Source organism: Acerihabitans sp. TG2 (assembly GCF_035013185.1).
Taxonomy (GTDB): Bacteria; Pseudomonadota; Gammaproteobacteria; order Enterobacterales; family Enterobacteriaceae; genus Acerihabitans.
Map to the genome: position 1 here is coordinate 1 of NZ_JAYGJO010000030.1, position 57,671 is coordinate 57,671.

Genomic DNA, 57,671 nt, shown 5'->3' on the forward strand with positions numbered 1-57,671 from the left:
ATTGGCATTATTGCCGGTACCGTCGAAAAACACCCCGATGGTCAGGGTGATTTCCCGCTTTTTCTTCGGCGTTTTTCCGTCATCATGGGTATCCGAAGCCGCGTTCTTCCGCGCCGCCTGGGCGTGCTGTTCCGGCTCGGATGCGCTGACCGACGCAGCAGAAGAAGCAACAACTCGCGGGGTATTTTCCCGATAAGGGCCATGAGACGCCCACGTCTGTGAGGGAATAAACCAAGCCTCACACGGGCACGTCGAACGGCTGTACAAGGTGCTGGCGACGAAATGCCCATGTACCGACTCACTCCGATGTCCTCCAGCCACGTAGTAGTTGCCGGGATGCTTGCCGCACGAGACTTTACTGCCGTTCACCGCCACGGGATTATCGGCAAAACGTCGTTCCTGCATGCCTTCAAGTACCCTGCCGCCACAGCTGGTCTTGTCACCTTTGACTATCCAGTATCCTATTGCCATTACTCAATCTCCCAGCACCAGGCCGATAACTGCGCCCTGACGTCTGTGGACATCGCCGATAGATCTTTTGCTAAGCACCGTAATGTCTCCATTGCGGGCGGTAATTTTGCGCTCAATTGATTGGTATTGTGCTTTTCCATGCCGGATCCTTGTCCGTTTAGGGATATTATCCATCATCACATTTGTACAGTGACGTCACTGAAATTCACCTGGATCCACCACCCTGGTCGACGGTCGCGGCAATACCAGGATAATATCTCGGTTATATTTTATTGTAATAATCCACTATATTTTTACATTAATAATTTCTTTCTAAATAAAATAATTATTTGCATTTAAATAATGTTTTTAGATTTGTTTCAGGAACAAATAAATCACATATAAAGTCACAAAAAGCTAAACGGAATTCCGATAATAAAATAAATAAAACACCACAAAGTATAATTATTATATTAATAACCTATGGGTTTTCCATGTGTTAATCATAATAATATATGGCATTGTAATATACACTAACCGCTTAAATTGGTTAGCGTCACCATAGCATTTTACGCCGCAACAAACCGTTAGTATTCTCATTCGTTCCTCGCGGCCAACTGGCATAAGGCCGGGCAAAATAGACGTCTGCTTGGGTGAGCGCTGATATCTTCCCATGTCGTGCGAACTCGCCCCCATTGTCTAGCGTGAGGGTATGGCTGAGTGCTATGGTCTCGGGAAGTTCACATTTCATCCGTAAGCTTACAGCACCCAATATCACTGGCTATTTTTCGCTGGGCACAACCATTGTGGTGGAGGGCTTAAAGCGGGTATCGCTGGCCCTGGGTCAACTGATGGTAATGCTTGTTTTGTGTACTCATTTCAGGCAATTATTCCATGGCGCGGTAACTGCAAAATGTACCACAGTTGATCCACCGGCCAAATCACCCACCTGTTGCACTTTTTATGTTAATCCAGCACTCGTCAACTGAAACGATTGCGGCGCACTTGGTGGCGACCCACCGCATGAGCTGGATCACATTGTTGATTTATATCCTGATGCCCCAAGTAATTGCGCTATCCCACACGAGGGTCCTGATGTACTCTTCGGGGCTAAAACCGCAACACAACAACAATGCGGATTGACTCATCAGGCCCAGATTAATCAACGCCCATTACGCCGATGACTCGCGTTTACCTTAGAGTACATTACCGTGCAAAAAAACGATAAATCGATACTGATTTTTTTTATTTTCCTAATAATTGGCGTGTTGCTTTTCGCCATAATGAAAGACGGTATATGGTTCGGCCACGATAGGGTTGCGCATTTTCAGCGCATGATCTCATTAAATAATGAATTAGCTAATCATCAATATCCGCCATTGTTTGATTATTGGTCATCAGGCCAATTTGGTTATTCTTGGCAACTGTTTTATCCGCCGCTGACGTCGTTGTTATTTTTAATCGCCAAGGCAGTGACGTTTAATAGCCCAGATACCATCTTACAGATGAAAATGGTGTTTTTTATCATTGTCCTGATTGCATTTGGCGCATGCTTTTATGCCGCCAAGCGTGAGCACAATTCCAACGCGGCCGGTTATCTCTGCGCAATCATTTTGCTGACCTCAGGTTATTTCCTGACCAATATATTCGTGAGATTTGCGCTGGGGGAATGCCTGGCAATGGCCTTAATGCCACTGTTTATCAGAGGTTGCAGCTCATTAGTCGGCGATGGACGCGATCGGTGGCTAATCCCTTTTGCCACCTTGGGCATATTGTTATCCAATATCCCCAGTACCATCGTGGCCGCGCTATTTTTTTTCCTGTTTATGGCCGCTAATCTAAAAGCCATGCTGAATCAACACACCCTATTGTTTTTTCTGCGATCGGCATTAATAGTCATCTCACTTAGCGCATTCTATTGGTCACCGCTGCTTTATCATATTCGCCATTCCGATATTTTCGCCACCAGCGGCAAGCTACTGCAATATGAAGACTTGTTAAAATTCAGCAGTAGTCTGATCGAAACGCTATTTTCCCTCCCTTCAACCTATGGCGTATCCAATCCAGGCATGTTTTTGTCCATTGGCGTGGTGCAACTGGTTTTATCGCTGTTTTATCTGAAATATGGCCACTCATCCCAGGGACGTAAGATGGTGATTATTGCCTTGGTGTTTATCGTTGCCACCACGCATTTTGTACCCTGGAACCTGATTCCCAATTCCGTCCCGGTATTGAAACTGATGCAGTTCCCCTGGCGTTTGTTATCCTGCGCGGTGGCCATTGTGGCCTTATTTACCTCCGGGATGCTAGCTCGCAAGCTAACGCAGAGTCCCACGCTGGTTCTGTCCCTGGCGTTGTTATGTATCGCCACGATGTATTTGCCAATCAAACAGCGTTTCGATCACCCGTTGGTGCCGCTGAACCTCAACGAAATGTATGATGACTATCTCAATAACAGCAACGTCCGGCCGGAAAACTTTAGCCATCTGGACAAAAATGACTTTAGCTTTTTCACCAACCCGCAGGCCTCGATAACCGATACCCGGTTTGTCGATGGATACCCTGAAATGACCATCCAGTCCAACGGTGAGCAAGTGGTCACACTGCCTTTTATTAGGTACTCAGGCTATTATTTGATTGTCGATGGCAAGAAGACCTTGCCTGTGCTCTTGGCCAGCGGCCTGGTGGGCGTAAGGCTTAGCGGTGGCGAGCATCGGGTCAATCTGGCCTATCGTACCCGGATCGTGCTGATCCCGGCCTTAATCAGCGTGCTCTCATTGGGGGTGATCCTGGTATTTTTCTCGCGTCGCCGACGCAATAAATTATATGGACACCAGCCCAATGGCAAACTAGACGACCCTTTTATCTAACCATGTCGTCATAAACCTCTATTCGCCGTCAGTAACGGTAATGATAAATCGTGATGTGGCGACCAGATATACATTGCGGATGGATAATGAAGATTATCAACTGTGGCATACGGGACGTGACGAGCGGAGACAACGTCACTGTTATGGTTCCGTCTAATATCTATGAGTGCGAGCTTCATGACGATGTGTTTATCGGTCCCTTTGTTGAGATTCAGAAGGGGTGCGTCATTGGGCGTGGCTGCCGAGTGCAGTCACACACATTCATGTGTGAGAACGTATTTTTGGGAAGGGGCTGTTTTATCGGCCATAACGTCACATTTGCCAATGATTTGTTCCGGCGTGGTACGCCAGACCCAGACCCAGGCAGTTGGATTAGAATCTGCCTTGGCGATAATGTTACTGTCGGCAGCGGTGCAACGATATTGACAGACTCAATATGCAGCGGGGCAGTGATAGGCGCAGGGAGTGTGGTGGTAAAGCCCGTAACGGTGAAAGGAATCTATGCTGGCAATCCAGCCCGGTTGATCAGGATGTTATAGTATGGGCTACTGAAAACCACCGGAAACCGCACTGAACAGAAGGGTGATAATATGGTCAATATCCTTTTCATCAATATCGCCTGTTTAGGCAATTGTCTGCGGGATTAATGGGATTGCGAGGGAAAACCGGCTAAAATGGCTAGGAACAACCGCATTGCTAAATGCACAATGGCAAAATGCCCCGGAAGTGTCCGTTAAGACCCTAAATGTTACGGACATTAACTATCCCCCTATCAAGAGGCTTATAGCAACGTGGCTCAATACGTCTATACCATGCATCGCGTCGGCAAAATTGTGCCGCCAAAACGTCATATTTTAAAAGATATCTCCCTGAGTTTCTTCCCTGGAGCCAAAATCGGTGTACTGGGACTTAACGGCGCCGGTAAATCCACCCTGCTGCGTATCATGGCGGGCATCGATACCGAAATCGAAGGCGAGGCGCGCCCGCAGGCCGGCATTAAAATCGGCTATCTGTCGCAAGAACCACAGTTGGATTTACAGCAGACGGTGCGCGAGGCAATAGAACAAGCGGTAGGTGAGGTCAAACAGGCGTTGACTCGTCTGGATCAGGTCTACGCCGCTTATGCGGAGCCGGATGCAGATTTCGATAAGCTGGCCAAAGAACAAGGTGAACTGGAGGCGATTATCCAGGCCCATGACGGGCATAACCTGGACAATCAGCTGGAACGGGCCGCCGATGCGCTGCGCCTGCCACCTTGGGATGCCAAAATCGCCACCCTGTCCGGTGGTGAGCGGCGGCGGGTGGCGATCTGCCGCTTGTTGCTGGAAAAACCCGATATGCTGCTGCTCGACGAACCCACTAACCATTTGGACGCCGAATCGGTAGCCTGGCTGGAGCGATTCCTGTTGGACTATGAAGGTACCGTGGTGGCCATTACCCATGACCGCTATTTCCTCGACAATGTGGCCGGTTGGATCCTGGAACTGGACCGCGGCGAGGGCATTCCTTGGGAAGGCAACTACTCTTCCTGGCTGGAGCAAAAAGATCAGCGTTTGGCGCAGGAAGCCTCATCGGAAACCGCCAGACGTAAATCTATCGAGAAAGAGCTCGAATGGGTACGGCAAAACCCCAAAGGTCGCCAGTCAAAAGGCAAAGCCCGCCTGGCCCGCTTTGAAGAGCTTAATAACGTGGAATACCAGAAACGCAATGAGACCAGCGAACTGTTTATTCCGCCCGGACCCCGTCTTGGCGATAAAGTGTTGGAGGTGGAAAACCTCAGCAAATCCTATGGCGATCGGTTGCTGATCGATAAATTGTCCTTTTCCGTGCCTAAAGGGGCGATTGTCGGCATTATCGGGCCTAACGGTGCCGGTAAATCCACGCTGTTTCGTATCTTGTCGGGCAAAGAACAGCCTGACAGCGGCAGTGTAACCCTGGGTGACACCGTGCAGTTGGCTTCGGTGGATCAATTCCGCGACAGCATGGATAACAGCAAAACCGTTTGGGAAGAAGTTTCCGGCGGCCAGGACATTATGCGTATTGGCAACTTTGAATTACCCAGCCGCGCTTACGTTGGCCGATTTAACTTTAAAGGCGTTGACCAAGGCAAACGTATCGGTGAACTCTCCGGCGGCGAGCGGGGTCGGGTACACTTGGCCAAGCTGCTGCAAGTGGGTGGCAATATGCTGCTGCTGGATGAACCGACCAACGATCTGGACGTGGAAACCCTGCGTGCGCTGGAAAATGCCCTGTTGGAATTCCCTGGCTGCGCCATGGTCATCTCTCATGACCGCTGGTTCCTTGACCGGATCGCCACGCATATCATTGATTACCAAGATGAAGGTAAGATTGAATTTTTCGAAGGCAATTTTACTGAATACGAAGAGTGGAAAAAACGCACGTTAGGCGCGGAAGCCCTGCAACCCCATCGGATTAAATATAAAAAAATGTCCTGATAACCCGCCTTGCCCGCAGTGGATGGGCAAGGCTGTCGCGAGGCGAGTCCTGCTTAGCAGGACTCGCCTCACCGTCAGTGACCTTCGGGGATAGCCCCTTGCTCTGCCGTTTGTCCCAGCAGATCGCGCACCAGTTCGACACAGTGCAAAAAACGCCGATCGTAGTCAGGCACATCGACCCGTACAAAAGGAATCTGGTTGCTATTGAGCAAGTCTTCCAGCATCTGCTGGAAACCATCCCGATCCGCCTGATTGCCCAAACTACGCAATCCGTCAGCCACCCAGGGTGTATTGTTTTTTAATAAAATCACCAGATCGAATCGGTATTCATCGATCATCGCCTGGACAAACGGGTGTTCCCGACCGTGATAACGCTTGCAAAATGCCTGGCTGGTGACAAAATCAGTATCGATAAAGGCCACTTTATTCGCGTATTTTACTGCAAAATCAATATATTGTGCCTGTCCTAGCGCGATTTTGTCGTAGTCGGAATATTGCAGTGCCATCTCATCCCCACCCAGATGGGAAAAAACGTATTCCCGACCATACTCCCAAGCGCTGCTGGTATTAAAGATATTCGCCAGTTTATTGACCATGGTGGATTTGCCACTGGATTCTCCGCCGATCAGCGCCACGGTGCGCACAAAAAACGGTTTGACCTCCGTTGGGATATAGTCCCAATATCGGAACGGATTCTGACGGATCTGCTCACCACTGATCGACATAAATGAACGGTTGGGATCAATGACTACCGTGTCGATGCCCAAATGTTCACGATAGCTCGACGCATCCTGAGCTTCACTGGTATAAATAAATCCCGGCTCAATACCCTTGGTTTTCATAAAGGACTGGATACCGCGACTCCACACGTCCCACCCATGTGGATAGGGCTCCATTCCCTGTTCATTAAAAGAATGGATGTGAATATTTTTTTGATACTTGAAGGTTTGCAGCAGCCAACGTAGGCGATCGCTCACCGTTGGTTGCTGTGACATGGCGCTGTCTTCAAACAGTTGGCGATCGCGCGGCTCATCGTGGCCCAGGATCACGTGTAATTCATCAACCTGGCTACAGGCACGCTGGATCAAATAAATATGGCCAGTGTGCAGCGGATAGAATTTACCAAAGATCACACCGACTTTGTTTTGCCGCTGCGGGAACTCCAGACCCAGGAAGCGGTGGATAGCCTGCAGTTTCTGCGCGCTGGGGCTTTTTATTTTGGCATTTAACAACTGACTGAGGTAACCCTTGGTCATGTCACACGCCTCGGCCACCTGTTGTAATGTATATCCCTGTTGTTTTATCGCACCCTTCAAATAATTGAATGATGACATAGGATTCCCTCGCACGGATCAATCACTAACCTACCCCAATCAGGGTGGCAAAACCCATCGCTCATTCCAGCTCTTCCAGGATAGATAATGCGTCCGCCAGCTTTTTCACGCCGAAGATTTGCATATTATCCTGTGGCTTTTTCGGCACGTTGGCAAAAGGCACAATAGCGCGGCGAAAACCATGCTTGGCCGCCTCCGCAATACGCTCCTGGCCGCTGGGTACCGGACGAATCTCACCGGCCAGACCCACTTCGCCAAAGACCACGAGATCTTTTGGCAGTGGTCGATCGCGCAGGCTCGATACCATGGCCAGCATCAACGCCAGATCGGCGCTGGTCTCAGTGACTTTGACGCCCCCCACAACGTTGACAAACACATCCTGATCGGCCATTTGCAGCCCCCCGTGGCGGTGCAATACCGCCAGAAGGATCGCTAACCGGTTTTGCTCCAGTCCCACCGCAACCCGCCGCGGGTTGGCCAGCATGGAGTGATCAACCAGTGCCTGGATCTCCACCAGCAGCGGACGGGTACCTTCCCACACCACCATCACGCTGCTGCCGGGGGTCATCTCATCACCCCGGCTAAGAAAGATGGCCGAGGGATTGCTGACTTCGCGCAACCCCTGCTCGGTCATGGCGAACACCCCCAGCTCATTCACCGCACCAAACCGATTTTTATGACTGCGCAGCGTGCGAAAACGAGAATCGGCATCACCGTCGAGCATAATGGAACAGTCGATACAGTGTTCCAGCACTTTGGGCCCGGCCAGAGAACCGTCTTTGGTCACATGGCCGACCATCAGAATGGCGACGCCCTGGGTTTTGGCAAAGCGGGTCAGGTAGGCGGCCGTTTCTCGCACCTGCGCCACACTGCCGGGGGAGGATTGAATGTCTGCCATATGCATCACCTGGATGGAGTCGATCACCATCAGGCGCGGTTTTTCATCAGCCGCAATCAGGCAGATTTGTTCAATACTGGTTTCCGATAGCATATTCAGTCCGCCGGTGGGCAGTGCCAAGCGATGCGCGCGCATGGCAACCTGCTGCAAGGACTCCTCACCGGTGACATACAGGGTTTTCATTTGTTCGGAGAGCTTACACAGGGTTTGTAACAACAGGGTGCTTTTACCGGCACCAGGGCTGCCACCGATTAAAATGGCGCTGCCCGGTACCACACCGCCACCGAGGACGCGATCAAACTCTTTAAAACCGGTGGAAAAACGCGGCTGCTCCTCGGGGCTGATATCGGAGAGTTTACGTACCCGGCTGACACCGGCCTCACCCGAGTAGCCGCTAAAACGATCGTTACGGACTGCGGCTGGGGACGCCGCCACGCGCACTTCGGTGATCGTGTTCCAGGCATTGCACGCGCCGCATTGCCCTTGCCAACGGGGATATTCCGCGCCACATTCATTACAGACAAACGCCCGTTTCGCCGCTTTAGCCACTGATACCTCGAAAATTGATGACATTATACTCTGGCGCAGGCGCTGCTGACGGACCTGAGCTCTGGCCGGATACTGATGCCAAGCGGATGTCAGCGATCTTCGTTTTTAAGATTGCCGCTCAGAATACACATTACGCCTAATAAATCCGCATGGCGGATAATCACTTTACTCTGCTCATTCACCTTGGGTTTGGCGTGATAGGCGATGCCCAGCCCTGCAGATTGTAGCATCAATAAGTCATTGGCACCGTCGCCAATGGCCACAGTCTGGTGTAAGGGGATCGACAGTCGCTCAGCCAATTCCTGCAGTTCACGGGCCTTATACGCGGCATCAACAATGGGTCCGACCACTTCACCGGTGAACTTGCCATCGTAGAGACCTAATTGGTTGGCCGCCACGGAGACTAACCGTAGCCGATCGCGCAGATAGTCGGCAAAATAGGTGAAACCGCCGGAAGCAATAGCGACATGCCAGCCCAACGCGTGCAGTTTGGCCACCAGGCTGGTCAGGCCGGGCATCAGGGGGAGCGTATCTCTGACTTGACGCAGAATATTCGCATCGGCGCCCTTGAGGGTCGCCACTCGGTGGCGCAGGCTGGCCGCAAAATCCAGCTCACCGCGCATGGCACGCTCCGTCACCGCCGCCACCTCCGCGCCCACACCCGCCAGTTTGGCAATTTCATCAATACACTCGATCTGGATCGCAGTAGAATCCATGTCCATGATAAGCAGCCCCGGTGCGCGCAAATGCGGCGTTTTGCCGAAGGGCGCGACGTCTAGCGCCATGTCATGAGCCAGATGGGTTGCCTGGGGTGTTAATACGCCGGCCAGCCTGACCACATGATACTCTTCGATGATCCAGGCGGAGACGATCACCATCGCCGCGCCTAGCCGGCGCTGATAACGGGTCAGAAGCGCCTTATCCAGATTTTTGCCATACAGTAGCCAGCCGGTGTGTCCAGCCCGGTAATCCAGTGGCATCACCTCGTCACCGCTTAAGGACAGCGGCAAGCCGGGCCACTGGGAAATCCCGGAAGGGAGATCGCAGTATGTCAAACTGTTAGACATCAATTGCTCCTGTAGACATGGATATAGGTCATGGTAAAACAACGCGAATCAAACTACCCTATGGCCGATGATTCTGGCAACATAAAGCGTCCGATATAATAAAGGAATCCCATGGCACGAGCTAGACTCTCGTTTCGTTTACATCGCACCGCCATCGTTTTGATCTGCGTGACGCTATTGGTCTTGCTGATGCAGGGCGCATCATGGTTTAGCCTCAGCCATCAAATGGCGCGCTCCGCGCAGGTGGACGATCTGGCCGATACGCTGATCCGCCAATTATCCTCGCAATTGGAACCGCTGATGGCGCAAAGCGATGACAACACAGCGCCAATCCAGGCCATTCTGGATAAGCTTACCGTGGGAAGCCGCATTCTGGATGCCAGCGTGTATGCGATGGATGGCAGTCTGATTGCCCGGTCGGGAGAAAATATCAGCGTACGCGATCGTCTGGCCATTGAACGCCAGCGCGCCGGCAGCTTTTTTAACCATCAGTTGGTGCGCACCATGACTGACAAGGACGGCCCCTGCGGTTTTGTCCGTCTAACCCTGGATACCCATGTATTGGAGACCGAGGCCAAGCAGGTTGACAATACCACCAACCTGCTGCGGTTGATGATATTACTGGCCTTGGCCATCGGCATCATACTGGCCCGTACGCTGTTGCAAAATCGGCGCAGCCGCTGGCAACAGTCGCCTTATTTGCTCACCGCCAGCACACCGCTGGCGGAGCGCAAGGACGAGGACGAAGAAGACGACGGGCAGGCACCGCCGAAAACCTAACCGGTTCTAAGTCAACCTCAGATGTTACCCTCACCAAGCAGCACTGACTCCAGCGCGATTTCAATCATATCATTGAAGGTGGTTTGACGATCGGCGGCGCTCAGGCATTCACCGCTGCGGATATGATCGGATACGGTACAGATGGCCAGCGCCCTGGCGCCAAATTCCGCCGCTACGCCGTAGATACCCGCCGCTTCCATTTCCACGCCGAGAATGCCATATTTTTCCATCACGTCGAACATCTGCGGATCGGGCGTATAAAACAGATCGGCGGAGAACAAGTTACCCACCCGCACATTTACCCCCGCGGCGTTGGCAGCATCCACCGCATGGCGCAGCAGACCATAATCAGCGATGGCCGCGTAATCATGATCCTTAAAACGCATGCGGTTTACCTTTGAGTCGGTACAGGCGCCCATGCCGATAATCACGTCGCGAACATGCACATCAGCACGCACTGCACCACAGGAACCCACCCGAATAATCTGCTGTACGCCAAATTCCGTAATCAGCTCTTTGGTATAAATAGAGCACGACGGGATGCCCATACCATGACCCATCACAGAGATATCCCGACCTTTATAACTACCGGTATAACCGAGCATCCCACGCACATTATTCACTTCACGCGCCCCAACCAAAAATGTATTGGCAATATGTTGTGCCCGTAACGGATCGCCGGGCATCAGGACTACATCTGCAAAATCGCCTCGTTCAGCGTTAATATGCGGCGTTGCCATGGTGATTTTCCTTATTATTGAATGAATTGCCTATTTTATCCGCCGAAAGGCGGGCTATGGCTGAGTTTAATCGTAGCTCAGAGTATGGCTTTGCCGTAGGCCATTGGCGACAAGGCAAAATAATGCGCCACGGTCTGCCCGATATCGGCGAAGGTTTCTCGGTGGCCATAGGAGCCTGGTTTAATCCCGGGACCGTAAATCAATACCGGCACATGCTCGCGGGTATGGTCAGTGCCTGGCCAGGTAGGATCGCAACCGTGATCTGCGGTGAGGATCAGCATGTCCTCGCCGGTGACCCTCGCCATCAGCTCCGGCAAGCGGCGATCGAACAACTCCAACGCGGCGGCGTAACCCGCCACATCGCGCCGGTGGCCATAAGAGGAGTCGAAATCGACAAAATTAGTAAAAACAAGGGTGCGATCGCCGGCCTGCTCCATCTCGGCAAGGGTAGCGTCAAACAACGCATCGAGGCCGGTGGCCTTGATTTTTTTAGTAATGCCCACCTGCGCGTAGATATCGGCAATCTTGCCCACCGAGACCACCTGTCCATCCTTCTCCTCCACCAGCTTTTGTAAAACGGTGGCAGAGGGCGGCGCTACCGCCAAATCATGTCGGTTGCCGGTACGCTCAAAATGGCCGCTTTTATCGCCGATAAACGGACGGGCAATGACGCGGCCGATATTATATCCACCGTCGGTAAGCAACTCACGGGCAACCTCACATAAATCATATAGACGCTGCAGGCCAAAGGTTTCCTCATGACAAGCAATTTGGAAAACCGAATCAGCCGAGGTGTAGAAAATCGGCTTGCCGCTGCGCATATGCTCTTCACCAAGCTCGTCGAGAATGACGGTGCCAGACGAGTGGCAGTTGCCCAGGTAACCCGGTAATCCCGCATCTTTCACCAGTTGATCAAGCAGTTCCTGCGGGAAACTGTTCTGCGGATCGGGGAAATATCCCCACTCAAACATCACCGGGACACCGGCAATTTCCCAATGCCCCGACGGGGTATCCTTGCCGGAGGAGATTTCGCTGGCATAGGCGTAAGCACCGACAATGTCGGCCTGCGGATCCAATCCGGCAGGGAAATGCCCGGTGGACTCCTGTGCCGCCTTGCCCAAGCCCAGGCGGGATAGGTTTGGCAGCGTCAACGGCCCGCTACGGCCCTGATTAGCGTCACCTTGTTGGCAGCGCTGTGCAATATGACCCAAGGTATCCGAGCCGCTATCGCCGAATTTTTCCGCATCACCGGCGGCACCAATACCAAAAGAATCGAGCACCATAATATAGGTACGTTTCATTGTTTTCTCCTGCTGATTTACTCGCCGGATGTCATGCGGCAATAAATGACCGGCTGGGCGTCTGGCGCCTGTGCCGCAATCGTGATGGCCGCGCGTACTGCCTCTGCGGCCCGGGTCCAGCTATCCTCGCTGGCGGCGTGAAGGGTTGCCAAAGGTTGCCCGGCTTGTACTGATTCCCCCAAGCGCACCATCCGGGTCAAACCCACGCTATAGTCGATAGCGTCGCTAACCCGTTGGCGCCCACCGCCCAGCGTCACCACGGCCATACCCAAGGCACGGGTATCCATGGCGCTGATATAGCCCGATTGACTGGCGAAAACCGGCTTGCTCAGGGTTGCTGCCGGCAGGTAACGGTCGTAGTGGCCGATAAAGTCGATCGGTCCTCCTTGGGCGGCAACCATGCGGCCAAAACGTTCTGCCGCTTCGCCGTTGTCTAATACCCGCTGCAGTCGAGCCTGCGCCTCGTTGTCATTATTCGCCAGGCCTGACGTCACCAACATTTCACTGCACAATGCCATGGTCACTTCCAGTAACCGGGGATTACGCTCCTCGCCGGTAAGAAAACGGACCGCTTCACGGACTTCAAGTCCATTGCCGGCACTTGAGGCCAGTACCTGATTCATGTCGGTAAGCAAAGCCGTAGTTTTGCATCCCGCGCCGTTAGCCACACCAACGATGGCTTTCGCCAACGCCGCCGACTGTTCAATGTTTGGCATCAGGGCTCCCGACCCCACTTTGACATCCATCACCAGCGCATCGAGTCCCTCGGCCAGTTTCTTGGCTAATATCGACGCAGTGATCAAGGGAATGGAATCCACCGTGGCCGTAATATCGCGCGTGGCGTAGAAACGCTTATCCGCTGGCGCCAGCGAATTGGTTTGACCAATGATCGCCACCCCGACATCCTTGATGATCGCGCGAAAACGTTGATCGTCAGGAAAGATATTCAGACCGGGGATAGACTCTAATTTATCAAGCGTGCCACCGGTGTGCCCCAAGCCTCGCCCAGACACCATGGGGACAAAACCGCCACAGGCGGCAACCATCGGTCCCAGCATCAATGACGTGACGTCCCCTACCCCACCGGTCGAATGCTTGTCTACTACCGGACCACCCAAATCACTGCGTCGCCAGTCGAGAACATGGCCGGAGTCGCGCATCGCCAGAGTCAGCGCCACGCGCTCACCGAGATTCATATCATGAAAAAAAATGGTCATCGCCAATGCAGCGATTTGCCCTTCGGATACGGTATTATCCCGGACGCCATTAATAAAAAAACGGATCTCATCTTCGTTCAGCGATCCACCGTCACGCTTTTTGCGAATAATTTCTTGTGCCAGGAACAAGGTCACCCCCTGCAGAACAACAAAATGGGTAAAACCCGCCGAAAAGGAATCCCCCCCCCGACTGAGCCCTACCGCTGGGATAAATCAGTAATCGCTACCGGTGTTAGATGCACGCTGCCCCAGCGTCGCCAACAAGCTGGCCAGCAGGCTTGAGGCGCCAAAGCGGAAATGGCGCGCGTCGACCCAGTCAATGCCCATGATACGATCTGCTAACGCCAGGTAAGCTGCCGCTTCCACCGTGGTACGTACGCCGCCCGCCGGCTTGAGGCCCACCCGATCACCAACGCCCTTAGCGTGGATCACTGATAGCATGATTTCGACGTTTTCCAGTGTGGCGTTGACCGGTACTTTGCCGGTGGAGGTTTTGATAAAGTCCGCACCGGCATCAATGGCGATTTCCGCGGCCCGACGAATCAGATCCGGACGTTTAAGTTCGCCGGCTTCAAGAATCACCTTTAACAATACCCCGCTGTCGGCACACAGCGCCTTGCATTGACTGACCAACTCGGCACCCACCGACGCATTACCGGCCATCAACGCCCGGTAAGGGAAAACCACATCCACTTCGTCGGCACCATAAGCGATAGCTGCACGGGTTTCAGCCACGGCGATGGCAGTGTCATCGTTGCCGTGGGGAAAATTGGTGACAGTGGCGATACGAATGTCCGGCGTATTCTGTCTTAGCAATGCCTTACGTGCCACGGGGATGAATCGGGGATAGAGACAAATGGCAGCAGTGTTGCCGGCCGCGCTCTTGGCCTGATGACAGAGCTCGATTATCTGTTCATCGGTGTCGTTATCGTTAAGGATGGTAAGATCCATCAAACCCAGCGCTCGCCGGGCCGCAACGGTTAAATCACTCATAGTACTCTCCAACTTTTCGCTCCGAGCAACGGCGCGACGATCAACCTAGGGCGCTATGTTCAGACACATAACGCGCCGTATCGTTGGCGAGCGGACTTGGTTCCATGAAGAAAGACCCGGAACCATCAAATGATCCGGGCGTCAAAGATCCTTCTCACCGCATAAGCCTGTATCAAAGACGCAGAATAAATGCTCCGGCCTTACGCGCTTTCTCTATTTTTCCACATTTAACGGAAATTAGCTGCTTATGGATTGAGAATTATGCGTCCGATCCCGATTATCCGCCAAATAGTTGCGCTATAAGCGGGATAAACCGAATAAATCTAGGCTATTGCGGTAGATTATTTCAGCAATCTGTTCCGGTGGTTCCGTTCGAAGTTCACAGAGTGCCGCGAAGGTGCGCAGTACATATTCCGGTCGATTGGGTTGCCCCTGACAACCGAACGGGGGCATATCCGGCGCGTCGGTTTCCAGCAGCAACCGTTCCAGCGGCAAACGGGCCATAACCTGGCGGGTTTTATTGGCCCGCATGTAGGTGATGGTGCCGCCCACGCCAATATAAAAACCCAGTTGGGTAAACGCTCGTGCTTGCTCATAACTCCCGGCGAACCCATGCACCACGCCGGCTCGCGCCAGTGGGTGACGGCGCAGGATCATGGCCAGCCGGTCGTGGGTACGACGGGAATGGAGCATAACCGGCAGGTCGTAACGGCTGGCCAAGCGCAATTGGGCAATGAGCAACGCCTCCTGCCGAGGCATCTGCGGCTGTTCCATGTACGCATCCAGGCCAATTTCACCCACGGCAACCAGCCCTGGGGGCGCACGCCGCACCTGCTGCTCCAGCAGCGCCAGACCCTCATCGGTATGCCGCGCAATGGCTATTGGGTGCAACCCCAAGGCGGCATAAAGTTGTGGATGACGGTTGGCCAGATCCAGCACCACGCTAAAACGTTCCGCCTCTACGGCGGGGACGATAATCTGCTTGACCCCCGCATCGGCCGCCCGCTGGATGCTTTGTGTCTCAGCGCCGCTGAACGGCGGAAAATCAAAATGACAATGCGTATCTATAAAATAGGGTGTAGTCATGACTCTTATCCAAAATGCCGGATCGACGTCGGTCCGTGATTGACGTTAGGCACCACAAATACCGGGGGAAGGTAACGCATCATGACACATTATATCGTCTACATAATTTGAGTGTTAGGCAGGAAGGGCAAAGGAAAGGGAAAATAGCGGCAAAAAAAGTCCGGACAAACCACAAGTCTGTGATTTGTCCAGTTGATATGGTGCTACCTGCCGCGTCGGCCGGTGAACAGACTGACCAGAAACAGGATAATACCCACCACAAAGACGACTTTTGCCGCCCATGCTGCAGTACCAGCTAAGCCGCCAAAACCCAACGCGGCCGCAATCAAGGCGATAACCAGAAAAATAATGCCCCAGCGAAACATAAACTTCTCCTTACCCAAATGATAGAAGTACGATTATTGTGTTAACGGAAATGGTGTTAGTGCATGAAAAATGCACGTGACCCGGCAAACCGTCTTTATCCCTTGATGTCGCGTGCAACATCAAAGCGTGGGCGATCCCGCTTGGGACCACTCGCGCCTGACTGCTTAAATATTAGTACGTCAGATCGTTTTTCACACTCTTCACACCGTCAACCGTTTTGGTCACGCTTTCGGCGCGAGCAGCTTGGTTGGCATTTTTAACCGAACCGCTGAGCTGAACAACCCCAGCGTCGGTTTCCACGTTCACCGTCATCATATCGGTCAGCAGTTTGGCTTTCACTGCGGTAGTGATTGCCGCATCACTTGCATAGCCTTTTACCGAGGTGCCCTCAGCACCTTTCACACGCAGCTTGTCGCTCACCGATTTGACACCGTCAACGGTCTTGGACGCAGCGACGGCACGTTTCGCCTGATCTTGGGTGGAAACAAAACCGCTGAGAGTCACTACACCTTTTGTGGTTACCACTGAAATGTCGTTACCGTCGATTGATTTATCGCCAATCAACGCGCTTTTCACTTTTGCGGTCACGGCGCTGTCGTCCATGTAGTTTGCCGCCGTTTTCATCGTATTATCGACCTTCGCGCCAGTACTGTTTGGCTCTTGCTTGATGGTGTCGTTAGCCATGGCGGTTGTGCCGGCCAACAGAGTACTCAATACCATCGCCGTGAGCGTTTTAGTCATCTGGATCTTATTCATGCATATTTCCTTTTTACTTTGCCGGCCACCGAAATCAGGGTGCTGTCGCCACAATTGTGGCCGGTCTAATTGCCGCCGGATAAGCATCGGTCGGCGTTTAATAAAATCGATCCCTGCGGTCAATGGCTCATGGCTATTGGCAACGCAATAGATCGTCAGGAGAATCGCCGTTGTTGAATAACACCTGCGGGCTTATTCATTAGAAGGAGTAAAATTCCAAACATTCTTGGTAAAGCAGGTACATTACGCTAATTTAGCGCTTTTATTAGCTTATTTAACCGTTCCGAAAGTGACCATTTAACTATAGACCAGAAATGACAGATTGCATGGTTCAGGCAGGAAAAAACGCCAAATCCGATGAATAAGCAAGTATTTAGGAAATTTCTGGCTCCACGGGAGCTGATGCCAACACCGGAGGTATTGGCAATAAATAAGCTGATACAGATCGGGTCTATTGGATATATTCTTGATCTTTAAGGCTGTAGATACGCAGGACGTGCTCATTCACCCGAATCACTGACGTAAGTTCATCGGGTGCTCTCGCTGGCCGCCGGTCTGCCGTTTGAACGTTACCGGGCAGGCCGTTCGGGGGGATTAATGTTCGCGAGTCTTGTGGAAACCCACGTCAGGGTAACGTTCCTGGGTCAGATTAAGGTTAACCATGCTTGGGGCGATATAACTCAGGTTATCACCACCATCCAAGGCCAGATTTTGTTCATTCTTACGTTTGAACTCCTCAAGTTTTTTGACATCACGGCATTCGACCCAACGGGCGGTGGAGACGTTGATTGACTCATACAGTGCTTCAACGTTGTATTCGCTTTTCAGCCGGGCCACCACCACTTCAAACTGTAGGACCCCTACCGCACCAACGATCAGATCGTTATTGGTGAGCGGGCGGAATACCTGTACCGCGCCCTCTTCGGACAACTGAACCAGACCTTTAAGCAGTTGCTTTTGCTTGAGCGGATCGCGCAGACGGATTCGGCGAAACATTTCCGGTGCAAAATTGGGGATACCGGTAAACTTCATCTCTTCACCTTGAGTGAAGGTATCGCCAATCTGGATGGTGCCATGATTATGCAAGCCGATAATATCGCCCGGATAAGCCTCTTCTATATGTGAGCGGTCACCGGCCATAAAGGTCAGTGCATCGGCTATCTGCACATCTTTACCGGTGCGAACCTGATGCAGTTTCATCCCGGTTTCGTAACGTCCTGACACCACCCGCATAAAGGCGACTCGGTCACGGTGTTTCGGATCCATATTGGCCTGGATTTTAAACACAAAACCGGTAAATTTATCTTCGTTGGCATTCACCACACGTGTGCTGCTCTGACGCGGCATCGGCGGCGGCGCCCAGGCCACCAGTCCGTCCAGCATGTGGTCGACGCCAAAATTACCCAGCGCGGTGCCAAAAAATACCGGGGTCAATTCGCCGCGCAGGAAAGCCTGTTCCTCAAACTCATGAGAGGCCCCTTGCACCAGTTCCAATTCTTCGCGCAACTGTGCCGCCAGATCCTCGCCGATAGCCAGATCCAAATCGGGGTTGTGCAATCCCTTAACGGTGCGTACTTCCTGAATAGTATGGCCTTTGCCGGTCTGGTAGAGGTAGATTTCATCCTTATAAAGATGATAAACCCCTTTAAAGCGCTTGCCACAACCGATGGGCCAGGTGATGGGCGCACAGGCGATACGCAGCTCATGTTCCACTTCGTCCAACAACTCCGTCGGGTCACGAATATCGCGATCCACCTTATTCATAAAGGTCAGGATCGGCGTATCTCGCAGTCGGGTGACTTCCATGAGTTTTCGGGTACGATCTTCCACCCCTTTCGCTGAATCAATCACCATCAGGCAGCAATCCACTGCGGTTAAGGTACGATAGGTGTCTTCAGAGAAATCTTCATGCCCCGGCGTATCCAGCAGGTTTATCAGCGCATCCTGGTAAGGAAACTGCATGACCGAGGTCGTAATGGAAATCCCACGCTGCTTTTCCATTTCCATCCAGTCCGATTTGGCATGATGGCTTGAACCACGCCCTTTCACCGTACCGGCAGTCAAAATGGCGTGCCCGAACAACAACACTTTTTCGGTAATAGTGGTTTTACCGGCGTCGGGGTGCGAAATGATCGCAAAAGTGCGCCGGGCCGCGATTTCTGCGGCAAAAGAGGCATTCTTCATCTTCAAGTTCTCGATGGGTAGGTAATCATTATTGATGGCTATATCGCTGGTCTAGATTCTACATGCAGAAAGAACGCATTGATAGTCTACCAGCGTCAGCCCAGCGGTAACGCCATGATGATGGCATCTTCGCGCCCCACGGCGGCGGGATAATAATCCCGTCGTATCGAGACATCATTAAAACCAAGGGATCGATATAGCGAGATCGCCGGCTGATTGGACTGCCTGACCTCCAGCCACAACGTCAGCATGCCGCGCTGCTCCAGCTCGGCGATGACATGTTCAAGCAGCATGCGGCCCAAGCCTCGACGCTGAAAATCCGGATGGACTGCAATATCAAACAGTGTGGCTTCGTCCAATACCGTTTGGGTAATGGCAAAAGCCGCCATGGTGTCATCAACGGTCAGCTTAAGATTGAGATAACGCTCGCCCTGATTACTGGCAAACGTTTTCGCCGTCCAAGGGAACGCGTGACTGGCTTGTTCTATATGCCAGGCGGCGGTGAGGTCAGAGACTGTCAGGGAAGAAATCATGTTCATAGAGGCAAATTTGGCGCCAAAGGTCACGCTTGGCCGCAGCGTTGTTCAGCAATTCAACCAACGGCGGGGTAGCAAGAGAGATACCGGACAGGCTGCGTGTTGCCGCAATACCCAACCACCAGCTGTGGCAGTGGGTATCCTCGGGCAGCATCGCGACCTGTTCGAGCGTAAGCGGGTACAGCGCGGACAACGGTAAATCCAGGCTGCGCGCCACATCGCACAACAGCGGATGATCGACGGGGGGCGCTACGCTGGCAATCAATAATAAGCGAGTTTCCTGCGCCAAGACGACCGCGACTTCGCCCTGTAGCGCCGTCGGACGGCGCAGAGTCCATTGCGTGATACCTAACTGTTGCAATAGCCAGTCGCGTCTTGAAGTCATACCCATCCTGTCTGTTTTCCGTGCTATGGGCGGAACAATCCACCGATGCGACCAAACCCATCGAACATCGGGCAATAAAGCACTATACTCCCCGCTCAGTTTAATGAGGAGCCTTTGTCGCATGCCAGTATTAACACCAGCCAGTGAAGTCATACTTCGTCACGACGATGTTTTTTTGGATAAACAAGTCCTGTTCGCCGGCGATGTCCAGGATATGCTGCCCGCAGAGCTAGAGGCGAAAAGCGTGCGTGTCCACACCGCCTGGTACCATCACTGTCTGGCACTGCGCGACAAAATGGACGAGCAATCCGTGCAGTACGGTTTGGTCGCCGAGGCGGAATTTGTCCGCGAATGCGATACTTTACTCTATTTTTGGCCTAAAAATAAGCCGGAAGCGCAGTTCCAACTGGAGAACCTGCTGTCGCTGCTGCCTCTAGGCATCGATGTGTTTGTGGTCGGAGAAAACCGCAGTGGTGTGCGCAGCGCCGAACAGATGCTCGCGCCATATTGCCAGTTGAACAAAATCGACAGCGCGCGGCGTTGCGGTTTGTACCATGGCAAACTTGAAACCGCACCACGTTTCGATTTGTCATCTTATTGGAATGAATACGCATTGGATGACATCACGGTCAAAACCCTGCCTGGCGTTTTCAGCCGCGACGGTCTCGACAGCGGTAGTCAATTGTTATTGTCCACCTTCGATAAAGCCATTAGCGGTGAAATGGCGGATATTGGCTGCGGTACCGGGGTATTGGCGACGGTGCTGGCCAAACGCTATCCGGGCATAAAACTGACGTTAGGCGATGTCCATGCGCCAGCGTTGGCCGCCAGCCGTGCCACGCTTGAGGCCAACCAACTCAGCGGAAACGTGGTGGTAAGCGATGTCTATTCGGCCCTGCCCGGGCGGTTTGATATTATCATTTCCAACCCGCCGTTTCATGACGGTATGCATACCAACCTACAGGCCGCTGAAAACCTGATCCGGGGTGCGCAGGCCCATTTACGCATTGGCGGACAACTGCGTATCGTGGCTAACGCCTTCTTGCCTTACCCGGCACTGCTTGATGGCATATTCGGCAATCATACCTTACTGGCGCAAACCGGCCGGTTTAAGGTCTATCAGGCGATTTATACCGTTTCGCGCGGTAAAGATAAAACGGGTAAACGCGCTTAGGCCAGGTATTGCGTCACAGCTATCACCGGTGAAGCACTTTTTATAGCTAAAATCCGGCTTGGCTTTAAATAATTATTGACCTTGACGCGAAAACCTCTAGAATTCGCCTCCGTGGTGGCAGGGCGCGTTAAGCCTTGCCGGTGACATGCGATGGTGGCGGAATTGGTAGACGCGCTAGCTTCAGGTGTTAGTGTCCTTACGGACGTGAGGGTTCAAGTCCCTCCCTTCGCACCAAACACACCCACGTGCTAAGAATCAGGTTTGACCAAAGGTAAGCGATGGTGGCGGAATTGGTAGACGCGCTAGCTTCAGGTGTTAGTGTTCTTACGGACGTGAGGGTTCAAGTCCCTCCCTTCGCACCAATTGGTTGAATTTTATAAGAAATAGTATTATCGCAGTCGCGTAAACCGCCTCATGCTAATGCCGTTAAACTCGATTGAAAACGCGCTCCATGGAGCGTAGGTGAAATGAATAACCCTGTGCGATGGTGGCGGAATTGGTAGACGCGCTAGCTTCAGGTGTTAGTGTCCTTACGGACGTGAGGGTTCAAGTCCCTCCCTTCGCACCATATTCATTTATCCTTTGTTAAAGATAGTGTTTATTCACAATTCCTCGATTAAAATTCTCCGGCTACTCGTGCTGCTTATACGCAGCGATCTGATTTAGGATCAGGCGCGAGTGCGACGGGTGACATCCTTACATAAAACTGTTAGATTACTCTCAGTACCTGTTCTATGAAATTATCGTCAATCCCCATAGATTTGACCCAATAGATTTCACATTACGGGAAAGCAGCAAACGGAAAGCGTTCCGCTGAACTTGCTGAGTGATTTAGGTGAATGAGTGTAACCAACAACCCTGCAACTTAAAATATGTGGGGGATAACGATGCAATTTTACCCTCTAGTCTGTATTTAAGGGAACGTGTCGTCTGTTATTCTGAATCAGATTGCTGGGACGTAAAAGTAACGCATGTTAAACACCACCAGTTATGAAGAACTTCGCAGCTATAAGCTTAGCGTCTCGCTGCTATTATTCCTATTCCTCAACATCGTATTTTCACTCTTTTTCATTTCGTCAGCATTAAATAATTCCCGCAACCCGACCATCGCATCGATTTTGATTGTAGTGGCTTGCACACTTATTTTTATTTTCAATAAATTAAAATTGCTAAATCATCCCGATAAATTGAATATTTATGCCTTGATTATTGGCCTATTTTGGGCCTGGCATACCGTGGTACGTTTCAGAGAATTTCACGCCTACTCTCATGAATTTCTGCTGTTTAGCCTGATGGTGGTGTTTTTCATTAGCGCGATATCCCTGTCTGAATCATTTAGCGCTTTTTGCCTGCATAGCCTACCGCCAGCGCTGACGATATTGATCCTGGATCAGTATCACCATAGTATTATTATCTTATTAACCATTGTCTTACCCTTGATCAGCCACAGACTGCACGCCCTCATGCAAAAACGCAGCGAAACCTTTACCACCGAACTGATCAAACGATTAAGCGAGGAACGGGAAAAATTCAGTGATCTTAGCATGCTCGATCCGCTGACCGGCCTGTTTAATCGACGCGGGCTAAAAAACAAACTTAATAACCTGGACCGAGATCCGGCAACCAGCCATTACATTCTGCTGTTGGATATTGATCATTTTAAGGCTTATAACGACAACTATGGGCATACCATGGGCGATAATGCGCTGGTAGCAGTGGCGGTAGCCATTCGTGATGTGGTGCGTTCACGGGATATTGTGGTGCGCTATGGTGGCGAAGAATTTTTGATACTACTGATTGACGTTGATGAGAGCTACGCCCTGTCCAGCGCGGAAAATGTCAGGCAGGCGGTGCTCAACCTCAACATTCCACATATGTTTAATGATAAGGTCTCCACCACGGTAACCGTTAGCGCCGGCGTGGCTATTATGGCCGACAGTGACATCGAGGCGGCTCTGGTCGCAGCGGACAGCGCGCTCTATCTGGCTAAAAATCGGGGCCGTAATTCGGTAGAGATTGCCATCAGGCAGTCACAGACAATCAATAAACGTCGTATTGGCGACAGAAGGCATGAGATATAATAAGGTCGCTGATATCGGTAAGTCATCCAGCCGTAGAAATATAGCCTGGTTCGTGCCTAATTAATATCTCTGCAATTTATTCTTAGTGTTTATCGCTATTTTTTGAGAATGATATCAACTCTCATTGTTATCTATTTATATTAATAATATATTTTAAAATAACAAACATACCTGACCACAAAAAGGCGTTTAGCCGCATAAAACATTTTGCATAATTATGCTTATTCAATAATTTATTAACCAGGAAACTTGCCACCTACCGGATCCCACACTAGGCTTAATTTGACTTAAGTCAACTTAATTCTTGAGCGTCGACTTAACGCTTAAGCGGAGAGGGAAAAATGATGGGCAAGAAGATCGCGGTATTAATCACCGAGGAATTTGAAGACACGGAATTTACGTCGCCTGCGCAAACCTATCGGCAAGCGGGGCATCAAGTGATCACCATCGAAAAAAAAGCGGGTAATACCGTTACCGGTAAGCAGGGAGGAGCGCAGGTCATCATTGATAAATCCATCGATGAGGTTAGCGTTGATGAGTTCGACGCGTTGCTGTTACCCGGCGGGCATTCGCCGGACGCCCTGCGTGGCGATGATCGTTTTGTGGATTTCACCCGAGCGTTTGCAAAAAGCGGTAAACCTATTTTTGCTATTTGCCATGGTCCGCAATTATTAATCAGCGCCGACGTCGTACGCGGCAAAAAAATGACCTCGGCAAAACCGGTGGTGATCGAACTGCAAAATGCCGGTGCCGATGTCTTTAACAAAGAAGTGGTTGTGGACAATGATGTGCTGGTCACCAGCCGCACACCTGACGATCTGCCGGCGTTCAATCGTGAATCCTTACGGATCTTGAATAAAAAATCGGCTTGATAACGTTATGTCTCGTCCGCCAAGCTGGCTTCATTTGTGGGCTTGGCAGACGGGTGACGTTGCCAACTGAGTTTGGTGCCGAAACCCAGCTTATTATTGGTCAATTTAATTTCATCCAGTCTGAGGCGCCAAATGGGCGTGGTGGCCAGTTTGGCCAGCGGGAACCGGCCAGTATAGATCCGACGCGCTTGCTGATCCTCTTCGCCGCTTAACACAACCATCTCGCCGCTGTACTGCGCCCCTTTAATTAAGCTCACGGTGATGGTTTGATTGCTCACCGTACCCGCCACATGCGAATTCACAGACAATAACTGACCATGACGGGTCGTATGCTCTGTCAGCATGTAAAATGACATATCTTGCTCATTAAACGCATAGAAACAGTTAGCGCACCAGAGTGACTGGGCATCACCCACACAGAGGGATAAAACATGCTGCTTCTTGAGATACGCGGTTATCGCTTTTAGCGTGTTATCCGTTGTCACGTCAAGACCTTACAAATTAAATGGTTTTAACAGCATATAGTGGTAAGTTGGGTTATGTCCAACTTTTTTCGCCGTCTTTTTGCTCAATCCTTGGGTCCTTGCATTACCCCATCGCCGGCATAACAGAGCTTGGGCAGATGCCAAACTGTCTTCCTGGCATAAGGCTTGACGTGACATCGGCAAAATACGCTACAATCAACGCCTCTGTTTGGTATCTGCTTATTCGGGCACGGCACACATCCATGACAACTTGCTGGTATCTCTACCTGATACGCACCCATGGCGGTGCGCTCTACACCGGCGTGACCACCGATGTACCCCGCCGGCTGGAACAGCATCGCCAAGGACGCGGCGCCAAGGCCCTGCGCGGCAAAGGGCCACTGACACTGGCCTTTCACTGTCCAGCGGGAGATCACAGCAATGCGTTGCGCTGGGAATATCGTATCAAGCAACTGACCCGGATACAAAAAGAGCAGTTGGTGGCCCATCAGCCTCCATCATTGGAAGACCTATGGCCCAGCATGTTGCCGGGCGATGTCGTTCACAGAGGGTAGACTGTTTACACCGCGGCTTGATTGAAGGGCGGTGCATACTCCACCTGACCGCTGATGCCGTCCAGCGCATTTTCAGCCAACGTAAACAATTGGAACGCGGCCTCAGTGCCTGGCCAACGGCAATGGAGCTGGGCACTGGCAGCCTGAGTAAAACCAACACGAGAATAATAGCCAGGATCGCCTACTACCACCACCGCGCGATAGCTGAATTCATTGAGGGTATCCAATCCCTCATAGATGAGCTTCTGAGCAATCCCCTGGCGGCGATAATTCGCATCAACTGCCAGCGGTGCCAATCCAACCCATTGATAATCCTCACCGTCAATCCACACTGGACTGAAGGCGGCGTAACCGATAACGCCCCCCTCATCGTCAGTGGCGACGATGCCCAAGGTAAGCAGACCGTCTTCACGTAGCTGGTGCACCAAATCGGCTTCCTTATCCCGCCCGAAAGCCATGCGCAGCAGACTGTCGATTCCAGATGCGTCTACCGGGATCTCAACACGAATTAACAAGGTTGCGATACGCGAATGCCGGTTTCATCCGCGCCCTCTTTTAACCCAGCGTCAATAAACCCGGCCATTTGCAGTAACGCGGTGCGCAACAACGTCGGCATGGTGTCCAAATCAATCGAGTCCATTAAATTCTTCACATACAGGCCCAATTCGGTATCACCCTCAATACGTAGGCGTCGTTGAAAAAACAGCGTATCGGGATCTTCCCTGCGTGCGGCAATCAAGATTAAATCGTTGGCATTACCACAAAAACTCACGTCAGCCGTCGCGTGCTGGCTCACTTTTAGTCGATCGTTCTCAACGGTCATGTACCATTGTAGCCCTAAGTCACTGACCTCGATCCTGAGCCAGCGTCCCGCCAAAAACGTCAAATCACCGTCGGCCAATGCAGCGCGGAATTGCCAGCCCAAGACCTGTTCCAGTACCTGGCGTTGCAGTGCAAACGGGGTGAGTTTGATCGGCAAGCGCAACAGCGACGGCCCCCGGCGCACCATTTGTGCTCGTAGTTTATCCAACACTGTTTCTACTCCTCTTAACGAACCTGACGCTATTCTGCCACAGTGACAGAAACGGGGCGGGGTCTACATCAACTATTTTTAAACAAACTTATCCCGATCTGACTTCGCGTTGCAGGTGCATTGGCTTTCTTGCCGCGCGAATTAGGGTTGGTATACCCATTCTCTACAGGAAATAACGATTTTTGATCGGGTCAATGCGCCATAAACTGCCTCAAATCAACATCACTCGGGCCAAGCTTATTTAGAATTATAAAATAATCATCAATCATTTGCTGCGAAAACAACCTGTTGCTTATGGTTTTTCCAGCCAGACGTTTTATGCGTCGTGGTCAAGACAACAATCAGGAGATTTATGGAGTTGCTATGCCCTGCCGGTAACCTGCCGGCCCTGAAAGCGGCGGTGGATAATGGTGCCGATGCAGTCTATATCGGCCTTAAGGACGACACCAACGCTCGCCATTTCGCTGGCCTGAATTTTACCGATAAACGGCTGCAGGAAGCACAGGAGTATGTGCATCGTCATCACCGCAAGCTGCATATTGCGATCAACACCTTTGCCCACCCGGACGGGTACGCCCGTTGGCAACGCGCAGTCGATATGGCGGCCCAGGCGGGAGCGGATGTGCTGATTCTGGCGGACCCGGCGATGCTGGAATACGCAACTCTACGCTATCCGCAAATTGAGCGCCATGTCTCGGTACAAGCATCGGCCACCAACGAAGCGGCCATCCGCTTCTACCAGAATAATTTCGACGTGGCGCGGGTGGTGTTACCGCGCGTCTTATCGATGCACCAGGTAAAACAGCTCGCCCTGATCAGCCCGGTTCCTCTGGAAGTGTTTGCATTTGGCAGTCTGTGCATCATGGCTGAGGGGCGTTGTTATCTCTCCTCTTACCTGACCGGAGAATCGCCCAACACCGTGGGCGCCTGCTCGCCGGCGCGTTTTGTGCGCTGGCAACAGACCCCGGACGCGATGGAGTCGCGCCTTAATGATGTGTTGATTGATAGATACCAACCGGATGAAAACGCCGGTTATCCGACCCTGTGCAAAGGACGCTATTATGTGGACGGCCAGCGCTACCATACGTTGGAGGAACCGACCAGTCTCAATACCCTCTCTTTGCTGCCCGAACTGTTAGCGGCCAAAATCGCTTCGGTAAAAATCGAAGGCCGGCAGCGCAGTCCGGCTTACGTTAGCCAGGTGACCAAAGTCTGGCGCCAGGCAATCGACAGTTGTCTGGCTAATCCTCGTGATTTTGTGCCGCAACCCGCATGGACCGATGCGCTGGGTGCAGTATCCGAAGGTACGCAAACCACGCTGGGCGCCTATCATCGCCGCTGGCAGTAATGGAAGATAACCTATGAAATACGCATTAGGGCCGGTGCTCTATTACTGGTCGAAACCCGATATCGAGACGTTTTATCAGTTGGCATGCGGCAGCAGTGCCGATATTGTTTATCTGGGCGAGACGGTATGCAGTAAACGGCGTGCGCTGAAAACCGGCGACTGGCTTGAATTGGCCAAGGCCGTGGCGCAATCGGGCAAACAGGTTGTGATATCAACCCTGGCGCTGATCCAGGCCCCGTCAGAACTTATTGAATTAAAAAGGTACCTCGATAATGGCGAATTTTTGCTGGAAGCCAACGATATGGGTATCGTGCAGATGGCCTTCGAACAGCGATTGCCGTTTGTCGCCGGACCGGCGTTAAATTGTTATAACGCCTACACATTGCGTATTCTGCATCAGCAGGGCATGGTCCGCTGGTGTATGCCCGTTGAACTTTCCCGCGAATGGCTCGGCCACATATTGACCCAATGCGAAGAGCTTGGATTTCGTGGTCAGTTTGAGGTTGAGCTGTTCAGCTATGGGCATTTGCCGTTGGCCTATTCAGCCCGTTGTTTCACTGCCCGCTCTGAAAACCGGTCCAAGGATGAGTGCGAGACCTGTTGTATCAAGTATCCGCAAGGGCGAGACGTATTTTCGCAAGAACAGCAAAAGGTTTTTGTTCTTAATGGCATTCAAACCCAAAGCGGCTACTGCTATAACCTGATCAATGAGCAACCCTCCATGCGCGGTTTAGTCGATATCGTGCGCCTGTCTCCCCAAGGACCCGACACGCTGTCCATGCTCGAACAGTTTCGGGCCAATGAACAGGGCGAGCAACCAATGACGCTCTCCCAGCGGATGGATTGCAACGGCTACTGGCACCGTATCGCCGGTTTGGAATTAGTGGAGTAACGCACCGCACATTTAGGCCATATCGCAACGGGTACTTTTGGTTAATACTGATAAATAGAATCGCTTTCGCGTCGCCCACTGGCGGCACGACCCACTGTGAGCCTATTTTTTATGTCAAAACCAATCCCGTTCTCCTTACTTGACCTATCACCGGTACCCATGGGTGCAACGGTGCGTCAGGCCTTTGATTCCTCCTTGGATTTAGCCCGTCATGCCGAAGCCTGGGGCTACCATCGTTATTGGATGGCGGAGCATCATAATATGACCGGTATCGCCAGCGCCGCGACCTCGGTGCTGCTGGGTTATATTGCCGCCGGCACCAAAACCCTGCGCATAGGATCCGGCGGGGTAATGCTGCCAAATCATTCTCCGTTGGTGATTGCCGAACAGTTCGGCACACTGGAAACCCTCTACCCCGGTCGGATAGATTTAGGACTGGGGCGCGCGCCAGGAACCGACCAACGCACCATGATCGCACTGCGCCGACATCTGGCCAGCCAGACGGATAATTTCCCCCGTGATGTGCAAGAACTATTAGGCTATTTTGACGACGCGCAGCCTGGACAGCCAGTGCAAGCGGTGCCGGGACAGGGTCTGCATATTCCCATCTGGCTGCTGGGCTCGAGCCTCTACAGCGCACAGCTAGCCGCCGCACTTGGCCTGCCTTTCGCCTTTGCCGCCCACTTCGCGCCGGAGCTGTTGATGCAGGCGTTGGACGTATATCGCCAACAGTTCAAGCCCTCGCCTACATTGGCAACACCTTATGCCATGGCCTGTATTAACGTGGTGGCCGCTGACAACAACGCTCAGGCGCATTTTATTTTTACCTCCATGCAGCAACAGTTTATCAATCTGCGCCGCGGCCAGCCGGGTCCGCTGCCGGCACCAATAGAGAATATGGATACCCTATGGTCGCCCAGCGAGCGATATGGTGTTGAACAGGCGTTGCGCATGTCTGTCGTGGGCGATAAGGACCGCGTGCAGGCTGGATTACAAAAGATACTCACTGACACCGGCGTGGATGAGCTGATGATCAATGGTCAAATTTTCGACCATCAAGCCCGCTTGCACTCCTTTGAGCTGATCATGGCGTTGCGCGCTGATTCAAAAATCTAGCCACAGATACGACTGCTGGACAAACAAAAACGGCCCCCTATAAAGGGAGCCGTTTTAGTGTCGCACATCAAAGATCGGTCAACCGTTCCTCACTGCCGCAACATTGGGCCGATACGGGTGATGAAACCCGCGATACGGCTTAGGCATCACGACGTCGAGTAGCTGGCGCAGAATCGCCTTCGCGACGTGGCCCACGTTGGCCGTCACGGCTACCGCTGAAGCTTCGACGGGCAGGGGCACCGTTGCCGCCTTCACGCCGTTCGCCACCAAAACCACCGCGCGGCGCACCAGCACCGGCAGGACCGCCACGGCGTTCACCGCGCGGTGCCGCGACTGCTTCACCAACAAACTGCATGTTCATTGGTTTATTCAGGATGCGGGTACGGGTAAAATGCGACAGCATATCACCAGGCATGCCTTTGGGCAGCTCAATGGTAGAATGCGAAGCAAACAGCTTAATGTTACCGATATAACGGCTGCTGATGTCGCCTTCATTGGCAATGGCACCGACAATATGACGCACTTCAACGCCATCATCACGACCCACTTCAATACGGTAGAGATCCATTTCACCGACATCACGACGTTCGCGACGGGCCGGACGTTCACCACCACGTTCACCACCGCGATCACCACCAGCACCTTCCGGACGGCGTTCGTCCCGGTCGCGGAATTCACGACGCGGACGACGATCGATAACCGGGTCTGGCGGCAAAATCAGTGGACGTTCGCCTTGGGCCATTTTCAGCAACGCTGCAGCCAGGGTTTCCATATCCATCTCTTCCAACGGCTGAAGTTTGGCTAACAGCGCACGGTACATATCCAGATCGCTGCTTTCCAACTGTGCCTGCACCTTGGCAGCAAATTTAGCCAGACGGCGTTGACTCAGCACTTCACCGGTAGGAATTTCCACTTCCGGAATGGCCAGTTTCATGATGCGTTCAATGTTGCGCAACAGACGGCGTTCGCGATTCTCAACAAACAACAGCGCACGACCAGCACGGCCAGCACGGCCGGTACGACCAATACGGTGGACGTAGGATTCGGAGTCCATAGGAATATCGTAGTTCACCACCAGGCTGATACGATCAACATCCAGACCACGCGCCGCAACGTCGGTAGCAATCAGAATATCCAGGCGGCCATCTTTCAGGCGATCCAGAGTTTGCTCACGCAGCGCCTGATTCATATCGCCATTAAGTGCGGCGCTGTTGTAGCCGCTGTGTTCCAACGCTTCAGCAACTTCCAGTGTGGCATTTTTAGTACGCACGAAAATAATGGCAGCGTCAAAGTCTTCCGCTTCCAGGAAACGCACCAGTGCTTCATTCTTGCGCATGCCCTGTACAGTCCAGTAGCTCTGACTGATGTCGGGACGGGTGGTTACGCTGGATTGAATACGCACTTCCTGCGGGTCGTTCATGAAACGACGCGTGATACGGCGGATGGCTTCCGGCATGGTGGCAGAAAACAGCGCGGTTTGATGCTTGGCCGGGATTTGCGCCATGATGGTTTCAACGTCTTCGATAAAACCCATGCGTAACATTTCATCAGCTTCATCCAGTACCAGTCCGCTTAATTTGGACAGGTCGAGCGTACCGCGTTTTAAATGGTCGAGCAGACGTCCAGGAGTACCCACCACAACCTGAGGGCCCTGACGCAAAGCACGCAGTTGGACGTCATAACGTTGGCCGCCATAAAGCGCTACCACGTTGACACCTTTCATGTGCTTGGAAAAATCAGAAATCGCTTCCGCGACCTGTACAGCCAACTCACGGGTCGGCGCCAGAACCAGCACTTGGGGAGCGGCCAGTTCCGAATTAATATTGTGTAATAAAGGAAGGGCAAACGCGGCGGTTTTGCCGCTACCGGTTTGCGCCATACCCAGCACGTCGCGTCCCGCTAACAACTGCGGAATACATTCCAACTGGATAGGTGATGGTTTTTCATAGCCCAGATCGGTCAAGGCGTTCAGGATGGGAGTGGAAAGTCCCAGGTCAGCAAAAGAGGTTTCAAGCTCAGACATGTACACGTGCCTCATATCATAATGGCGGCCAGTCTACATACCTTGTCGTGAAAACTTTCATTCATTTTCATCAAAAGTGTGAACCGGCTCAAATTGGATTTAAAACGAACGAAAAAACCCTCACCCTTGCAGGCGATACTAAAAAAAAGTAACGGGGCTGAATTCTTAAGTTCGTCAGCTATTGCTGGTCCGATTCTGATAGGTCGTCTTGCCCTTGGCCCAATAGCGCCAATTCCAACAATGCATAGCGGTGCTCAACAAAATTATTAACGTTGTTAGCGACCGTCAGTTTGAACAGCGCCGAAGCGGAGTTCTTGTCCCCCAGACTTAGGTAGTGCTTACCTAAATAGAAGTCAGTTTCACTGAGATGCTCGGCGAGCGAAGTGTTATCCGTTGCGTCCGCCTTAAGGCGCGCCATCAGCGTAGTTTCACTGATGTCCCCCAGGTAGAACTCGACAATATTCCATCCCCATTGGCCTTTGTTCGCTTTTTGATAACGCTGAAACAGCGCATCTTTGGCTTTGTTGGTATCGATTTTTTTCTCAACCAGATAAAGCCATAACGAACGGAAAGGATCATTTGGGTCGTCGCGATAAAACGCCTGCAGATCATCCTGCGCCAAACGGTAGCGGCCTCCATAATACAAGGCAATACCACGGTTTAAGTACGCGTAGTTGTAAGTTGGATCAAGCTCTAGTACAGAATCAAACGCTTCATAGGCAGCATCAAAATTGCCTGCCTGCGTCAAGTAAATGCCGAGGTAATTGAATACTTCCGGCATATCGGGTCGGATTGTCAGTGCTTGTGAAAAATCATTTCGCGCCAACGCCCTTAACCCCAGACTATCATACAGCACTCCGCGCTCATATAATAGCTGTGCTCGCTCATCATCGGTAAGTGCCCGACTCGCCAGGATTTGTTCCATGCGCGCCAGGATGACTTCCTGTTGTAACGTCGGCTGCAATGGAACAGCCAAAACGGTATCTTTGCGCCAATCACTGTTGCTGCATCCTGCCAGCATAAACGCCATTGCAACGAACCACCAGCGCAAGAAAGGCCTCATTTCCCACTCCCGAAGAAAAACATTGGATGAACGTCCTGTCCCCCATCGGCTCAACACAAGGCATCCGGCCCTTGTGACACGAACAACCCCCTACCGGGTAAGGGGTTGTAAAATGCGCTAACAGTTATTCTACTCTACTATCGTGAGAATTATTCTACTTCCGGCACAATAACATCCTGAGCTGAAGGTGCGGCTTCTTTGATACTCAGACGTACACGCCCTTGGCGATCGACTTCCAGCACTTTTACCGGAACTTCTTGACCCATTTGCAGGAAGTCAGACACTTTTTCCACACGCTTGTCAGCGATCTGTGAAATATGCACCAGGCCTTCCTTACCGCCGCCGATAGCCACAAAGGCACCGAAATCAACAATACGGGTCACTTTACCATTATAGATCCGCCCGACTTCAATTTCAGCGGTAATCTCTTCAATACGACGAATAGCATGACGCGCTTTCTCACCATCGGTGGCCGCGACCTTAACCGTACCGTCATCTTCAATTTCGATGGTGGTTCCGGTTTCTTCGGTCAACGCCCGGATAACCGAACCGCCTTTACCAATCACATCCTTGATCTTGTCAGGACTGATTTTGATGGTATGGATACGCGGGGCGAACTGGGATATATCGCCACGTGGGCTACCGATCGCCTGCTCCATCACACCCAGGATATGCAAACGAGCACCCTTGGCTTGATTTAAGGCTACCTGCATGATTTCGCGGGTGATACCTTCAATCTTGATATCCATCTGCAGCGCGGTCACACCGTCACGGCTACCGGCCACTTTGAAATCCATATCGCCCAGATGATCCTCGTCGCCAAGAATATCGGACAGCACCACAAAATTGTCGCCTTCCTTCACCAACCCCATCGCGATACCCGCAACGGCAGCTTTTATCGGCACACCGGCATCCATCAGCGCCAGTGAGGCACCACAAACGGAAGCCATGGACGAAGATCCATTGGATTCAGTAATTTCCGATACCACACGCACGGTATACGGAAATTCATTCGCCTTCGGCATTACTGCCAGCACACCGCGTTTAGCCAAACGGCCATGACCGATTTCGCGACGCTTCGGCGAGCCGACCATGCCGGTTTCACCCACGCAGTACGGAGGAAAGTTATAGTGTAGCAGGAAACGGTCGGTACGCTCGCCGGTCAGCTCATCGATATTCTGCGCATCGCGTTCCGTGCCCAGAGTGGCGGTGACCAATGCCTGGGTTTCGCCGCGGGTGAACAATGCAGAACCATGGGTACGGGGCAATACGCCGGTACGGATGTCCAAACCACGAATCATATCTTTTTCGCGCCCGTCGATACGCGGCTCACCACGCAGTACGCGGCTACGAACGACGGTTTTTTCAAGACTGGCCAGCAGTTCCTTGATTTCGCCTTCGTCAAGCGTTTCGTCTTGCGCCCGCAGCGCGGCAACCACGTCGGACTTAATGGCATTCACCTGGGCGTAGCGTTCCAGTTTCTCGGTGATATGGTACGCATCACCCAGACGGCTTTCGGCCAGTTCAGCAACGCGAGATTGCAGCGCGGCGTTAACTTCCGGCGCATGCCATTCCCATTTAGGCTTGCCGGCTTCGGCAACCAAGGCGTTGATATTTTCAATCACCACTTGCTGTTGTTCATGGCCGAACACGACGGCGCCAAGCATTTCATCTTCGCTTAGCAGCTGTGCTTCGGATTCCACCATCAGTACTGCATTAGCGGTACCGGCGACCACCAGGTCAAGACGGCTTTCAGTCAGTTCGGTCATGGTCGGGTTCAGTACATACTGGCCGTTGATATAACCGACGCGGGCAGCACCAATAGGACCGCTAAACGGAATACCGGACAGGCTCAGGGCCGCCGAAGCGCCAATCAACGCCACGATGTCCGGGCTGACCTGTGGATTTACCGAAACCACGGTGGCAATCACCTGAATTTCATTCAGGAAACCTTCCGGGAATAGTGGCCGTATAGGACGATCGATGAGACGGGAAATCAGGGTTTCACCTTCGCTGGGACGACCTTCGCGACGGAAAAATCCGCCCGGGAAACGTCCAGCGGCGTAGGTGCGTTCCTGATAATTTACGGTCAACGGAAAGAAATTCTGGCCCGGTTTAGCCTGTTTAGCGCCCACCACGGTCACGAATACTGCGGTATCGTCCATGCTGACCATAACGGCCGCGGTCGCCTGGCGAGCCATCATACCGGTTTCCAGCGTTACCGTATGTTGACCATATTGAAACTTGCGCACGATCGGATTTAGCAAAATGATATCCTTTTTCCAGGTGAGCATAATCTACAAGACTCACCATGACTTACCCATCTTCTTATTGCATCCTCGCGACTAATGACAATCCTTATCCTGCGGATAAAGTCTCTCATTAGCCGCGCGAATCTCAGCAATTGAAGAATCTACTTAAGCAATAACACATCAAATGGCTATTGCTCCCTAGAAGAAAGGGGCCTCATGTGGCCCCTTTCTCTTAAACTGTCTTTTTACCCTTCATCTTTCACGTTGCAGGTGCGTTGGCTGCATTCGTTCACCCGAATCACTCTGTAAGCTCATCGGGGTTCTCTCGCTGGCCGCCTGCCTGCAACACAAAATCTATTGGGTAAACCCTTCATCTTTCACGTTGCAGGTGCGTTGGCTGCATACGTTCACCCGAATCACTCTGTAAGCTCATCGGATTTTTTCGCTGGCCGCCTGCCTTCAACTCGAAATCTTTAGGGTATCGCTTAGCGACGCAGACCCAGGCGCTCGATCAGGCCAGTATAACGTGCGACGTCTTTACTTTTCAGGTAATCAAGCAGCTTACGACGCTGTGAAACCATACGCAGCAACCCACGACGGCTGTGATGATCTTTCTTATGTTCCGCAAAATGGCCTTGTAAATGGCTAATTTGAGCGGTCAAAAGAGCAACCTGCACTTCAGTGGAACCGCTATCGTTAGCATCACGACCGAAATCAGTAACGATTTTTGCTTTCGCTTCAACACTTAGAGACATGATAAAACTCCAAATTTATTGTAAAACACACAGGCGCCGATCTCTAATTCAGCAACCCCATTCATAAGCCGCGTTATTCTACTCTTAGCGCACGGCAATCGCAAGATGCTCGCATCAATCAGGCGCGTGGTTCTGCGACTAGCCGGCGCGGGGCGAGGCAGCCATTTTCCGTGACTTCGCCAACACCGAAAAAAAGCCGTTCCGCGCCTTCAGTAAGTCTGACTAAACCGGGCGACAGTGTGTCATCTACCGTCACCGGCTGGCCCAACCTGACCAGGCCGGCAATGGCGACAGGCAGGTTGACTTCAGGAAAATTGGCCACTGCACTGTCCATCGGCAACAGCAGTTGATCAAGGGCGGCCAAGGTCTGCGGTGCCGTAGGCTCGTCGAGGGTCAGTGCCTGCAGCTGATCGAGCGTAACCATGCGTTCATTGGGATAGTCCGCGACGCTCAGGCGGCGCAACGCGCTGACATGGGCGCCACAGCCAAGCATCTCACCCAGATCGTCGACAATGGTACGAATATAGGTGCCCTTGGAACAATGAATTTCCAGCTCCAGGTGCGTTTGATCCCACCCCAGCAGATCCAGATCATACACCTTGATTAACCGGCAAGGGCGAGGGACATCAATCCCCTGTCGCGCATATTCGTACAGCGGCCGACCCTGGTATTTTAATGCCGAATACATCGACGGCACTTGCTCGGTTTCACCGCGAAAACGTTCCAACGCCTGCTCAAGCTGTGCTTGCTCCAGGCTAACCGGCCGTTCGCTGATAATAGAACCTTCGGCATCGGAGGTGTCAGTGCGCTGACCTAACCGTGCAACCACCCGATAACGCTTGTCCGCATCCAATAAATGCTGGGAAAATTTGGTGGCCTCTCCGAGGCAGATGGGTAACATTCCGGTAGCCAGCGGATCCAGGGCACCGGTATGCCCCGCTTTATTGGCGTGGAATAATCTTTTAACTTTTTGCAGCACATCGTTGGATGATAAACCCAACGGTTTATCTAACAAGACGATCCCATCGATGTCACGGCCACGGCGGCTTGGACGACCCATCAGTCTTCCTTGCCCTCATCTGGCGCAGATTCGGCTTCGGGCTCTGATTCACCACGCCGCTCACGATCGTGCTGCACCACCTGGCTAACCAGGTTTGACATACGCATCCCTTCCACCAACGAATTATCGTAGGCGAAAGTCAGTTCAGGCACCACACGCAGACGCATCGCCTTTCCCAACAGGCTACGGATAAATCCCGAAGCGTCCTGTAAGGCAGTGATGCCGGTTTTAATTTGCTGCGGCTCATTATCATTGAGAAAAGTGACAAAAACTTTGGCGTATGCCAGATCGCGAGACACTTCCACTGCGGAAACGGTGGCCATGCCAACCCGGGGATCTTTGATTTCTCGTTGCAAAATGATGGCAATCTCTTTTTGCATTTCCTGCGAGACACGCTGCTTTCGGCTATATTCTTTTGCCATTATTTTTCTCCAGACAAAACAGGGGGCACTAATGCCCCCTTTCAGATTTGCAGTGTTGTAGCACCCTTTACGCGATAGTGCGCTGAATCTCGATAGTCTCAAACACTTCTATCACATCACCTGGGCGGACGTCGTTGTAGTTCTTGACGCCGATACCACACTCCATACCGTTACGCACTTCAGCAATGTCATCTTTAAAGCGGCGCAGCGATTCCAGTTCGCCTTCGTAGATCACCACATTATCGCGCAACACGCGGATCTTGTTACTACGCTTGACCAGGCCTTCCGTCACCATACAGCCGGCGATCGCGCCGAATTTAGGTGATTTGAATACGTCGCGGACTTCGGCCAGGCCGATGATTTCCTGACGATATTCCGGTGCTAGCATCCCGCTCATGGCCTGTTTCACTTCGTCGATCAGGTCATAAATAACGGAATAGTAGCGCAGGTCCAGACTTTCCGATTCAACCACCCGGCGAGCGGAGGCATCAGCACGGACGTTGAAGCCCAGGATGATGGCATTGGACGCGGCAGCCAGCGTAGCATCGGTTTCGGTGATACCACCAACGCCGGAGCCGACAATCTTGACTTTGACTTCATCGGTGGACAGCGCTTCAAGCGCATCGCAAATCGCTTCGGTGGAGCCCTGTACATCAGCTTTAAGCACGATGTTCAGTTCGGATACTTCCCCTTCGGTCATATTGGCAAACATATTTTCCAGCTTGGACTTCTGCTGGCGTGCCAATTTAACTTCGCGGTATTTACCCTGACGATACAATGCCACTTCACGGGCCTTCTTCTCGTCACGCACCACGGTCGCTTCATCACCTGCGGCGGGAACCCCAGACAGACCAAGGATCTCGACCGGAATGGACGGACCGGCGGAGGAAACTTCACGCCCCAGCTCGTCACGCATGGCACGCACGCGGCCATACTCAAACCCGCACAGAACGATATCGCCTTTGTTCAGGGTACCTTCACGCACCAGGACGGTCGCTACCGGACCACGTCCCTTATCCAGGAAGGACTCGATCACTGCACCGCTGGCCATGCCGTCACGGATGGCTTTCAGTTCCAAGACCTCAGCCTGCAGCAGGATGGCGTTAAGCAGCTCATCAATACCGACGCCGGATTTTGCCGACACGTTGACGAACTGGCTTTCACCGCCCCACTCTTCCGGGATCACGCCATATTGGGTCAATTCGTTCTTGACCCGATCGGCATCCGCCTCAGGCTTATCAATTTTGTTCACCGCAACCACTACCGGCACTTTCGCTGCCTTGGCATGCTGGATAGCTTCGATGGTTTGCGGCATTACGCCGTCGTCGGCCGCGACCACCAGCACCACGATATCCGTCGCTTGGGCACCACGGGCACGCATGGCGGTAAACGCCGCATGTCCAGGGGTATCAAGGAAGGTTATCATGCCGTTGTCGGTTTCCACATGGTAGGCACCGATATGCTGAGTAATACCACCGGCTTCGCCAGCCGCCACTTTGGTGGAGCGGATATAATCGAGCAATGATGTTTTGCCATGGTCGACGTGACCCATGATGGTCACTACCGGCGCGCGAGGTTCGGCCACCGCATCAACATCACGGTCGCTCATGACCCGTTCTTCCAGCTCATTTTCGCGGCGCAGGATCACTTTATGACCCATTTCTTCTGCCACTAGCTGTGCGGTTTCCTGGTCAATAACCTGGTTGATAGTGGCCATTGCGCCAAGTTTCATCATGGCTTTGATGACCTGGGAGCCTTTAACCGCCATTTTATTGGCCAGTTCAGCAACCGTTACGGTTTCGCCAATCACCACATCACGGTTAACAATCTGCGCCGGCTTATTAAAGCTCTGCTGCAATGTGCTCGGTTTGCGTTTGCCTTTACCCCCACGGGTCACGGCACGCGCCTCTTCCCGGTCGGCTTTGGATTCAGATAAACGACTGGTTTTCTTCTTGGTTGCCTTACCGCCTCTGGTGCGGGCACGACGCTCGCCTTCAACCTTACGGTCATTCTCATCTTCAGCTTCGCGCGCATGATGAGAGGTGGTGACATGATAATCACTGACATCTTCTTCAGTGGGTTCCGGCGTGGCAACCCAGGTGCCACCGTTTTCTTCCGCCATCCGCTTGGCTTCTTCGACAGCGAGGCGAGCACTTTCTTCGACCTTGCGACGCGCTTCCTCTTCTGCCTTGCGTCTAAGCTCGGCAGCATCGGCTTCACGGCGAGCTTTTTCGGCTGCCTGTGGTGACTTGGTCATATTATTGGTCTGCTGGTTGGTCAATTTTTCACTTTCCGCTGCCGCGCGCTTCGCTTGTTCAGCGGCCTCACGTTTGGCTTTATCGTCGGCCGCACGTTTTGCTTTTTCTTCGGCTTCGCGTTGGGCTTTTACAGCAGCTTCCTGCTTTGCCCGCTCTTCTGCTTCACGAAGGGCCAGTTCTTCCGCTTCACGTTTGGCCAACTCTTCCGCTTCAGCCTGCTCGGCGGTCTGGGAATCGCGCTGCACATACGTACGTTTCTTGCGGACTTCTATTTGCACCGATTTACTTTTACCGCCGGTGCTCGGAATATTTAATGTACTACGGGTTTTACGCTGTAAAGTCAGTTTATTCGGCGCACTGCCCCGTTCGCGGTTAAGGTGCGCTAATAACGTTTGTTTTTCATTCTGGGTCACAGAATCGGCCTCGGTTTTGTCGATGCCAGCATCAGCAAACTGCTGTACCAGGCGATCGACCGGGGTCTCAATTTCTGCGGCGAGCGATTTTACGGTTACATCTGTCATGCTGTTCCTTTCCTGCTACAGTTTATTACGCGTTGTCGCCAAACCAACAGATATTGCGGGCGGCCATAATCAATTCACCGGCCTTTTCATTACTCAGCCCTTCAATATCCGACAGGTCGTCGATACCCTGTTCGGCAAGATCTTCCAGCGTACAAACACCGCGCGCCGCCAGCTTGAACGCCATGTCACGTTCAAGCTCCGGCAGACTTAACAGGTCTTCAGCCGGCTTGCCCCCGCCGCGACTTTCTTCCTGCGCCAGGGCTAGCGTGGTTAAGGCATTTTTAGCCCGTTCACGCAACGCTTCCACCATTTCTTCATCAAGGCCGTCGATTTGCAACAGCTCTTTCATTGGGACATACGCGAGTTCTTCCAATGAAGAGAAGCCTTCCTCAACCAGCACCGTGGCGAATTCTTCATCAATGTCGAGATGTTTGGTAAAGATATCGATCGCGGCGTGGGCTTCAGCCTGATGTTTTTCCTGTAAATCCTCAACGGTCATCACGTTCAGTTCCCAGCCACTAAGCTGTGAAGCCAGGCGAACGTTCTGCCCGTTGCGGCCGATGGCCTGAGCCAAATTGCCGGATTCAACCGCGATATCCATTGTATGCTTGTCTTCATCAACCACAATGGACGCTACGTCGGCCGGGGCCATAGCATTAATAACAAACTGTGCCGGATTGTCATCCCACAGGATGATATCGATGCGCTCACCACCGAGTTCACTTGATACCGCCTGAACACGCGCGCCGCGCATACCCACACAGGCACCCACCGGATCAATACGCTTATCATTGGTTTTTACGGCAATCTTGGCCCTTGATCCCGGATCGCGGGCAGCGGCTTTGATCTCAATGACTTCTTCGCCAATTTCCGGTACTTCAATGCGAAATAACTCTACCAACATTTCAGGGCGTGAACGGCTGACAAACAGCTGAGCGCCACGGGCTTCCGGGCGAACGGAGTAGAGCACACCACGAATACGGTCACCGGGACGGAAATTTTCGCGCGGCAGCATATCCTCACGGCCAATGACCGCTTCGGCGTTACTACCCAAATCGAGGCTGATATTATCGCGGTTAACTTTTTTCACCACGCCGGTGACGATCTCACCTTCATGCTGGCGGAATTGATCCACCACCATGGCACGCTCCGCTTCACGGACTTTTTGAACGATAACCTGTTTGGCGGTCTGGGTGGTGATGCGATCAAATACCACCGACTCGATTTCATCCTCAACATACCCACCCAACACGGCGGCGGGATCTTCGAATTGCGCGGCGTCAAACGTAATTTCCCGCGTAGGTTGCGTCACTTCATTAACAATGACCCAACGACGAAAGGTTTCAAAATCGCCGGTTTTACGATCAATATTGACACGAACCTCAATTTCTTGCTCGTATTTTTTCTTTGTTGCCGTAGCCAGGGCAGTTTCCAGCGCTTCAAAAATTTTTTCACGAGGAAGCGCTTTCTCATTTGAAACGGCTTCAACAACAGCCAGAATTTCTTTATTCATCCTAGTTGCCTCATTAAAAGGTTAAAAGTGGGGTACCAGGTTCGCTTTCTGGATGTTGCTTAAAGCGAACACTTCATCTTTTCCTTCCACTGTCACCGTGATCATTTCGCCGTCAACCGTTTTAATGATTCCCTGCCATTTGCGACGATTTTGCGTCGCGATGCGCAAAACCACATTGACTTCTTCACCGATAAATTGCGCATAGTGCGCAGCGGCAAATAGTGGGCGATCGAGCCCCGGAGAAGAGACCTCGAGGCTGTAAGCCACGGTAATAGGATCTTCGACGTCCAACACCGCACTGACCTGGTGGCTGACATCAGCACAATCATCAACGGTGATGCCTTCCTCACTGTCGATATAGATGCGTAGCGTTGACTGGCGAGCCCGAATAAATTCAATACCCACCAGCTCATAGCCCAGGGCTTCCACTGGCGCGGCGATCATCTCAGTCAATCTTTGTTCTAATGTGGACAAGCCCACCCCCAAGACATAAAAAAAGGGCTAATAGCCCAGTATTTCTGTAGTTTAATAACAAAAAACCCCGAAAATTCGGGGCTTTTTGCGACTGGGACCCTGTAAGCCGCATTGCGACCTTACAACATTCCAAAGAATCTTTTTTCAAACGTCGCTGCAATAAATACCGTACTGGCAGTATATTTGAAAAAGAACTCTAAGAGAAAGTGGTTGCGGGGGCCGGATTTGAACCGACGACCTTCGGGTTATGAGCCCGACGAGCTACCAGGCTGCTCCACCCCGCGTCTGAAATCGTTGCAAATAGTACGTCAATAACCGCTATAAAGCAAGTTATCATCACGGTAGATAACGTGATATGTCGCATTTCTAATGTTAGTGCCCTGTTTTAACTAGGCTTGTAACAAAGAGCCCCATGGGGACTGCCTGAACGTTTACTCAACGATCGTTTGGGTAAAAAGGCGGCCCATCTCCAGCGCTGTCGACCATACCGAAAGGGGCGCGAAGTATTTCACATGTCACAATAGGGAACAAGCTTTTTCCTGGCAACACAAGCGATGATACAGACATCAGGCGATAATTGCCGCGAGGCCAGTCGTTGTTAAGCGACCTGAAAACAGCTTTATTCAGGCGATATTTTTTTAACGCACCGCGCAGATGGCGGTATTAGCCGAGGATACGCCTTATCCCCCTGATGCCATAGTCTTAGGCTTTGGCGCAATTGCCGGCTTTCCCAACGACGTTGGCGCAATTACCGGTTGTTCCCTCGACTTTGGCGTGTATACGGCTTGATAGGTTTGGTTAACACCAAAGGGTGTTAACTGCTTAGCATCCGTTTGCTTAGACATTGATGGAAGCGTTCGCGCAGCCTTTATCTCCCCTGCTTTTGCACGTAAGCGCTCGACACTCATAGTGTGAACTGGCTTTTGACCTATTAGCGGTAAGTTCCTGAAATTGACCAGTGGTTCCGCCCCAACGTTAACCGGTGTAGATGCCACTGCTGGTTTCCAATAATCAACACCTTGTGCAATATCAAACGGATGTCTGGCACGATACTGTTTGGTGACGGGATCAAAAGTGACAAATTTATCTAAGCGTTTTTGGTGTTCACCCTCAAAGACAATGGAATTTTCAGGGGCAAGGTTTAACGCATGTGCAATAGACATTCCCTGGTTGTTAAGGGCAGTATTCAGATGGGTACACATGGTCATTTTCCGCGCCAGGTCGCTAAGACTGGTAAATGTGAACTCTGGATGCGTCAGGAGTTGGTACATACATGAACCCCCATAAGCCCCTTTGGTCTTGATGCGGCTATCGAGAATCAAGTGATATTCATCGGTGGATTTTTTCTCACCCTGCGGCCACGTTGATGAGATCTGCTGCGGAAAATCTTTCAGCTCTTTGAATGTAAGGATGATTTCCCCATCTTTAAGGCTAAGTTTACTATTTTCAGAAGAAAACAATGCGCTATTGGGATTTTGCCCAAGATAACGCTGCAAGTCATTGCCAATCACACCACGCTGGTTGCAAGATCCGTTGGTAAGTTGACTCAAAATGGTGCTCGGGGAGACTTGTTCTGATTGAGGATCGTTAATGATATTTTCAATCAGTTGATGAGTGTCGGCGGATCCGGTGGTTTTCTGTGGTTGTTTGCTAAGCGTTAACGTGGACATCAGAACGCTCAAATTTGATTTCAGTCCGCTAGCAAACCCTTGAAGTGAACGCCACAGGGGTTTAAGCGTTGTATTTCCGACCCGGCTAAAAGCCCGCTGGAAAGGGGTCGTTGGCGCGACAGCTTTTTTTTCCATCTCAGCGTTGATGTCATCGGTATGTTTAGCAATTAAATCGGTTATCGGCGCCAATTTTCTGGGGTTAATTGTATTAGACATTATTTTTCCGTAATAAGTTGTCCACTTCACGTGGTGTTAAATGCGAACTCATTTGGCGTATCCCATTACCGCCTTGCTTGGTCTGCAGGATCCCTGCGTTCCAACGTGAATATCTCATAAACAAAATACGGAAAATTTTAAAAAAAGCTCATTGAGCACAGTCAATCTTTACGATCGGCGCGGCGACAAACCGTTTTTTGAAGCAAAAAAACGTGTAACCTAAAATGAGAAAAATTAAGGCGAACGGCTCAGGATGACCTATTAAAAATAGGTAACTATTTAAATGGATAACATTGGGAATGGATAACGTTGGGGATATTATGATAATTAGACAGTACAAGAGCGGGAAAGTTATATTCACCTTCCGCTTGATGATGTAGTCAAAAAATATGTTGGTACCGAGGACGGGACTTGAACCCGTAAGCCCAATCGGGCACTACCACCTCAAGGTAGCGTGTCTACCAATTCCACCACCCCGGCACGACTTATTTCTTTATTATTACTACATTGTTGCTATTTTGTTCTGGTGTCACTAACTGATGCTCGTGGTAGTACAAGCCTAATCAGCGCATTACTGCGGGATATCACCATTTGGTTTGGCCGGCGCACTGACTGGTGCTTTTTGCGCTTGCGGAGCCTGGTTTAAATTATCCCACTCACTGCCTTTCTTGCTGTGGTTACCGCTGAGATTGCCCAACACCATGCTAAGAATGAAAAATAGCGTCGCCAGTACCGCCGTCACACGGGTCATGAAGTTACCGGAACCACTCGAACCGAACAGGGTCGCAGATGCGCCTGCACCGAAAGAGGCCCCCATATCAGCACCCTTACCTTGCTGCAGCATAATCAGCGCAACCAGCCCGACAGCTATCAACAGGAATATGACTAACAGAGCTTCGTACATAATTTTTCAGTATCCTTGCGGGTTAATTCCGCGTGTTAAGCTATAGCCCCAACTCGGCCGTATCAATCTCCGACTGAAGCGGGTGTGAATACTAACTAAAGCCGTGTTCGGGTGCAAGAGTAAAATGTGTCTGGTTAACTGACTGCGGAAAAAAACACCAGCAATTTGGCGGGAGAGCGCTCCCGCCATCGATCATCTAGCTGCTTTTACCGCATCGGCAATCAGATGTGCCAATTGCTCTACCTGTTGCGCATCGTCGCCTTCGACCATCACACGGATCAATGGCTCGGTGCCGGATTTTCGCAACAGGACCCGTCCACGGCCCGCCAACACGGTTTCAACCTCTGCCAACGCCAGTTTGACTGCGTCTGACTCCAGCGGGTCACCTTTGCCGGCAAAACGCACATTGACCAGTATCTGCGGCAACAACCGCATACCGCTGCACAGGTCGTATAGGGACATATGATTGCCCACCATGGCCGATAACACCTGCAACCCGGCGATGATACCATCACCGGTGGTGGTGTGATCCAGCAAAATCACGTGACCGGAGTTTTCCGCGCCAATGCGCCACCCTTTTTCTTGCAATTTTTCCAGGACGTAACGGTCGCCGACCTTGGCCCGCACAAAGGGAATGCCCAACTGCTTTAGCGCCAGTTCCAAGCCCATATTACTCATAAGGGTGCCGACCACGCCACCGCTGAGCAACCCTTGGCGCAATTTTTCCCGCGCGATGATATACAAAATCTGATCACCATCGACCCGGTTGCCCAGATGATCCGTCATGATGATCCGATCGCCGTCGCCATCATAGGCGATGCCAAGGTCGGCTTTCTCTTCCAGGACGCGCTGCTGGAGTAAACGCACATCGGTCGCGCCGCATCCTTCATTGATATTCATGCCATCCGGCTGGCAGCCGATGGCCACGACAGTCGCGCCGAGTTCACGCAGTACACTGGGGGCAATATGGTAGGTTGCACCATTGGCGCAATCCACCACGATTTTTAGCCCCTTCAGACTACTGTTACTGGGGAACGTCCCTTTGCAAAACTCAATATAGCGACCTGCAGCGTCGACAATGCGACTGGCTTTACCTAATTCAGCCGACTCGACACACGTCAGGGTTTTTTCCAGTTCCGCCTCGATAGCTTCTTCTACTGCGTCCGGCAGTTTAGTGCCTTCGATAGAAAAGAATTTAATACCATTATCATCATAGGGATTGTGGGAAGCGGAAATAACGATCCCGGCCTCGGCACGAAAAGTGCGGGTCAGATAAGCAATGGCCGGGGTAGGCATCGGACCGGTAAACGCCGCCGACAGACCCGCCGCAGCCAGTCCGGCCTCCAACGCCGACTCCAGCATATAACCGGAAATACGGGTATCTTTACCGATAATGATTTTACGTGAACCATGGCGAGCCAACACTTTGCCCGCCGCCCAACCCAGCTTCAGTACGAAATCAGGCGTAATGGGACTTTCACCGACCTTGCCGCGGATGCCGTCGGTCCCAAAATATTTATGGTTACTCATATAAAAACTGATTCCTTCGCTGATAGTGTCGCGCTGACAATACTCATTGCCTCGACAGTTTGCTTAACGTCGTGAACACGGATGATTTGCGCCCCCTGCGAGGCAGCGATGACCGCACAGGCCACGCTGCCTATAACCCGCTGCTCGGGCGGGCTCTGAATAAGCTGACCTACCATGGACTTGCGTGACATGCCCACCAGAATCGGTAGACCGAAACGCCGAAAATCACTCAACCGTGCCAGTAGGCGATAATTATGCGCTAAACTCTTGCCAAAACCGAAGCCCGGATCGATTAACAAGCGATTTTTTTCAATACCACCGGCCTCACAACTGCCAATGCGGTCGAGTAAAAATTGCATGACTTCAGCCAGGACATCCTCATAATGCGGCTGTTGTTGCATGGTGTGCGGCTCGCCCTGCATATGCATCAGGCAGACAGGCAAACCACTATCCCTGGCGGCGTCCATGGCCCCCGGTTCGCTTAGTGCTCTAATATCATTAATCATATTAGCACCTGCCAGCGCGCTTTCCCGCATCACCAGAGGCCGCGAGGTATCCACCGAAATAAACACATCAAACCGCTGCGCTAGTGCACTAACGACCGGCAATACCCGTTCGGCCTCCTGCTCATCGCTCACGGCCGCCGCACCCGGTCGGGTGGATTCGCCACCGACATCAATCAACGTGGCGCCGGCGTTGATCATCTCGTTGACATGCTCCAGCGCGGCGTCCAACCGCAGGTATTTTCCTCCGTCGGAAAAGGAATCCGGCGTAACGTTAAGGATACCCATGACGTGGGGCGAGGAGAGATCGAGCGTACGGTGATTGCCCTGGAGTTGCATGGCGTGATGTGCTCCTTGTTGAATAATGTCTGATGGCAAACTAAAAAAAAACCCCGGCAATAAAGCCAGGGCCTGATTATACGCACTGTCGTTTTGGAAAGAAATTAATCCAGCGACTCAACGATCATGCTTAGTTGTTGCCAAACTGCTCCGACATGGTAGTACCGGTCGGGGCATCCGGCTTATCTACCGGCGTTGGCATCTGTGGCGTATCTCCCTTATCGGAGGAGTGATTGCTGGGGGAATCGTCCCAACCCGCAGGCGGGCGTACCGTCTTACGTCCCATCAAATCATCAATCTGCGGCGCATCGATAGTTTCATACTTCATCAATGCATCTTTCATGGAATGCAGAATATCCATATTTTCCATTAGCAGCGTGCGAGCCCGGGTGTAGTTACGCTCAACCAGAGATTTTACTTCCTGGTCGATAATACGCGCCGTTTCATCGGACATATGCTTGGCTTTGGCCACTGAACGTCCCAGGAACACCTCACCCTCTTCATCGGCATACAGCAACGGCCCCAGTTTGTCCGAGAACCCCCATTGGGTCACCATGTTGCGGGCAATGGACGTGGCGACCTTAATGTCATTGGACGCACCAGTGGAGACTTTTTGTACACCGTAGATGATTTCTTCGGCCAAGCGACCACCGTATAACGTAGAGATCTGACTCTCTAGCTTCTGGCGACTGGCGCTGATAGCATCACCTTCAGGCAAGAAGAATGTCACACCCAATGCACGTCCACGCGGAATAATCGTCACTTTATGCACCGGATCATGTTCCGGCACCAAGCGACCAATGATGGCATGCCCCGCTTCATGATATGCGGTGGATTCTTTTTGGGCTTCGGTCATCACCATCGAGCGCCGCTCGGCACCCATCATGATTTTGTCCTTGGCTTTTTCAAACTCGATCATCGACACCACGCGTTTGCTACCACGTGCAGCGAACAACGCCGCTTCGTTGACCAGGTTGGCCAGATCGGCACCGGAGAAACCAGGCGTGCCACGGGCAATAACCGACGGATCCATATCAGTGGACAGCGGCACCCGGCGCATATGGACTTTCAGAATTTGCTCGCGTCCACGCACATCCGGCAAACCGACCACAACCTGGCGGTCAAACCGACCCGGTCGCAGCAATGCCGGATCCAGCACATCAGGACGGTTGGTGGCAGCAATAACGATAATGCCTTCATTACCTTCAAAACCGTCCATTTCCACCAGCATCTGGTTCAGCGTCTGTTCACGTTCGTCATGTCCGCCACCAAGGCCTGCGCCACGCTGGCGTCCCACCGCATCGATTTCATCAATAAAGATGATACAAGGAGCGGCTTTTTTGGCTTGTTCGAACATATCACGCACACGAGAAGCACCGACGCCGACGAACATTTCCACGAAATCCGAACCGGAAATGGTGAAAAACGGCACCTTGGCCTCACCCGCAATGGCTTTCGCCAACAGGGTTTTACCGGTACCAGGAGGGCCGACCATCAGCACGCCTCTCGGGATTTTGCCGCCGAGTTTCTGAAAGCGGCTTGGCTCGCGAAGATAATCGACCAGTTCGCTGACTTCTTCTTTCGCTTCGTCGCAGCCTGCAACGTCAGCGAAAGTGGTTTTAATCTGATCTTCCGTGAGCATGCGTGCTTTACTTTTACCGAAGGACATTGCCCCCTTACCGCCGCCACCCTGCATTTGGCGCATAAAGAAGATCCAGACACCTATCAGCAATAGCATCGGGAACCATGAAATAAATATCGAGGCCAGCAGACTAGGTTCTTCCGGCGGCTCGCCGACAACTTTAACGTTCCGGGTCAGCAGGATATCCAACAGTTTGGGATCGTTGACCGGGATATACGTCGTATAGCGGTCACTGTCTTTCTTAGTAACGCTAATCTGACGCCCGTTAATACGGACTTCCCGAATCTGATCCTGATTCAACTGAGTCATAAAGGTAGAGTAATCCACCTTATGGGTATTGGACTCGCTGGGCCCGAAGCTCTGAAATACAGACATCAACACTACTGCGATGACCAACCAGAGAATCAGGTTTTTCGCCATGTCACTCAAGGGATTAACCTCATATTACAACGGTGTTAACAATTAGCGTAGGGTACTATAATTTGCGCCCAGTCGCCACAATGTACACTTCCCGCGAACGAGCGCGCGAAGCGTCTGGCTTACGAATCTTTACCTTCGTAAATAGGGAGCGAATTTCCCGCAGGTATTCATCAAAACCTTCTCCCTGAAAGACTTTAACCAGAAAACTGCCGCCAGGTGCCAGCACATCCCGGCACATCTCCAAAGCCAATTCCACTAAATACATAGCCTTGGGAATATCAACGGCCGGCGTACCACTCATATTCGGGGCCATATCGGACATGACCACCTGTACTTTTCCTTCGCCTACCCTGCCCAATAATGCCTGGAGTACTAGCGGATCACGAAAATCGCCTTGCAGGAAGTCAACACCCACGATGGGATCCATGGGGAGAATATCACAGGCAATGATACGCCCTTTTTTACCGATTTGCGTGGCAACATACTGTGACCAACCGCCCGGCGCAGCGCCTAAATCCACCACAGCCATATCGGGTTTAAACAGTTTGTCGCCTTTTTGTATTTCTTCAAGTTTAAACCAGGCACGGGAACGCAGACCTTTTTTTTGTGCCTCGAGAACATATTTATCGCTAAAGTGTTCCTGTAGCCATCGACTTGAGCTTCCAGAACGCTTTTTGGTGGTCATCTTGTTTTCCAACTATCCGAAAGAGTGCATTAGTGATGGGATTGGGGCACTCGTGCGCCAGATACAATCACGACCGATTTGGTGATAACCATGAGATGGCGGTAGAATGTACCGTTTTCAATCCCAACGTAAGCAAAAAATACAAATGAATCTTAATAACAGACAAAAACAGCACCTGAAAAGCCTCGCCCACCCGCTAAAACCCGTTGTCATGCTGGGGAACAGCGGTCTGACTGAAGGCGTGCTAGCCGAAATTGAGCTGGCATTAGAACATCATGAGCTGATTAAAGTAAAAATTGCCGCGGAAGAACGCGAAACCAAAACCCTGATTGCCGACGCCATCGTGCGGGAAACGGGTGCCAATAATGTCCAGCAAATTGGTGGGGTCCTCGTTCTGTACCGCCCAGCCACTCAACCTACAATAACCTTACCACGCTGAAAAATCGCTTTCAGGTGAAAAGGTGCCACGTTCCTTAAAACAGGAAAAGGCCGCTTACGGCCTTTTTCCTTTCTTTACAAATCTCCAGAACATATTTTCTGGCTAACCTTGAGGTTCCATTCAAAGATATTCTATTTTTAGAATTTCATATTCCACGTCGCCGCCGGGTGTACGGATGAGGACGATATCGCCCGCTTCCTTACCCACCAAACCTCGGGCAATGGGGGAATTGATGGAGATCAGGTTTTGTTTGAAATCTGCCTCGTCGTCTCCAACGATACGATATGTCTGTTCATCCTCGGTATCCAGGTTCTGGATGCCCACCGTCGAACCAAAAATAACCCGTCCGTTAGCCGACATTTTGGTGACGTCAATCACCTGAGCATTCGACAGTTTCGCTTCAATTTCCTGAATACGACCCTCGCAAAAACCCTGTTGATCGCGCGCGGCATGATATTCCGCATTCTCCTTCAGATCGCCGTGAGCGCGGGCTTCGGCGATGGCCTTTATAATTTCCGGGCGACGGACACTTTTTAAAAACTCAAGCTCTTCGCGCAGCTTATCAGCACCACGCAAAGTCATCGGAATTGGAGTCATAGCAATACCTCTAAATAATCCTTCCTGCTAAATATATTCGCCGTCCTGACATTGATTTAATAAGTCATGGCGTGATTTGCTACTTTTTTCGCAACTTTTTCGCAACTTTTTCGCGACGTTGGCCACGGCTTTTGTTGCAACGTTATGCTGCCATTCTGGCTAATGCCTAAGCGAAAAGCAAAAAAAACCGCACCTGAAGCATCTTTCCAGGACGGGGCTGATTTGCATTTTGATACGTATTTTAACCCAGAGTTCCCGGTGGGTCATCGTTTACTTTGACCCTGTTTGCACCGTAGTATGACGCCACGTTATCTTTCCGCTGCCGAAAATTATGCGTTTTTCACGATTACTAACAGGATTAACCGGTATTTTTATGCTTTGCGCCCACGGTGCACCGGTTGAAAATTATACAGAATATTTGCCCACAGGCACTAACCTGGCGCTGATAGCGCAAAAAATCGGCGCCACCACGCCGGAAATAGACTATCACAGCCAGCAAATGGCGTTACCCGCAAGCACCCTAAAAGTGATCACCGCGCTGGCGGCGCTGTTACAATTGGGTCCGGATTACCGATTTAGTACCACGCTCGAAAGTACGGGAGCCATTAACAACGGGGTGCTTGAGGGCAACCTGGTCGCACGCTTTGGTGGCGATCCGACCTTAACCCGTCAGCAGTTGCGCAACATGGTCGCCGGGTTACGCAAACAAGGTGTACAACGCATTGCCGGCAACCTGCTGATTGACACCTCGGTATTTGCCAGTCACGACAAGGCGCCCGGCTGGCCGTGGAACGATCTCACCCAATGCTTTAGTACCCCGCCCGGGGCAGCCATTGTCGATCGCAACTGCTTCTCAGTCTCGCTATATAGTGCCTCAAAACCGGGTGATATTGCGTTTATACGTGTTGCTTCATACTATCCAGTACACATGTTCAGTCAGGTACGCACCTTGGCCAAAGGTTCCCCCGACGCACAGTACTGTGAACTGGACGTCGTGCCTGGCGAGCTAAACAGATTTACCTTGACCGGCTGTATGACGCAGCGTGCCGATCCGCTGCCGCTGGCATTCGCCATCCAGGATGGTGCCAGCTACGCCGGTGCTATTCTCAAAAGTGAGCTCAAACAGGCGGGGATCGAGATCAGCGGCACACTGCTGCGCCAAACCCAGCCCACGGTACCGGGAAAGATCCTCGCGCAGGTATATTCCGCACCCTTGCATGATCTGCTCAGGATCATGCTAAAAAAATCCGATAATATGATTGCCGACACCGTATTTCGTACCATCGGCCACGAACGGTTCAAGGTGCCCGGCACCTGGCGCGCAGGATCGGATGCCGTACGTCAGATCCTTCGCCAGCAGGCCGGCATCGATCTAGGCAATACCATCATCGTAGACGGTTCAGGTTTATCTCGCCACGACCTGATCTCCCCTGCCACCATGATGCAGGTTTTGCAATATATCGGCCAACACGACCAAACGCTGAATTTTATCTCAATGCTGCCGCTGGCAGGGGTTGATGGCACCTTGTTATATCGAGCCGGATTACACGAAGCCGGCGTTGACGGAAAAGTATCGGCGAAAACCGGTTCGTTACAGGGGGTATATAACCTGGCTGGGTTTATGACCACCGCTAGCGGGGGACATATCGCATTTGTACAGTACCTGTCCGGTTATGCCGTCCCACCCGAGGACCAGAAGACCCGTAGAATTCCGCTGGTTCGCTTCGAAAGTCGCCTTTATAAAGATATTTATCAAAACAATTAGGTTTGACAATAAAAAAACGCCCGCCGCGTAGTGCGGTAAGGGCGTTTTTTGTTATTGGGCGGCGATCAGCGATTAACGCTTATAGATAATATCTACGCCTTCTTCATCCTCATCGTCCCAATCATCGTCGTCGAGGCCGTCGTCTTCCGGCACAACCTCGTTTTGTTCCAACTGCTCACGGTGATAATCATCCCACATGAACTCGACTTTTTCCGTCACCGTCGCTTCCTCAAGCTGCTCATTGGGATGGCTATTGATAAAGGCCATAACATCCCAGCATAACGCTTTCACTCCCTGCTGAGTCGCGGCGGATATCACGTAGAACTGCTCTTGCCAGCCTAACGCTGCAGCAATCGTCTTGGCCCGGCGATCGGCGTCCTCGCTATCCAATAGATCGAGCTTATTAAACACCAACCAGCGCGGTTTTGCCGCGAGTTTTTCATTATACCGTTCGAGTTCTTTCACAATAATCCGAGCGTTCTCAACAGGATCGGATTCATCAATCGGTGCCAGATCGATCAGATGCAGCAATACCCGGCAACGTTCGAGGTGCTTAAGAAAACGAATTCCCAGACCTGCACCATCGGCAGCGCCTTCGATAAGGCCAGGAATGTCCGCCACAACAAAACTTTGTTCATTATCCATACGCACCACGCCCAAACTTGGCACCAAGGTGGTGAACGGATAGTCTGCCACCTTGGGTTTGGCGGCGGATACGGCGCGAATAAAGGTGGATTTACCGGCATTGGGCAAGCCCAACATACCTACATCAGCCAGCAGCAGCAGCTCAAGCTGTATCTCACGGTTTTCACCGGAGGTGCCGTCGGTTTTCTGGCGTGGCGCACGGTTAATCGACGATTTAAAGCGCGCATTACCCAACCCGTGGAATCCGCCCTTCGCCACCATCAGACGTTGCTCATGGCGGGTCATGTCACCCATGATCTCACCGGTATCCTTATCGAGAATACGGGTGCCGACCGGGACTTTTACGGTGATATCCTTGCCGCGTCTACCGGTACAGTCCCGGCTTTGGCCGTTCTGTCCGCGTTCAGCCCGAAATGATTTCTCAAAACGATAATCTATCAGGGTGTTAAGGTTACGATCCGCCAGCAAATAGACATCACCGCCGTCACCGCCGTCACCACCGTCAGGACCACCGTTCGGAATATATTTTTCCCGTCGGAAACTGACGCAGCCATTGCCGCCATCACCGGCGACCACCACAATGGCGGCCTCATCTACAAACTTCATGGAAACTCTCCGTAATTCATTTGCCGGGCGGCTTCATGGGCAGCGCCGGTCCTGTTTTTGCCCGGCCGGGCAACCAACGATGACCCGCCGCAGAAAACATCGCACCCGCCACCACTACAAACGCGCCAACATAACCGACGATATTCAGCGCCGGAGCGGCAAAATACCCCGGCCAGGCGAGTGACAGCAAATCCGAAAAAAATAAGGTAAACAAGGGGGTCAGCGTCACAATAGCGCTGACCTGTGCCGCTTGCCAGCGCGCCATAGCCTCGGCCAATGCGCCATAACCCACCAGCGTATTGGCGCCGCAAAAGGCCAAACAGGCAATCTGCCAGTTGCTTAACTGCATAACCGTCGCGGGCCTGGCCACGACACTCAGGGCTATTGTACACAAAACATACAGTAAAAACAGGATCTGTGGTGAAGCCAGTCGACGCAATAACACCTTCTGCGCCACACCATAACAGACCCAAGACATCGCCGCGCAGACTCCCAGGATCACCCCTAACGTATAGGTGGTCAGACGGGTGAAAATTTCAATCAGACTGGTGTTGAAAAACATCAGTAGTCCGGTTATCAACATCGCCGCGCCGATCACCTGGGTAGCACGCATGCGCTCTTTTAATACCAATACGCTGGCAAACATCATACCCACCGGCGACAACTGGCCGATCACTTGTGAGGTCGTCGGGCTGAGATACTGCAGGGAGGAGCTGAAAAAAATAAAATTACCCAGCAAACCGGCAGTCGCAACCGCCACTAACCCCAGCAATGGCCAGCGCAAAAGCAATCTCAGCGGCGGTAATTGTCTACGCGGCGTCAGAATAACCGCCAGGCCGATACCCGCGATGATGAACCGATACCACACCACGGTATAGGGCTCCATGTCGGTAAGCACCTGCTTCATGGCAATAGGCAGCGCCCCCCAACACATGGCGGTTGTAAGTGCCAGCGCAATACCTATCCCCGCCTGCTGCCCCGCCTGCTGATTTGTCTTCATGCGTTTGTGTATCTGATGCTTACCCGTAAAACGCAGTAACCTGGAAGGTAAAATAATAAAAAGCCCCGCAATTTGATTGCGGGGCTTAACACAGTGCTATGCCTGGCTAGCGGAAAATGGCAAATTTATTCAGCAACGATGCTGACAAATTTACGATTTTTCGGTCCTTTAACTAAAAATTGGATTTTGCCAGTCGTCAGTGCAAACAGCGTGTGGTCTTTACCGCAACCCACATTGGTGCCAGGGTGGAATTTGGTTCCACGCTGACGGACAATGATGCTACCTGCCAAGACAGCTTCGCCGCCAAAACGTTTTACGCCAAGGCGTTTACTTTCTGAGTCACGACCATTACGAGTCGAGCCGCCAGCCTTTTTGTGTGCCATGAGTGTGCTCCCCTGTTAGGCGCCAATACCGGTAATTTTCACGTCAGTGAACCACTGACGATGGCCTTGTTGCTTACGATAGTGCTTACGGCGGCGAAATTTAACAATCGTCACTTTATCACCACGACCATGAGCAACTACTTCAGCTTGAATCTTTCCGCCATTGACGAAAGGAACGCCAATCTGAATGTCGTCACCATTGGCAATCATCATCACCTGGTCGAACTCAACGGTTTCACCCGTTGCAATGTCAAGCTTTTCAAGACGAACCGTCTGACCTTCGCTGACCCGGTGTTGTTTACCACCACTTTGGAAAACCGCGTACATAAAAAACTCCGCTTTCCGCGCACTCAACCTATAATCGTCCACAGTGCGCTATAAATATTCACAATAGGGCGCGAATTCTACGCAAAAAACCAGCATATGACAAGTGCAGAATACATACAGGACGTGAAAAAAGGGCAGTTTCTTTATCAGCATTTATCTATATCATTTTTCAAGTACAATCAGTAACACAGTTTCTGCCATCTGGCCTCATGAGCAGCGTTACTATTTCAACGGTAAAAATAAAGCCAAAAGAAAATAATGAACCTTGAACAAATCACAGTACTCACAGCGCAGGACATGGCGGACGTCAACGCCATTATACTCGAGCAGCTGAACTCCGAGGTTGTGCTTATCAACCAGCTAGGCCACTACATTATCAGCGGTGGTGGCAAACGTATCCGTCCGATGATAGCCGTTTTGGCGGCGAGAGCGTTGCATTACACGGGGAGTAAGCATATTACCGTTGCGGCGCTGATCGAGTTTATCCACACCGCCACCTTGTTGCATGACGATGTGGTTGACGAATCGGATATGCGTCGGGGTAAAGCAACGGCTAACGCCGCATTCGGCAACGCCGCCAGCGTGTTGGTTGGAGACTTTATCTATACACGCGCATTTCAGATGATGACCGGACTAGAGTCATTACGGGTCTTGGCCTTGATGTCTGAGGCGGTCAATGTGATTGCCGAAGGAGAGGTACTGCAGTTAATGAACTGTAACGATCCCAATATCACCGTCGAGAGTTATATGCGGGTGATTTACAGCAAGACCGCGCGTTTGTTCGAGGCCGCGTCACACTCATCGGCCATTCTGGCGGACGCTACCCCTGAGCAGGAAGTCGCCTTGCAGGATTATGGTCGTTATCTCGGCACCGCGTTCCAACTGATAGACGACCTGCTGGATTACAGTGCCGATGGTAAAACGTTGGGTAAGAACACGGGCGATGATCTTAACGAGGGTAAACCTACGCTGCCGTTGCTTCACGCCATGCGCAACGGCAACGAAGCCCAGTCGGCGGTGATTCGCGAGGCCATCGTCAAAGGCAATGGGCGGCATTTGCTGGAATCGGTGCTTGAAACCATGCACCAGTGTGGTTCGCTCGACTATACCCGCCAGCGGGCCGAGGAAGAAGCAGACAAAGCGATTGCCTGTCTCGCCGTTCTAGAACCGACGCCCTACCGGCAAGCACTGGAAAGTCTGGCGCATATTGCCGTGCGACGTGATTTTTAGGAAACTATCGTCATATTTTATGGAAAATATGACATCCGTGATGCCCGAGTAAAATCACGCTCGGGGAACAATGCCGAGTCGGACAATAAATGCTGCGATGCCGTCTCGCAGCACCAGGCTGATAACGTCATCACGTTCTTGCGGCTTAAGCTGTTGATAGATGGTCATCCACGCTGCTAGCCGATCGTTTTCCGGTTCCGACGACACCAGGTTGACAAGGTATGGAAGGGCCGGCGACTCCTGCATTGCCCTGCGTACAAGCTCCCGCTGAACATCTGGCGGCAAACTCTCCAACGCGAACTCAAGCCCTTTCCCCTGTACCCCCGATACGGGTTTACTGACCCATTTTTCCCGACGGGCACGGGCGGTGATGCCCTGACGGGTCGTGGGTAAACCGCCAACACCCTTAAGCTCGCTGGTTCGATACCAGTCTTTTTTCATATCTTTTGCATTCCGAATAGGGATCGCCTTTACAAAAATCAACTTTATATGGAAAATACCAGAAACATTTTTGGAAAATTGAGGCAATATGTTTTCCACGGCAAAGTTGCATTTACATTAGGTTATTTAACTATGTTAATTATTGCATTACGTTACCTCCGGCCCCTTGCAAAGGAATGAGTCATGATTCAAAGGACAGCTGATTGGCATCCAGCGGATATCGTTGCGTCTATGCGCAAACGCGGCACCACTCTCGCAGCAGTATCGCGGGCAGCGGGTCTGAGTTCATCCACCCTGGCGAACGCCCTCACCCGGCCATGGCCAAAAGGCGAATGGCTGATAGCCAATACCCTGGAAATACACCCCGCGAAGATTTGGCCTAGCCGCTATATCGACCCGGAAACAAAACAGTTAATCGACAGAAAAAGCCTGATTCGTAAGCGCGCGCGGGCGAAACCCACGGGA

General features: G+C 51.9%; 53 protein-coding genes, 5 tRNA genes and 1 pseudogene (1 of these 59 running past the window's edge). 18 read left to right on the forward strand and 41 right to left on the reverse strand.

The features are described 5' to 3' along the window. Together SJI19_RS20540 and SJI19_RS20545 are read right to left on the reverse strand one after the other, a co-directional pair. Window positions 1-471: PAAR domain-containing protein (locus SJI19_RS20540; RefSeq protein ID WP_323480131.1), on the reverse strand; the 471-nt coding region annotated here is incomplete at its 3' end. Window positions 472-1,021: 550 nt separating this feature from the next. Continuing rightward, a pseudogene (locus tag SJI19_RS20545) lies at window positions 1,022-1,165 on the reverse strand (IS30 family transposase); the annotation flags it as partial. Between the two features lie 619 nt (window positions 1,166-1,784). On the opposite strand from SJI19_RS20545, the gene SJI19_RS20550 reads away from it, so the two are divergent. The 3 genes from SJI19_RS20550 to ettA all read left to right on the forward strand — a co-directional run bounded on the left by SJI19_RS20550 (window position 1,785) and on the right by ettA (window position 5,776). Continuing rightward, the gene (locus SJI19_RS20550; RefSeq protein ID WP_323480132.1) at window positions 1,785-3,320 is read left to right on the forward strand and encodes a 6-pyruvoyl-tetrahydropterin synthase-related protein; all 1,536 of its coding nucleotides are present in this window, start codon (window positions 1,785-1,787) and stop codon (window positions 3,318-3,320) included. Window positions 3,321-3,406: 86 nt separating this feature from the next. Then, window positions 3,407-3,859 (forward strand): acyltransferase, encoded by a 453-nt coding sequence (locus SJI19_RS20555; protein ID WP_323480133.1) that lies wholly within the window; start codon window positions 3,407-3,409, stop codon window positions 3,857-3,859. A gap of 252 nt (window positions 3,860-4,111) precedes the next feature. Continuing rightward, entirely contained in the window at window positions 4,112-5,776 is a 1,665-nt protein-coding gene (gene ettA / locus SJI19_RS20560) for an energy-dependent translational throttle protein EttA (protein ID WP_323480134.1), read from the forward strand. Between the two features lie 74 nt (window positions 5,777-5,850). Here ettA and nadR read toward each other — a convergent pair whose 3' ends face one another. The 3 genes from nadR to serB form a co-directional block, all read right to left on the reverse strand. After that, window positions 5,851-7,110, reverse strand: coding sequence for a multifunctional transcriptional regulator/nicotinamide-nucleotide adenylyltransferase/ribosylnicotinamide kinase NadR (nadR, locus tag SJI19_RS20565; protein ID WP_323480135.1), 1,260 nt, complete (start codon window positions 7,108-7,110; stop codon window positions 5,851-5,853). A 61-nt stretch (window positions 7,111-7,171) separates the two neighbouring features. Next, complete coding sequence (gene radA, locus SJI19_RS20570; RefSeq protein WP_323480183.1) at window positions 7,172-8,557, reverse strand: DNA repair protein RadA; 1,386 nt, start codon at window positions 8,555-8,557, stop codon at window positions 7,172-7,174. An 89-nt stretch (window positions 8,558-8,646) separates the two neighbouring features. After that, entirely contained in the window at window positions 8,647-9,624 is a 978-nt protein-coding gene (serB, locus tag SJI19_RS20575) for a phosphoserine phosphatase (RefSeq protein WP_323480136.1), read from the reverse strand. Window positions 9,625-9,735: 111 nt separating this feature from the next. On the opposite strand from serB, the gene SJI19_RS20580 reads away from it, so the two are divergent. Next, window positions 9,736-10,404 carry a YtjB family periplasmic protein gene (locus tag SJI19_RS20580; protein WP_323480137.1) on the forward strand — a complete coding sequence of 223 codons (669 nt, stop codon included), beginning with the start codon at window positions 9,736-9,738 and terminating at the stop codon, window positions 10,402-10,404. A gap of 17 nt (window positions 10,405-10,421) precedes the next feature. Here SJI19_RS20580 and deoD read toward each other — a convergent pair whose 3' ends face one another. From deoD to SJI19_RS20630, 10 genes are all read right to left on the reverse strand, one after another. Further along, on the reverse strand, window positions 10,422-11,144 hold the full coding sequence (deoD, locus tag SJI19_RS20585) for a purine-nucleoside phosphorylase (protein WP_323480138.1): 723 nt from the start codon (window positions 11,142-11,144) through the stop codon (window positions 10,422-10,424). Between the two features lie 77 nt (window positions 11,145-11,221). After that, a complete protein-coding gene (gene deoB, locus SJI19_RS20590; protein WP_323480139.1) occupies window positions 11,222-12,445 on the reverse strand; it encodes a phosphopentomutase in 1,224 nt (407 codons plus the stop codon). A gap of 17 nt (window positions 12,446-12,462) precedes the next feature. Further along, entirely contained in the window at window positions 12,463-13,791 is a 1,329-nt protein-coding gene (deoA, locus tag SJI19_RS20595; RefSeq protein WP_323480140.1) for a thymidine phosphorylase, read from the reverse strand. A gap of 84 nt (window positions 13,792-13,875) precedes the next feature. Beyond that, entirely contained in the window at window positions 13,876-14,655 is a 780-nt protein-coding gene (gene deoC / locus SJI19_RS20600) for a deoxyribose-phosphate aldolase (protein WP_323480141.1), read from the reverse strand. A 297-nt stretch (window positions 14,656-14,952) separates the two neighbouring features. Next, window positions 14,953-15,741 (reverse strand): TatD family hydrolase, encoded by a 789-nt coding sequence (locus SJI19_RS20605; RefSeq protein WP_323480142.1) that lies wholly within the window; start codon window positions 15,739-15,741, stop codon window positions 14,953-14,955. Window positions 15,742-15,944: 203 nt separating this feature from the next. Continuing rightward, on the reverse strand, window positions 15,945-16,106 hold the full coding sequence (locus SJI19_RS20610; protein ID WP_323480143.1) for a DUF1328 domain-containing protein: 162 nt from the start codon (window positions 16,104-16,106) through the stop codon (window positions 15,945-15,947). Between the two features lie 172 nt (window positions 16,107-16,278). Beyond that, window positions 16,279-16,863 (reverse strand): molecular chaperone OsmY, encoded by a 585-nt coding sequence (gene osmY / locus SJI19_RS20615; RefSeq protein ID WP_323480144.1) that lies wholly within the window; start codon window positions 16,861-16,863, stop codon window positions 16,279-16,281. A gap of 594 nt (window positions 16,864-17,457) precedes the next feature. Then, complete coding sequence (prfC, locus tag SJI19_RS20620) at window positions 17,458-19,047, reverse strand: peptide chain release factor 3 (RefSeq protein WP_323480145.1); 1,590 nt, start codon at window positions 19,045-19,047, stop codon at window positions 17,458-17,460. A gap of 95 nt (window positions 19,048-19,142) precedes the next feature. Next, complete coding sequence (gene rimI, locus SJI19_RS20625; protein ID WP_323480146.1) at window positions 19,143-19,586, reverse strand: ribosomal protein S18-alanine N-acetyltransferase; 444 nt, start codon at window positions 19,584-19,586, stop codon at window positions 19,143-19,145. Next, on the reverse strand, window positions 19,555-19,968 hold the full coding sequence (locus SJI19_RS20630) for a DNA polymerase III subunit psi (protein ID WP_323480147.1): 414 nt from the start codon (window positions 19,966-19,968) through the stop codon (window positions 19,555-19,557). Before SJI19_RS20630 ends, rimI begins: the two co-directional genes overlap by 32 nt. 121 nt (window positions 19,969-20,089) lie before the next feature. Here SJI19_RS20630 and rsmC point away from each other — a divergent pair, with 121 nt between their 5' ends. The 6 genes from rsmC to SJI19_RS20660 all read left to right on the forward strand — a co-directional run bounded on the left by rsmC (window position 20,090) and on the right by SJI19_RS20660 (window position 24,095). Next, window positions 20,090-21,142 carry a 16S rRNA (guanine(1207)-N(2))-methyltransferase RsmC gene (rsmC, locus tag SJI19_RS20635; protein ID WP_323480148.1) on the forward strand — a complete coding sequence of 351 codons (1,053 nt, stop codon included), beginning with the start codon at window positions 20,090-20,092 and terminating at the stop codon, window positions 21,140-21,142. Between the two features lie 147 nt (window positions 21,143-21,289). Continuing rightward, window positions 21,290-21,376: transfer RNA gene (locus SJI19_RS20640), tRNA-Leu, on the forward strand. Window positions 21,377-21,417: 41 nt separating this feature from the next. Then, window positions 21,418-21,504: transfer RNA gene (locus SJI19_RS20645), tRNA-Leu, on the forward strand. 119 nt (window positions 21,505-21,623) lie between these two features. Next, window positions 21,624-21,710 (forward strand) — tRNA-Leu (locus tag SJI19_RS20650). Window positions 21,711-22,113: 403 nt separating this feature from the next. Continuing rightward, the gene (locus tag SJI19_RS20655; RefSeq protein WP_323480149.1) at window positions 22,114-23,223 is read left to right on the forward strand and encodes a GGDEF domain-containing protein; all 1,110 of its coding nucleotides are present in this window, start codon (window positions 22,114-22,116) and stop codon (window positions 23,221-23,223) included. A gap of 344 nt (window positions 23,224-23,567) precedes the next feature. Continuing rightward, entirely contained in the window at window positions 23,568-24,095 is a 528-nt protein-coding gene (locus tag SJI19_RS20660) for a type 1 glutamine amidotransferase domain-containing protein (RefSeq protein ID WP_323480184.1), read from the forward strand. A 5-nt stretch (window positions 24,096-24,100) separates the two neighbouring features. On the opposite strand, the gene SJI19_RS20665 is transcribed toward SJI19_RS20660, so the two are convergent. Beyond that, on the reverse strand, window positions 24,101-24,580 hold the full coding sequence (locus tag SJI19_RS20665) for a YhbP family protein (protein WP_323480150.1): 480 nt from the start codon (window positions 24,578-24,580) through the stop codon (window positions 24,101-24,103). A gap of 242 nt (window positions 24,581-24,822) precedes the next feature. On the opposite strand from SJI19_RS20665, the gene SJI19_RS20670 reads away from it, so the two are divergent. Next, window positions 24,823-25,134 carry a GIY-YIG nuclease family protein gene (locus SJI19_RS20670; RefSeq protein WP_323480151.1) on the forward strand — a complete coding sequence of 104 codons (312 nt, stop codon included), beginning with the start codon at window positions 24,823-24,825 and terminating at the stop codon, window positions 25,132-25,134. Window positions 25,135-25,139: 5 nt separating this feature from the next. On the opposite strand, the gene SJI19_RS20675 is transcribed toward SJI19_RS20670, so the two are convergent. Then, window positions 25,140-25,649, reverse strand: a complete 510-nt coding sequence (locus SJI19_RS20675; RefSeq protein ID WP_323480152.1) for an N-acetyltransferase — start codon at window positions 25,647-25,649, stop codon at window positions 25,140-25,142. Then, window positions 25,643-26,167, reverse strand: coding sequence for a ubiquinone anaerobic biosynthesis accessory factor UbiT (gene ubiT / locus SJI19_RS20680; RefSeq protein WP_323480153.1), 525 nt, complete (start codon window positions 26,165-26,167; stop codon window positions 25,643-25,645). The genes SJI19_RS20675 and ubiT overlap by 7 nt, the downstream gene beginning before the upstream one ends. 352 nt (window positions 26,168-26,519) lie before the next feature. Here ubiT and ubiU point away from each other — a divergent pair, with 352 nt between their 5' ends. The 3 genes from ubiU (at window position 26,520) to SJI19_RS20695 (ending at window position 29,523) form a co-directional block, all read left to right on the forward strand. Then, window positions 26,520-27,515 (forward strand): ubiquinone anaerobic biosynthesis protein UbiU, encoded by a 996-nt coding sequence (gene ubiU / locus SJI19_RS20685; RefSeq protein WP_323480154.1) that lies wholly within the window; start codon window positions 26,520-26,522, stop codon window positions 27,513-27,515. 13 nt (window positions 27,516-27,528) lie between these two features. Then, a complete protein-coding gene (locus SJI19_RS20690; RefSeq protein ID WP_323480155.1) occupies window positions 27,529-28,407 on the forward strand; it encodes a U32 family peptidase in 879 nt (292 codons plus the stop codon). A 111-nt stretch (window positions 28,408-28,518) separates the two neighbouring features. Beyond that, window positions 28,519-29,523, forward strand: a complete 1,005-nt coding sequence (locus SJI19_RS20695; RefSeq protein WP_323480156.1) for a luciferase-like monooxygenase — start codon at window positions 28,519-28,521, stop codon at window positions 29,521-29,523. A gap of 139 nt (window positions 29,524-29,662) precedes the next feature. Here SJI19_RS20695 and SJI19_RS20700 read toward each other — a convergent pair whose 3' ends face one another. The 17 genes from SJI19_RS20700 to rlmE all read right to left on the reverse strand — a co-directional run bounded on the left by SJI19_RS20700 (window position 29,663) and on the right by rlmE (window position 49,773). Next, window positions 29,663-31,546 (reverse strand): DEAD/DEAH family ATP-dependent RNA helicase, encoded by a 1,884-nt coding sequence (locus SJI19_RS20700; protein ID WP_323480157.1) that lies wholly within the window; start codon window positions 31,544-31,546, stop codon window positions 29,663-29,665. Between the two features lie 178 nt (window positions 31,547-31,724). Beyond that, window positions 31,725-32,609, reverse strand: coding sequence for a lipoprotein NlpI (nlpI, locus tag SJI19_RS20705; protein WP_323480158.1), 885 nt, complete (start codon window positions 32,607-32,609; stop codon window positions 31,725-31,727). A 149-nt stretch (window positions 32,610-32,758) separates the two neighbouring features. Continuing rightward, window positions 32,759-34,876 (reverse strand): polyribonucleotide nucleotidyltransferase, encoded by a 2,118-nt coding sequence (gene pnp, locus SJI19_RS20710; protein WP_323480159.1) that lies wholly within the window; start codon window positions 34,874-34,876, stop codon window positions 32,759-32,761. A gap of 470 nt (window positions 34,877-35,346) precedes the next feature. Then, a complete protein-coding gene (gene rpsO / locus SJI19_RS20715) occupies window positions 35,347-35,616 on the reverse strand; it encodes a 30S ribosomal protein S15 (protein ID WP_162364068.1) in 270 nt (89 codons plus the stop codon). 118 nt (window positions 35,617-35,734) lie between these two features. After that, window positions 35,735-36,676, reverse strand: coding sequence for a tRNA pseudouridine(55) synthase TruB (gene truB, locus SJI19_RS20720; RefSeq protein ID WP_323480160.1), 942 nt, complete (start codon window positions 36,674-36,676; stop codon window positions 35,735-35,737). Further along, window positions 36,676-37,098, reverse strand: a complete 423-nt coding sequence (rbfA, locus tag SJI19_RS20725) for a 30S ribosome-binding factor RbfA (RefSeq protein ID WP_323480161.1) — start codon at window positions 37,096-37,098, stop codon at window positions 36,676-36,678. The genes truB and rbfA overlap by 1 nt, the downstream gene beginning before the upstream one ends. Window positions 37,099-37,165: 67 nt before the next feature. Beyond that, window positions 37,166-39,877, reverse strand: a complete 2,712-nt coding sequence (infB, locus tag SJI19_RS20730; protein WP_323480162.1) for a translation initiation factor IF-2 — start codon at window positions 39,875-39,877, stop codon at window positions 37,166-37,168. Between the two features lie 25 nt (window positions 39,878-39,902). Further along, window positions 39,903-41,390 (reverse strand): transcription termination factor NusA, encoded by a 1,488-nt coding sequence (nusA, locus tag SJI19_RS20735; RefSeq protein WP_323480163.1) that lies wholly within the window; start codon window positions 41,388-41,390, stop codon window positions 39,903-39,905. A gap of 21 nt (window positions 41,391-41,411) precedes the next feature. Beyond that, the gene (gene rimP / locus SJI19_RS20740) at window positions 41,412-41,864 is read right to left on the reverse strand and encodes a ribosome maturation factor RimP (RefSeq protein ID WP_323480164.1); all 453 of its coding nucleotides are present in this window, start codon (window positions 41,862-41,864) and stop codon (window positions 41,412-41,414) included. A gap of 207 nt (window positions 41,865-42,071) precedes the next feature. Continuing rightward, window positions 42,072-42,148 (reverse strand) — tRNA-Met (locus tag SJI19_RS20745). Between the two features lie 396 nt (window positions 42,149-42,544). After that, entirely contained in the window at window positions 42,545-43,750 is a 1,206-nt protein-coding gene (locus tag SJI19_RS20750) for a hypothetical protein (RefSeq protein ID WP_323480165.1), read from the reverse strand. 393 nt (window positions 43,751-44,143) lie between these two features. Beyond that, window positions 44,144-44,230 (reverse strand) — tRNA-Leu (locus SJI19_RS20755). 91 nt (window positions 44,231-44,321) lie between these two features. Beyond that, the gene (gene secG / locus SJI19_RS20760) at window positions 44,322-44,654 is read right to left on the reverse strand and encodes a preprotein translocase subunit SecG (protein ID WP_323480166.1); all 333 of its coding nucleotides are present in this window, start codon (window positions 44,652-44,654) and stop codon (window positions 44,322-44,324) included. A gap of 192 nt (window positions 44,655-44,846) precedes the next feature. Beyond that, window positions 44,847-46,184: a phosphoglucosamine mutase gene (gene glmM, locus SJI19_RS20765; protein WP_323480167.1), complete on the reverse strand. Its 1,338-nt coding sequence runs from the start codon at window positions 46,182-46,184 to the stop codon at window positions 44,847-44,849. Continuing rightward, the gene (gene folP / locus SJI19_RS20770) at window positions 46,181-47,026 is read right to left on the reverse strand and encodes a dihydropteroate synthase (RefSeq protein ID WP_323480168.1); all 846 of its coding nucleotides are present in this window, start codon (window positions 47,024-47,026) and stop codon (window positions 46,181-46,183) included. Before folP ends, glmM begins: the two co-directional genes overlap by 4 nt. Window positions 47,027-47,156: 130 nt before the next feature. After that, window positions 47,157-49,088 (reverse strand): ATP-dependent zinc metalloprotease FtsH, encoded by a 1,932-nt coding sequence (gene ftsH / locus SJI19_RS20775; RefSeq protein ID WP_323480169.1) that lies wholly within the window; start codon window positions 49,086-49,088, stop codon window positions 47,157-47,159. 55 nt (window positions 49,089-49,143) lie between these two features. Continuing rightward, complete coding sequence (gene rlmE / locus SJI19_RS20780; RefSeq protein ID WP_323480170.1) at window positions 49,144-49,773, reverse strand: 23S rRNA (uridine(2552)-2'-O)-methyltransferase RlmE; 630 nt, start codon at window positions 49,771-49,773, stop codon at window positions 49,144-49,146. Window positions 49,774-49,918: 145 nt separating this feature from the next. Between rlmE and yhbY the strand changes: the two genes are divergently transcribed. Continuing rightward, window positions 49,919-50,212: a ribosome assembly RNA-binding protein YhbY gene (yhbY, locus tag SJI19_RS20785; RefSeq protein WP_323480171.1), complete on the forward strand. Its 294-nt coding sequence runs from the start codon at window positions 49,919-49,921 to the stop codon at window positions 50,210-50,212. A 120-nt stretch (window positions 50,213-50,332) separates the two neighbouring features. Here yhbY and greA read toward each other — a convergent pair whose 3' ends face one another. Next, entirely contained in the window at window positions 50,333-50,809 is a 477-nt protein-coding gene (greA, locus tag SJI19_RS20790; protein ID WP_323480172.1) for a transcription elongation factor GreA, read from the reverse strand. A gap of 331 nt (window positions 50,810-51,140) precedes the next feature. Here greA and dacB point away from each other — a divergent pair, with 331 nt between their 5' ends. Continuing rightward, the gene (gene dacB / locus SJI19_RS20795) at window positions 51,141-52,574 is read left to right on the forward strand and encodes a serine-type D-Ala-D-Ala carboxypeptidase (RefSeq protein WP_323480173.1); all 1,434 of its coding nucleotides are present in this window, start codon (window positions 51,141-51,143) and stop codon (window positions 52,572-52,574) included. 72 nt (window positions 52,575-52,646) lie between these two features. Here the strand turns inward: dacB and cgtA are convergent, their stop codons facing one another. The 4 genes from cgtA to rplU all read right to left on the reverse strand — a co-directional run bounded on the left by cgtA (window position 52,647) and on the right by rplU (window position 55,535). Then, on the reverse strand, window positions 52,647-53,825 hold the full coding sequence (cgtA, locus tag SJI19_RS20800; RefSeq protein ID WP_323480174.1) for an Obg family GTPase CgtA: 1,179 nt from the start codon (window positions 53,823-53,825) through the stop codon (window positions 52,647-52,649). 16 nt (window positions 53,826-53,841) lie between these two features. Beyond that, window positions 53,842-54,825, reverse strand: a complete 984-nt coding sequence (locus SJI19_RS20805; RefSeq protein WP_323480175.1) for a DMT family transporter — start codon at window positions 54,823-54,825, stop codon at window positions 53,842-53,844. 125 nt (window positions 54,826-54,950) lie between these two features. Beyond that, entirely contained in the window at window positions 54,951-55,208 is a 258-nt protein-coding gene (gene rpmA, locus SJI19_RS20810; RefSeq protein ID WP_323480176.1) for a 50S ribosomal protein L27, read from the reverse strand. A 15-nt stretch (window positions 55,209-55,223) separates the two neighbouring features. After that, window positions 55,224-55,535, reverse strand: a complete 312-nt coding sequence (rplU, locus tag SJI19_RS20815; RefSeq protein ID WP_162364085.1) for a 50S ribosomal protein L21 — start codon at window positions 55,533-55,535, stop codon at window positions 55,224-55,226. Window positions 55,536-55,793: 258 nt separating this feature from the next. Between rplU and ispB the strand changes: the two genes are divergently transcribed. Then, window positions 55,794-56,765, forward strand: a complete 972-nt coding sequence (gene ispB / locus SJI19_RS20820; protein WP_323480177.1) for an octaprenyl diphosphate synthase — start codon at window positions 55,794-55,796, stop codon at window positions 56,763-56,765. A 54-nt stretch (window positions 56,766-56,819) separates the two neighbouring features. Here ispB and SJI19_RS20825 read toward each other — a convergent pair whose 3' ends face one another. Further along, window positions 56,820-57,206: a DNA-binding protein gene (locus SJI19_RS20825; RefSeq protein WP_323480178.1), complete on the reverse strand. Its 387-nt coding sequence runs from the start codon at window positions 57,204-57,206 to the stop codon at window positions 56,820-56,822. Window positions 57,207-57,389: 183 nt separating this feature from the next. On the opposite strand from SJI19_RS20825, the gene SJI19_RS20830 reads away from it, so the two are divergent. Next, on the forward strand, window positions 57,390-57,671 hold the 5' portion of the coding sequence (locus SJI19_RS20830) for a helix-turn-helix domain-containing protein (RefSeq protein ID WP_323480179.1). The gene runs 24 nt beyond the window's last position; 282 of the gene's 306 nt are visible here — the first part of the coding sequence; its start codon is at window positions 57,390-57,392; its stop codon lies off the right edge, out of view.

Bases quoted from the DNA above. Each gene is read 5' to 3' on its own strand.
- rlmE (WP_323480170.1), bottom strand. From the start codon at position 49,773: ATGACCACCAAAAAGCGTTCTGGAAGCTCAAGTCGATGGCTACAGGAA.
- SJI19_RS20660 (WP_323480184.1), top strand. From the start codon at position 23,568: ATGGGCAAGAAGATCGCGGTATTAATCACCGAGGAATTTGAAGACACG.
- SJI19_RS20690 (WP_323480155.1), top strand. From the start codon at position 27,529: ATGAAATACGCATTAGGGCCGGTGCTCTATTACTGGTCGAAACCCGAT.
- serB (WP_323480136.1), bottom strand. From the start codon at position 9,624: ATGTCTAACAGTTTGACATACTGCGATCTCCCTTCCGGGATTTCCCAG.
- osmY (WP_323480144.1), bottom strand. From the start codon at position 16,863: ATGAATAAGATCCAGATGACTAAAACGCTCACGGCGATGGTATTGAGT.
- ftsH (WP_323480169.1), bottom strand. From the start codon at position 49,088: ATGGCGAAAAACCTGATTCTCTGGTTGGTCATCGCAGTAGTGTTGATG.
- rsmC (WP_323480148.1), top strand. From the start codon at position 20,090: ATGCCAGTATTAACACCAGCCAGTGAAGTCATACTTCGTCACGACGAT.
- SJI19_RS20805 (WP_323480175.1), bottom strand. From the start codon at position 54,825: ATGAAGACAAATCAGCAGGCGGGGCAGCAGGCGGGGATAGGTATTGCG.
- SJI19_RS20630 (WP_323480147.1), bottom strand. From the start codon at position 19,968: ATGACTTCAAGACGCGACTGGCTATTGCAACAGTTAGGTATCACGCAA.
- greA (WP_323480172.1), bottom strand. From the start codon at position 50,809: ATGACTCCAATTCCGATGACTTTGCGTGGTGCTGATAAGCTGCGCGAA.
- SJI19_RS20695 (WP_323480156.1), top strand. From the start codon at position 28,519: ATGTCAAAACCAATCCCGTTCTCCTTACTTGACCTATCACCGGTACCC.
- nusA (WP_323480163.1), bottom strand. From the start codon at position 41,390: ATGAATAAAGAAATTCTGGCTGTTGTTGAAGCCGTTTCAAATGAGAAA.
- cgtA (WP_323480174.1), bottom strand. From the start codon at position 53,825: ATGAAGTTTGTAGATGAGGCCGCCATTGTGGTGGTCGCCGGTGATGGC.
- SJI19_RS20610 (WP_323480143.1), bottom strand. From the start codon at position 16,106: ATGTTTCGCTGGGGCATTATTTTTCTGGTTATCGCCTTGATTGCGGCC.
- rplU (WP_162364085.1), bottom strand. From the start codon at position 55,535: ATGTACGCGGTTTTCCAAAGTGGTGGTAAACAACACCGGGTCAGCGAA.
- SJI19_RS20700 (WP_323480157.1), bottom strand. From the start codon at position 31,546: ATGTCTGAGCTTGAAACCTCTTTTGCTGACCTGGGACTTTCCACTCCC.
- rbfA (WP_323480161.1), bottom strand. From the start codon at position 37,098: ATGGCAAAAGAATATAGCCGAAAGCAGCGTGTCTCGCAGGAAATGCAA.
- glmM (WP_323480167.1), bottom strand. From the start codon at position 46,184: ATGAGTAACCATAAATATTTTGGGACCGACGGCATCCGCGGCAAGGTC.
- SJI19_RS20550 (WP_323480132.1), top strand. From the start codon at position 1,785: ATGATCTCATTAAATAATGAATTAGCTAATCATCAATATCCGCCATTG.
- SJI19_RS20750 (WP_323480165.1), bottom strand. From the start codon at position 43,750: ATGTCTAATACAATTAACCCCAGAAAATTGGCGCCGATAACCGATTTA.
- deoD (WP_323480138.1), bottom strand. From the start codon at position 11,144: ATGGCAACGCCGCATATTAACGCTGAACGAGGCGATTTTGCAGATGTA.
- SJI19_RS20655 (WP_323480149.1), top strand. From the start codon at position 22,114: ATGTTAAACACCACCAGTTATGAAGAACTTCGCAGCTATAAGCTTAGC.
- folP (WP_323480168.1), bottom strand. From the start codon at position 47,026: ATGCAACTCCAGGGCAATCACCGTACGCTCGATCTCTCCTCGCCCCAC.
- SJI19_RS20825 (WP_323480178.1), bottom strand. From the start codon at position 57,206: ATGAAAAAAGACTGGTATCGAACCAGCGAGCTTAAGGGTGTTGGCGGT.
- SJI19_RS20670 (WP_323480151.1), top strand. From the start codon at position 24,823: ATGACAACTTGCTGGTATCTCTACCTGATACGCACCCATGGCGGTGCG.
- secG (WP_323480166.1), bottom strand. From the start codon at position 44,654: ATGTACGAAGCTCTGTTAGTCATATTCCTGTTGATAGCTGTCGGGCTG.
- nlpI (WP_323480158.1), bottom strand. From the start codon at position 32,609: ATGAGGCCTTTCTTGCGCTGGTGGTTCGTTGCAATGGCGTTTATGCTG.
- deoB (WP_323480139.1), bottom strand. From the start codon at position 12,445: ATGAAACGTACCTATATTATGGTGCTCGATTCTTTTGGTATTGGTGCC.
- rimI (WP_323480146.1), bottom strand. From the start codon at position 19,586: ATGAACATGATTTCTTCCCTGACAGTCTCTGACCTCACCGCCGCCTGG.
- SJI19_RS20605 (WP_323480142.1), bottom strand. From the start codon at position 15,741: ATGACTACACCCTATTTTATAGATACGCATTGTCATTTTGATTTTCCG.
- truB (WP_323480160.1), bottom strand. From the start codon at position 36,676: ATGGGTCGTCCAAGCCGCCGTGGCCGTGACATCGATGGGATCGTCTTG.
- ubiU (WP_323480154.1), top strand. From the start codon at position 26,520: ATGGAGTTGCTATGCCCTGCCGGTAACCTGCCGGCCCTGAAAGCGGCG.
- infB (WP_323480162.1), bottom strand. From the start codon at position 39,877: ATGACAGATGTAACCGTAAAATCGCTCGCCGCAGAAATTGAGACCCCG.
- dacB (WP_323480173.1), top strand. From the start codon at position 51,141: ATGCGTTTTTCACGATTACTAACAGGATTAACCGGTATTTTTATGCTT.
- ispB (WP_323480177.1), top strand. From the start codon at position 55,794: ATGAACCTTGAACAAATCACAGTACTCACAGCGCAGGACATGGCGGAC.
- yhbY (WP_323480171.1), top strand. From the start codon at position 49,919: ATGAATCTTAATAACAGACAAAAACAGCACCTGAAAAGCCTCGCCCAC.
- prfC (WP_323480145.1), bottom strand. From the start codon at position 19,047: ATGAAGAATGCCTCTTTTGCCGCAGAAATCGCGGCCCGGCGCACTTTT.
- deoC (WP_323480141.1), bottom strand. From the start codon at position 14,655: ATGAGTGATTTAACCGTTGCGGCCCGGCGAGCGCTGGGTTTGATGGAT.
- rpsO (WP_162364068.1), bottom strand. From the start codon at position 35,616: ATGTCTCTAAGTGTTGAAGCGAAAGCAAAAATCGTTACTGATTTCGGT.
- rpmA (WP_323480176.1), bottom strand. From the start codon at position 55,208: ATGGCACACAAAAAGGCTGGCGGCTCGACTCGTAATGGTCGTGACTCA.
- nadR (WP_323480135.1), bottom strand. From the start codon at position 7,110: ATGTCATCATTCAATTATTTGAAGGGTGCGATAAAACAACAGGGATAT.
- SJI19_RS20555 (WP_323480133.1), top strand. From the start codon at position 3,407: ATGAAGATTATCAACTGTGGCATACGGGACGTGACGAGCGGAGACAAC.
- SJI19_RS20580 (WP_323480137.1), top strand. From the start codon at position 9,736: ATGGCACGAGCTAGACTCTCGTTTCGTTTACATCGCACCGCCATCGTT.